Genomic DNA, 56152 nt, shown 5'->3' on the forward strand with positions numbered 1-56152 from the left:
GTCCCCGACGCTCCGCGTCGACTCCCTCCTCCGCCTTGCAGCTGCACGCGCCAGACCCCGCTCGGGTCGGTCAGGACGAACCGTCGGTCACAGCCGGCCTGATCCAAACGACAGGCCCTAGGGAGCAGGCACCTCGGACCCTGCCGGGCGCGCCCGGCAGGGTCCGAGGTGCCTGCCGGGTCCTCCGCCCCACCTCCGGACCCGACGACCCATCAGACCGCATGATGAGATAGAGATCTCACCATGCGGCACGGCGGCGGTACGGTGGCGCCCATCGCCCCGCGGAGCAGCGGCTCCGCGGGCCCGTACGCCGACAAGGGGAACGGTCATGCCGAAGCCGCAGGAGACCGCCGTCTACACGCACGGCCACCACGAGTCCGTACTGCGCTCCCACACCTGGCGCACCGCCGCCAACTCGGCCGGCTACCTCCTCGCCTCCCTGAAGCCCCACATGAAGGTGCTGGACGTCGGCTGCGGCCCGGGCACGATCACCGCCGACCTGGCGGCCCTGGTCCCCGAGGGCCGGGTCACGGGCGTCGACAGCGCTCCGGGGGTCCTGGACCGGGCCCGCGCCACGGCGGCGGAGCGCGGTCTCGGGAACGTGGACTTCGCGGTCGCCGACGTCCACGCACTGGACCACCCGGACGACACGTTCTGCGTGGTGCACGCCCACCAGGTCCTCCAGCACGTCGGCGACCCGGTGCGGGCGCTGCGCGAGATGCACCGGGTCACCCGGCCGGGCGGGCTCGTCGCGGTCCGGGACTCGGACTACTCGGCGATGACCTGGTATCCGATGTCCGCCGGCATGGACGACTGGCTGGACCTGTATCTGCGGGTGGCCCGCGCCAACGGCGGGGAGCCGGACGCGGGCCGCCGGCTCAGGTCCTGGGCGCTGCGGGCCGGGTTCACCGACGTCACGGCCACCTCGAGCACCTGGACCTTCGCCACCGCGGACGAGCGCCGGTGGTGGAGCGGCCTGTGGGCCGACCGCACCCTCGCATCGGCGTACGCGGAGCGGGCCACGGAGGGTGGCCACGCGACCGCGGAGCAGTTGCGCGCGGTGTCCGGGGCGTGGCGCGCGTGGGGCGAACGGGAGGACGGCTGGTTCGCCGTCCTGCACGGCGAAATTCTCTGCCGCAAAGACGCTTGATTCGCCCATTTCGGGAACTCGCACGGCAGGAGGTTCACATCATGGTTCCCATCCTTCTGATTCTGCTTCTGGTGCTGATTCTCTTCGGCGCCGGATTCGCGTTGCATGTTCTCTGGTGGATCGCCCTGGTGGTGCTGGTGCTGTGGCTCCTGGGGTTCCTGGTACGCGGCACGAACGCTTCGGGAGGCCGGGGCCGCTGGTATCGCTGGTAGCCCCGTTCCCGACGCAGGTCCCGGACCGCTGCCGCTCCCGGAGAGCCACTCCCTCGGCAGCAGCGGTCCGGGCGGCCCGAGGTCCGGTTGCAGGTCCTCGGGCTTCAGCCCGTAGCGGTGGCGCGGTTCGCAGCACGGCGGCCGGCCGCGCGGGACGGGAGCGGGATCCGCGGGAAACGATCTCGCTCGCGGTCCGCCCCGACTAGGCTCGGACGCATGGAGATTCTGGGAGCCACGCTGCGTGTCTGCGTCGACGACCTGGAGGCTTCGGTCCCCTTCTACGAGAGACTCGCGGGCGGCCGTGCCCTGCGCTCCGAGCGCGGCGGCGTCTCGGTCGCCGCGGTCGGCTGCTTCCTGCTGATGAGCGGACCGGAGGCCGAGCTGGAGATCCTGCGCAAGGTGGCCGCCACCATCGCCGTCACGGACGTCGAGGAGGCGAGCCGGGTGCTCAGCGAATCCGGTGCCCGTGTCCTCGCGGGACCAATCGCGACCCCGGTCGGGCGCAACCTGATCGCGATGCATCCGGACGGCACGGTCTACGAGTACGTGGACCGGCACGGCGACTGACCGGCCGGAACCTGGCGGAAGACCCGGGGCCCGCCGGGCGGGGCCGGGACGGCGGGACCGGGGCGGCGGCCGGCGCTCACTCTGCCGGCGGCCTCATCCGGAAGTCGTACCGCGCCGGCAGCGGCTCGTCGGTGAGCCGGGCCCACAACTCACCGATCGCCTCCGCCCCCTCCCGCAGGTCCGCCACCTCGAACCCCTCGTCGAAGACGGCCCGCGCGCCCGCGCGGTCTCCCTCGGACAGCAGCAGCCGCGCCTCGATCAGCCGGAACCGCCCGCGCTCACGGGTCGCCCCCGGCAGCCGCTCCCACACGGCACGCGCGTCCGCCGTCCGCCGCACCGCGAGCAGCGCCTCGAGCGCCTCACGCCCGAGCGCCGCCGTGGCCGCCGTGGCCGCCGTCCAGGCCTCCCCGTCGTCGCGGCGTTCCCGGCACAGGTCCTCGAAGGCCTCCGAGTACCGGTCGGCGGCCCGCTCGTGGTGCCCCGCCACCCGGTCGGCGACGGCGAGGCAGCGCAGCAACGGCCAGCCGGACGGGGCGAGTGCGAGCCCTCGCTCCCAGCTGCGCACGGCCTGCGCGAGATCCCCCGCGTGCCACTGGGCGACCCCGAGGTGGTACTCGGTGAGCGGCCGGGCGGGTGCCGTCTCCAGCATGTCCCGCCAGGGGCGTGCGACGAGCGTCTCGCCGGGCGGCCCGGCCCGGCGCGGCTCCGGAAAGGACCCGGACCTGAGCAGCTCGGCCCACGGCGCCTGGGCATCGCCCAGGGTGCTCTCCTCGAAGGGCGTACCCGGCAGCTTCCAGGAGGCGCGCAGCACTTCGAGGGCGCCCCAGCCGGATCCCACGGCCAGGACCTCGCCGGGTTCGGCGTCGGCGTACGGCAGCCAGGCCGCGTACGCCGCGTCGACGTCGGCGCGCGGGAGGGCGGCCTGCAGCCGGGCCTCGGTCTCGGCCAGGGCCGCGTCCCAGTCCGCTCCGTGCACGGCCCCGGCGTCGGCGCTGAGCGGCCCGTACGCCTCCAGCCAGGACACCTCGCTCTCCGCGTCCAGCCGGACGTGCTCCAGCTGGGTGCGGGCGAGGCCGGCCTGGATCTCGCAGTAGCCGCCGGTGCCGGGTTCGGTCAGCCATTCCTGCCAGCGGCGCCCGCCGGTGCCGGAGCCCCAGACGAAGAGTTTGCGGCCGCGCAGGACGTCGGTGGACGTCTGCGCCAGTCCGTGCCCCTCCTCGTCGAGGGCGGCGATCCACCGGCGCCGCCCGTCGGGGACCTCGTGGAAGTAGTCGGCGGGGAAGGTGCTGTTGAGGGGGTACGTGCGGTCGACGCCGTCGTGTGCGGGGACGGGCACGCGGCGCAGCCGTCGCTCGTAGCCGAAGTGCCAGGCCTCCTGGGCCGGGGCGAGGACCCGGCGCTCCTCGGGTACCGCGATGTTGGACCACCAGTAGGTGGGCGCCGGCTTCTCCTGCGGGTTGCGGACGCGGACGCCGACGTACAGGAATTCGGAGTCCCGCGGCAGCCACAGGTCGACCTGGAACGGCAGGTCGCGCAGTCGTTCCCACTCCCAGAGGCGCAGCATCTCCCCGCCGTCGGGGGCGGGGACGCGGGCGGCGTGCAGCGGCGAGCAGGACAGGGTGGTGTGACCCGTCGCGCCGATGTTCCATTCGATGCCGCCGGAGAACCAGGCGCCGTTCAGGGCGAAGCAGGCGGGCTGGAACACCGGGTTGCGGTACAGGAGTTCGCGCCCCGAGGGCTTGTGGAACAGGGAGGCGATCCGGCCTCCGAGGCCGGGCAGTACGACGGCCCGCAGCCGGTCGTTCTCGATCACGAGGGTGTCGATCGCGCGTGGTGCGCGCGTTCTGCCGTACCCGTCCCTGATGCGCTCGGGCAGGACGCCGCGCAGCGGTTCGTAGCCGATCTGCCGGGCCATCTCCCGGGGCAGGCCCGCTCGGTCCCGTTCCCCGACGCGGTGCACCTCGTCGAGCGTGCACAGCGGGGGCAGCGGGTTGTCCGGGCCCAACCCGGCCGCGGGGAGCGTCATCACGTCACGTCGGATCGTCGTCACGATGACCATGGAACAGCGTCCTGGCGCGGCTGCCCAGGGGATTCGCCGGTCAGGATTGCGCAAAGGCGCCCGTCGGCCGGGTCACCCTCGCGCGGGCGTCCCGCGGGTCATCTCCGCGGTGAGCGCCCACCGTTCGTGGTCGCGCCAGGCACCGTCGATGTACAGGAAGTCCGGTGAGAAGCCCTCCAGCCGGAAGCCGCTGCGCCGGGCGAGCGCGATGGACGCGGTGTTCCCCGGCTGCACGTTGATCTCCAGCCGGTGCAGTCCCATGGGGCCGAACGCGTGGGACACGACGAGGGCGAGCCCCTCGCTCATCAGTCCCCGCCCGGCGGCGTGCGCGAAGGCGCCGTAGCCGAGCGCCCCGCTGAGGAAGGCGCCCTCGACGATGTTGTTGATGTTGATGAACCCGGCGACGGCACCGGTGTCGCGCTCGCAGACCAGGAACCCGGCCCTGGTGGGGTCCCCGGTCAGCCGCCGGGCGTAGGCGGCGTACCCTTCGGCGCTGGTCGGCGGGAACAGCCACGGGTGGTGCAGGTCCTTGCTCTCCCGCGCCCGCGCGGTGAACTCGGCGCCGTCGTCCGCGGTGCAGTGCCGGATGCCCACCCGGGCGCCCTCGGCAAGGTGGCCGGTGTTCTCAGGCATCCGGCCACAGTACGCGAGCGGACGGATCCTTCAGGCCAGGGCGGGTTCCTCCAGCGTCAGCGTGCCCGCCGCCGCGTCCAGCTCGGCGGCCGCGCCGAAGGGGATCGTCAGCGCGCCCTCGCCGTGGCCGAAGCCGAACCCGTCCACCACCGGCACCCCGAGGCCGCCGAGCCGGTCGGTCAGCAGGGGCCGCACCTCGGAGGCGGGTGAGCAGTCCGCCCACGAGCCGAGCAGGATGCCGGCGACGCCGTCCAACCACCCGGCGTGCAGCAGCTGGGTCAGATACCGGTCCAGCCGGTACGTCTCCTCGCCCACGTCCTCCAGGCAGACCAGGCCGCCGCGTGCGGACGGCCGGGCGTACGGGGTGCCGAGGCCCGCGGCGAGCAGGCTCAGGCAGCCGCCGAGCAGCACGCCCTGGGCCCGCCCAGGGACGAGGGCGGCGCCCCGGCCCGGTGCGGCGATGGTGCGGACCGTCTCCGGCTCGAAGAGCGTCGCCCGCAGATGCTCCCGCGCCCGCGCGTTCTCGAGGAGGTCCAGACCGGCGACCATGGGGCCGTGCAGGGTGGCCAGACCCATGCGGGCCGCGAAGGCCTCGTGGAGGGCGGTGATGTCGCTGAACCCGAGGAAGACCTTGGGGCCGGCCGCCGCGATCGCCGTCCAGTCGAGCAGGTCGGCCATGCGCTGGGCACCGTACCCGCCGCGGGCGCACAGCACCGCGTCCACGCCGGGGTCGCACCAGGCGGCCTGGAAGTCGGCGGCCCGATCGGCGTCCGTACCCGCGAGGTAACCGAACTCGGCGTGCCGGTCCAGGGCGTGGGGGGCGACGACGGGGTCGAGGCCCCAGCCCCGCAGCAGGTCGAGGCCCGCCTCCAGGCGCTCCTCGGGGACCGGGCCGCTGGGCGCGACGACGGCCACCCGGGCCCCCGGGGCGAGGCGGGCGGGCCGGATCAGGGGCTTCACGTGATGAGCTCCAGGGTGGGGACACCCGGTGGGTTCAGGCCGAAGACCTGGGCGTACAGGGACAGTTCGGACTCCAGGACCCGCACCGTCGTGTCCGCTCGCCGGAAGCCGTGCCCCTCGCCCTCGAAGGCGATGTAGGCGTGGGCGACACGTCGGCCCGCCTCCTGGATTCCGGCGAGGAACCGCTCGCACTGGGCGGGCGGGCAGATGACGTCGTCCAGGCCCTGGAGCAGGAGGAAGGGCGCGGTGACGCGGTCGGCGTGCTCGACGGGCGAGCGCTGCGCGTACCGGCCCGGCACCTCGGCGAGCGGCCCGACCAGCGTCTCCAGGTACTGCGATTCGAAGTCGTGGGTTTCCCCCGACCCCCAGCCCGCGAGGTCGAGGACCGGGTAGAGGATCGTGCCGCAGGCGTAGATGTCGGTGGCGGCGAGCGAGACGGCGGCGGTCCAGCCGCCCGCGCTGCCGCCGCGGACGGCCAGCCGGCCGCGGTCCGCGGTGCCCTCCTCGGCGAGCGCGAGAGCGACGGCCGCGCAGTCCTCGACGTCGACCACGCCCCACTGCTCGCGCAGCCGGTTGCGGTACTCCCGGCCGTGACCGGTCGATCCTCCGTAGTTGACCTCGGCGACCCCGATGCCGCGCGAGGTGAAGTAGGCGATCTCCAGGTCCAGGACCAGGGGCGCGCGGCTGGTCGGACCGCCGTGCACCCACACCACGTACGGCGGCAGTTCCTCGCCCGGTGCGACGTGGCCGGGGTGGTGGGGCGGGTAGATGTGCGCGTGGATCTCGCGGCCCGCGGGACCGGTGAAGGTGCGGATCTGCGGCTCGGGGTAGTACGCAGGGTCGACCGGATCGTCGTGCGGGGCGCCGATCACCCGGGCGCGGCCGGTACGGGCGTCCAGCTCGACGACCTCGTGGGCGCTGCGCGGGCTGGCCCCGACGCCGACGACGCGGGTGCCGTGCGCGGCGAGCATCGGCGCGAACTCTGTCCAGGGGCCCGCCGCGTCGACCACCTCGCCGGTCTCCGGGTCGAGTATCCCGAGAGCGGTGGCGCCCCGGCCGTGCACGACGGCGATCAGCCCGCCCTCCAGCGGCGCGAACCAGCGCTGCCCGATGCGCCACAGCGGCCCGCCGAACTCCTCCTCTCGGGGACAGAGCGCCTTCTCCTCGCCGGTGGGTGCGACCCGGTACAGGTTCCACCAGCCGGTGCGGTCGCTGGAGTACAGCAGGCTGCCGTCGCCGGCCCAGTCAACCTGGGCGACGGACTCCTCGGGGCCGCCGGCCACGGCCCGTGCCCCGGACAGCGTCCCGTCGTCGGTGACGTCCGCGACGAGCAGCTCCGTCCCGTCCCACGGCATGCGCGGGTGGTCCCAGGCGAGCCAGGCCGCGCGCCGCCCGTCGGGCGACAGGCGGGGGCCGGTGACGAACCGGTGCTCGCCGGCGGTCAGTTCGCGTACCGCGTCGCGGTCCCGGGCGGCCGAGCCGTCCAGCGGCACCGCGGCCACCACCCGCCGCACGTCCGCGGGCGATTCCCCGGTGAACTCCTCCAGGACGCACCAGACCTCGCCCCGCTCGGGCCGCACCTGCGGGTCGACCCAGCGCAGTCCGCCGCCCACGGACGACACCGGCGTCAGCGGAACCGGCTCGCCGCCCGGGGTGTCCGGCTCGTAGCGGTACAGCCGCTGGTCGGCGAAGTCGACGAAGACGACCAGCGGCCCCTCGGGGCGCCCGAGTCCGGTCCAGGGCAGGCCGCCGTACTCGATGACGCGGCTGCGCACGTTCCACGGGGCGGGCAGCACGGACTGCTCCGTGCCGTCCGCCGTGCGGCGGACGAGCGTGCGCCGGCCGCCCTCGGCGGGCCGCGGTTCCGTCCACCAGGCCTCCTCGCCGACGAAGCCCACGAACTCGGGCCGCCCGTCGTGCGCGGCGGCGAGCGCCGCGTCGATGGGCGACGGCCACGCGCCGTACGCCAGGGTCTGCACCATGTCCCCCACTTCGTCAGGCCGTTCGCAGAAAGCGGTCGAGGACGCGCACGCCGAAGTGCAGCGCCTCGACCGGGACACGCTCGTCGACGCCGTGGAAGAGGGCCTGGTGGTCGAAGCCCTCCGGCAGCTTCAGCGGCGTGAACCCGTATCCCGTGATGCCCAGGCGCGAGAACTGCTTGGCGTCCGTGCCCCCGGACATGCAGTACGGCACCACATGTCCTTCGGGCGCGAACTCCTCGACGGCGGCCCGCATCCGCGCGTACGTCGCCGAGTCCACCGGCGCCTGGAGGGCCACCTCGCGGTGGTGGAACTCCCACTCCACGTCGGGTCCGGTGAGCCGGTCAAGGGTGCTGCGGAACTCTTCCTCGCCGCCCGGCAGGAAGCGGCCGTCCACGTGGGCCACGGCCTCGCCCGGGATGACGTTGACCTTGTAGCCGGCGGACAGCATCGTCGGGTTGGCGCTGTTGCGGACGGTGGCCTCGACGAGGGCGGCGGCCGGGCCCAGTTTCTCCAGCAGGGTGTCGACGTCCTCCAGGTCGCTGTCGACTCCGTACAGGGCCGCGAGCTCGGTCAGGGAGGCGCGCACGGTCGGTGTGAGCCGCGATGGCCATTCGTGGGCCCCGATGCGGGTGATCGCGGCGGCGAGCCGCGTGATCGCGTTGCTGTCGTTCACCTTGGAGCCGTGGCCGGCCCGGCCGCGCGCGGTCAGTCTGAGCCATCCCGTGCCGCGCTCGCCCGCGGCGATCGGGTAGAGCTGCCGGCCGCCGCCGTCGTGGAAGGTGAACGCCCCCGACTCGCTGATGCCCTCGGTGCAGCCCTCGAAGAGTCCGGGGTGCCGGTCGGCGAGGAACCCGGAGCCGTCCTCGGCGCTCGCCTCCTCGTCGGCGGTGAACGCGACCACCAGGTCGCGCCGGGGCCGCACCCCGTGCCTGGCCCACTGCCGGACGACCGCGAGGATCATCGCGTCCATGTTCTTCATGTCGACCGCGCCCCGGCCCCAGACGACCCCGTCCCGGATCTCGCCGGAGAAGGGGTGCACGCTCCAGTCCTCGGCCTGCGCGGGCACCACGTCCAGATGACCGTGCACCAGCAGCGCGTCGGCGGAGGGGTCGGTGCCCTCGATGCGGGCGACGACGTTCGTACGGCCCTCGGTGCGCTCCAGGAGGGCGGGCTCGAGACCCGCCTCGGCGAGCAGCGCGGCGGCGTACTCGGCGGCGGGGCGCTCCCGGCAGTCACCGCCGCCCCGGTTGGTGGTGTCGATGCGGATGAGGTCGGAGGTGAACCCGACGACCTCGTCGAGCGCACGCGCGTCGACCTGCCCGGCGCGCTCCACGCCGGCTTCTCCTGGCACTCGCTCAGCCATACTGCTCCTCCACCGCGGCGGAGACGATCGTGGTGACCGCCTTGAACGTGCGGATGCCCTCGTACATCGTCCCGCTGGTGTACTCCGCCCTCCGCTCGCCGGTGCGCGCCACACCGGGCACGACGGTGGCGGCCATCGCCAGATGCTCGGCGTCGAACTCCAGCGCCACGGTGAACGGCTCACCGACGACGGGTTCGTGCCGCACGGCCAGGGCCGCCGCTTCCTTGGCCGCCGCGCGGATGTCGGCCGCCGTGCGGGCCGGGGTGCGGCACACCGCCGCGTACCGCGACACGTGGTCCTTGACGGCGACCTTCAGCGCGCCCGGCGCGTACCCGAGGGCGTCTTCGCAGGCCACGTCGTCGCCGGTGACCAGCACGACCGGCACCCCGTACTCGGCGACGACGTGGGCGTTGAGCAGGCCCTCGCTGGCCCGGACGCCGTTCACCCACACCCCGGTGACCGAGTTGGCGAGGTAGGTGTGCGCGAGGACGCCTTCCATCCCGGCACCGGCGTGATAGCCGACGAAGGCGATGCCGTCCACGTCGCCGTGCTGCACGCCCTCGACCATGGACAGCGACTTGTGCCGGCCGGTGAGCATCTGCGCCCGCTCGTCCAGCCGCTCCAGGAGCAGATTCCGCATCGTCCAGTGAGCCTCGTTGACCAGCACCTCGTCGGCGCCGCCGTCGAAGAAGCCGAGGACGGCGGCGTTCACGTCCGAGGTGAACATCGCGCGGCAGCGCTCCCACTGCGGGGTGCCCGGCAGCACGTCGGCCGGCCAGGTCACTCCCGTGGCGCCCTCCATGTCGGCGCTGATGAGGATCTTCATGCCTCGAAACCGTACGCGCATCCGCCGAGCGGCGAACAGGCCTGTGGACAACTCCTCACTCGTCCGCGCCACGCCCCGCCAGCACGAACCAGCGCGCGGGGAGGTCGATGCGGGTGCCGTCCGCCATGTATTCCGTCTGGGGCAGCGTCGTGTCGCCGTCGGCGAGGATCTCCAGTCCGGCCTCCCGCAGCAGCCGCGGCACCTCGTCGTCCGACGCGTCGGCCGGCTTCAGTCCGTGGTGGAAGACCCGGCGCAGCTTGGGCGGGGGCCCGTCCGGGGCGGCCGCGGCCTGCTGGAGCACCTGCCGGGAGGCCGCGGTGAGCTCCACGACGAAGGCCCGCCCCTCGGTCCCTATGAGCTCGGCGACGGCGGCGGCCACCGCGGCCCGGGCCCCGGGTTCGCTCTGGTGGATGACGGCGCGCATGTAGGCGTGCGTGTCGCCGAGCCGGGCGTGCAGGGCGCGTACCGCATCGGTGTCCGTCAGGTCGAGCTGCTGGAACTCCACGCCGCCGCCCTCGCCGGCGCGCCGGGCGTGGTCGACGGCGGCGTGGGACAGGTCGACGCCGACGGCGCGCGCGAACCGGGTGGCGAGGTAGCGCGTCTGCGTGCCGTTGCCGCAGCCGAGGTCGACTATGGTGCGCCCGGTGTCCGCGTGCGGCAGGAGCAGCTCGCTGTGCGGCACGGAGGTCAGTGCCGGGGCGGAGTCCCAGATCGCCTCACCGGGCGCATCGGAAGTCTCCCGCCAGTAACTCTCCCAGGCGTTGCGGTAGTTGTCCGACACGTTCATGCGCGCTCCCCAGGGTGGACGTCATGATCGGAGTATCGCGACGACCGGGTGCGGGGCAAGGGGGGAGCCTGTTTCCTTCACCGTAAATTCGAGCCCGCGCGCGTCGGAAGGGCTCTCAAAGGCCCGACGCGCCCCTGGGGTGTCAGCGGTGACGCGGTCCGGACGTCAGTGCCTGCTCGAACCAGACCGTCTTGCGGTGTCCGGAGGCGCTCGCGCCCCACTCCCGGGCCAGGCGGCTGACCACCCGCAGGCCCCGGCCGGCCTCGTCCTCGAGGCCCGCGGTCATGAAGTCGGGCAGGGTCGGCTCGTCGTCGGTGACCTCGCACAGCAGCGCGTCGGTGCGGACCAGCCGCAACTCGATCGCGTCGCCCTCGCCGTGCCGTACGGCGTTGGTGACGACCTCGCTGACCAGCAGCTCAGCGGTCTCCACCGCGTCGGCGAGTCCCCAGGCGGTCAGTCGGTCGCGGACCAGCCGCCGGGCACGGGCCACCTCGCGGGGGCTGCGCGGCAGCTGCCATTCTGCGACGTGGTCGTCCGGGATGCCGTTGAGCCGGGCCATGAGCAGTGCCACGTCGTCCTTGCGTTCGCCGTGGGTGTTCAGCGCGCGGATGATCGTGTCGCAGGCGTCGTCCATCGAGGCGGCCGGGTGGGCCGCGGACTCGCAGAGCGCGGCGAGACCCTCGCCGATGTCGGCGCCCCGCACCTCCACCAGACCGTCGGTGCACAGCACCAGCCGGTCGCCGGGCGAGACGCGGACGACCGCGGTCTCGAAGGGGACCCCGCCCACCCCCACGGGCGCGCCGGTCGGCAGGTCGAGCAGTTCGCTGCGGCCGTTCGCGGCGCGCACCACGACGGGCGGGATGTGACCGGCGTTGGAGAGCTGCAGTTCGCCGCGGATCGGGTCGTAGACCGCGTACAGGCAGGTCGCGAGGTAGTTCTCGCCGAGCCGCCGGGCCAGGTCGTCGAGGCCGCGCAGCAGTTGGGCGGGCGGCGTCCCCATCGTGGCCATGGTCTGCACGGCGGTGCGCAACTGGCCCATCATCGCGGCCGAGTTGAGTCCGTGGCCCATGACGTCGCCGACCACCAGCGCGGTGCGTGAGCCGGGGAGTTTGATGGTGTCGAACCAGTCGCCGCCGACCCGGCCGAGGCGGGTGCCGGGCAGATAGCGCGTCGCGATGTCGCAACCCGCCATGCGCGGCGCGACCTGCGGCAGCATGCTGTCCTGGAGCGTGTCGGCGACGTTCTCCTGGTAGGTGTACATGCGGGCGTTGTCGAGCACGAGCCCGGCCCTGGCGGCGAGTTCGGCGCCCGTGGTGCGGTCCATGTCGTCGAACGCCTCGCGGTCCGCGCGCCGCATCAGCACCATGAAGCCGAGTACCACGTTGCGTGCCTTGAGCGGGACGATGAGCAGGGAGCGGCCGGTGATGAGGGGCCGCAGGTCCCGCTTCTCGAACTCCCCCGCGATGCGGTTCCCCAGCTGCTCGTCGATGCGCGGGATGAGCACGGGTTCCCCGGTGACCATGCACCGGAAGAACGGGGTGTGTTCGGGGAAGGCGATCGCCTCGCCGACCGGCACGGTGTCGTCCCAGCGCCCGGGCTCGTCGTTGTGCTCGACCCAGACGCGGTGCCACACGGTCGTCACGTCGGGCGGGCCGTCCGGGAATCCCTCGCCCGCGAGGACGGCGGCGCGCAGGTGCGTGCCGGCGAAGTCCGCGAAGCGGGGCACGGCGGCGCTGGTGACCTCGCGGATGGTCTCGCCGAGGTCGAGCGAGGAGCCGATGCCGGTGCTGACCTCGTTCAGGAATTCCAGCCGCTCGCGGACGGCGGCGTACTCCAGGTCGTGCTCGGCTCCGGACGGCACGGGACGGGGTACGGAGATCTCGGTCCCGGCTGTGGCCCGCTGCCTGCCCGCCCGGCGCGGCACACCCCAGTCGGGGGTCACCGGCACCCGCTCGTACTGGCTGAACTCCAGGACCGGATAGCCGAGTTCGAGGACCTGCGCCACGATGCGGCCGCTCAGCTCGGGGCCCATGTTCGGCAGGACCTCGGGCAGCCGCTTGGCGAGGTCGTCCGGTGCGGGGAGTTCGGTGTACGGCGCGAAGCCCGGGGCGATGCGCTCGACGACCTCGTCGTCGTAGCCGCGCTCGGCCTGGAGGCGTTGCGCGTCCGCCGCGAGCACCAGGAGCCGGGCGGAGCCAGGGCCGACCAGCGGGTAGCCCCACCAGAGGATGTCGAGCCGCTCACCGTCCGGTCCGGGGAGCCGGGCGCGGCCCGCCGCCGGGTAGGAGCTGCGGCCGCCGAGCGAGGCCTCCAGGTCGGGGCCCAGCCCGTCGTAGACCTCGTACGGTCCGTACGCGTCGGTCAGCGGTTCGGGGTCGAGGGCGTCGGGGAGGGCGCCGGAGACGGGCAGCAGGTCGGCGGCGGGGCGCCCGAGCGCGTCCTCTCGGGTGGCGCCGAACAGGCGCCGCGCGCCCGTGCTCCAGTGGGAGACCAGGCCGTCGCGGTCGACGACGACCACGGCCAGCGGGATGCGCCCCGCGGTGGCGTACCCCGCCGCGGGGTCCTCCCCGGTTCCCGCTCCGGGATGTGCGCCCACTTCCGTGCCACGGTCCATGGCCAGGCCCTTTCTCCCCACGGATCCGCAAGATCTGCGTCGTCGTCACCACGGTACGGCGGCGGCCGCTCGGGATGTGCGCCAACGCTCGAATTGACATCATCGGGGGCGGCTCCGGCGCGGACGGGCCGGAGCGGACCGCCAACGGGTCAGTCCTCGTGCCCCAGTTGGAGGTCGCGTTCCGTCCTGCCGCCCCCGGCCATCCGGAGCACCGTGGCCACCGGCGGATACCCGGCCGCGATCACGGTGTACTCGCCCGAGGACAGGTCGACGAACCGGAACGTGCCGTCGCCGCCGGTGGTGAGCGTGTCCACGACGTTGCCGGCGGCGTCGAGGAGCGTCACGCGCGCGTCCTCCACGGGGCGCCCGCCGCCGGCCCGCACGGTTCCGCGCAGGACGGCTCCGCCCGCGAGTTCGACGTCCTGACGGGTCTCGCGCGCGGCCTGCACGGTGACGGGGAGCGCGGCCGGGCGGAACGCGGGCGCACTGGCGGCCAGGGTGTACTCCCCGGCGACCAGCTCGGCGATGACGTAGCCGCCCTCGGGTCCGCTGCGGGTGGTGGCCACCACCTCCCCCTGGACGTTCGTGAGCGTGACGATGGCGTCGCGCACCGGCGTGCCGTCCGCGGTGAGCACGCCGCCGGCCAGCCGCCCGGCGCCGCCGAGCACCACGTCCAGTTCCACCGGGCGTTCACCCACGGTCACCGAGACCGCCTGCGGCTGGTGGCCGCCGGCCGCGGCGATCAGGACGTACGACCCGGTGCCCGGCGTGGACAGCGCGTACCGCCCGTCCTCGCCGCTGGCGCCCCGTCCGACCTGCCGGCCCGCGACGTCGATGAGGGTGAGCGCGGCCCGCGGCACGACGGTGCCGTCGTGGTGCTGCACCCTGCCGCACAGCGGGACCCCGGCGGCGTGCGTCCGCGACTGCGGGACCTGGGCGAGGGAGGCGGGGGCGTTGTGGGACACCAGCGGTTTCTCCTTGAGGAAGAAGGCGATCAGCAGGCCCAGGACGAGCACCGGCACCAGGTAGAGGAAGATCCGGGGCATCGCGTCGGCGTACGCCCGGATGTAGTCGTCGCGCAGCGCGGCGGGCATCGCGTGGACGAGCTGGGGGGTGATGGACTCGGGGTCCGGGCCGCCGGCCGGCGCGGGGAGACGTTCGGCCAGCGCGTCGGCGAGCCGGTTCGCGAAGAGGGTGCCGAACACGGCGGCGCCGACGCTGCCGCCGATCTGCCGGAAGTAGTTGTTGGCGCTGGTGGCGGTGCCGAGGTCGGCGGGGCGCACGGAGTTCTGCACGGCGAGGATCAGGACGGGCATCACCATGCCGATGCCGGTGCCGAGGACGGCCATCCAGATGCTGTAGTGCAGCCGGGGCGTGTCGGTCTCCAGCCGCGACAGGAGCCACATGCCGACTGCGGACAGGGCGCTGCCGAGCACGGGGTAGATCCGGTAGCGGCCCGTGCGGCTGATCAACTGGCCGGAGATCACGGAGGCGCCGACGATGCCGCCCATCATGGGGAGCATGAGCAGACCCGACCCGGTCGCGGAGGCGCCTTCGACCATCTGCAGGTATGTCGGCAGGTAGCTGGCCGCGCCGAACAGCGCGATGCCGATGACCAGTCCCACGACGGCGGTGACGTTGAATACGCCGTCCCTGAACAGCCGCAGCGGGATGAGGGGTTCGGGCGCGAAGTGCTCGGTGACCAGGAAGAGCGCCGTCGCGGCGACGGCTCCGGCGCCGAGCCCGAGGATGACCCGGGAGTCCCAGGCGTACTCGGTGCCGCCCCAGCTGGTCAGCAGGACCAGGCAGGTCGAGGCGGCGGCGAGCAGCAGGGTCCCGAGGACGTCGAGACGCGCCCTGGCGGTGGGCTTCGGGAGCCTCAGCACGACGGTGACGACGGCGAGGGTCAGCAGGCCGAAGGGGACGTTGATGTAGAAGCACCAACGCCAGGACAGGTGGTCCGTGAAGTAGCCGCCCAGCAGGGGCCCGGCGACCGAGGCGAGGCCGAAGGCGGCGCCGATCAGTCCCATGTAGCGGCCGCGTTCGCGGGGCGGCACGATGTCCGCGATGATCGCCTGCACGCCGATCAGGAGGCCGCCCGCGCCGACGCCCTGGACGGCGCGGAAGGCGATCAGCTGGTCCATGCTCTGCGCCCGGCCGGCCAGCGCGGAGCCGACGACGAAGACGACGATGGCGAACTGGAAGACGCCCTTGCGCCCGACGAGATCACCGAGTTTGCCGTAGACGGGCAGCCCGACGGTCGAGGTGAGGAGGTATGCGGTGATCGCCCAGGACATCTTGTCCAGGCCGTGCAGCTCGCCGACGATCCTGGGGAGCGCGGTGGCGACGATCATCTGCTCCAGCGCCGCGAGGAGCAGCGCGAGCATGAGCCCGACGAACACCATGCGGATCCGGCGGGGGCTGAGGCCCGTCGTGCCGGGGGTGGGTGCCCGGGGCGGCGCGTCGACGACGGGAGCCGCCTCCCGCTCGGTCTCCACCAGCGTCGTCCCGCCCACGTACCGCTCCCCTCGTCGCGTCTGCGCAGCCCATTTCTCGCATTACGCGACAACTGGGAGCAAGTACGACGAGTCGCCCCTCAAATAGCCCGAAAGGGCGTAACCGCCGGTCGGAGCCCTGGGGCGGACGGGGAAGCCGTGCGGAGAACCACTCGAAACGGTGAGTGCGAGCGGGACCCGGAGAGTCAAGTCCGGGCCCCGGAGCAGCAGTTCCGAGTCGCCGCTCGGCTACTTCTCGACCTCGGCGGCGAGGTTGGCGAGTTCCGCGTCGTAGATCCGGGCGAGGCCCTTGGGTGCGAAGGTCCTCTCGAAGAAGCCGCCGATGCCCCCGGCGCCGTTCCAGACGGTGGTGACGACGACGCGCGCCCTGCCCTCGCCGGCCGGGGTGACGCGCCAGGTGGTGACCATCGAGGAGTTGCGGTCCTTCTCGACGAGCTCACCGTCGGCCGGCTCGCTGACCTCGAGCAGGCAGTCGCGCACCCGCTTGCTGGTGGCCTGGAGCTTCCAGTGCACGAGGGTGCCCTCGCCGTCGCCGCCCTCACGCACCTCGTACTCGCTGAAGTGCTCGGGCAGCACCTTCGCGCGCGTGCCGCTGTAGTCGGCCAGGGCGTCGAAGACCGCCTCCGCACCCGCCGCGATGACCCGTTCCGTGGTGGCCTCGACCTGCGCCATTGACTTCCTCCAGCACTTGGTTTTCCGGGGTGTGCCGCAAGCCAACCACCCGGCGCCCGGGCGGCCCAAATCGGGGTCCTGCCGGGGCGCGGAAACCGGTTCGCACGATCAAGGGAACATGTGTTCTATTCTGGGGCCAGTGCTACCTAGGAGGACTCATGCGCTGGGAGAACCTCACGGCCGACCCCGACGGGGACCGTGCCCGGGACGCCGCGCTGTTCGGCGCGGACGCGGTGACCACCCGCACCTTCGACAGCCCGGAGTTCCGCGGGATCACCTTCCACGAGATCCGGGCCCGCTCGATCGTGAACCGGGTGCCGGGCGCCTCCCGCATGCCCTTCGAGTGGACCGTCAACCCGTACCGGGGCTGCACGCACGCGTGTGTGTACTGCTTCGCCCGCAAGACGCACAGTTACCTGGACCTCGACACCGGCCTCGGCTTCGACTCCCAGATCGTGGTCAAGGTCAACGCACCCGAGCTGCTGCGCCGCCGGCTCGCCTCGGACCGCTGGCACGGCGAGCACATCGCGATGGGCACCAACGTCGACTGCTACCAGCGGGCGGAGGGCCGCTACCGGCTGATGCCCGGCATCATCGGCGCCCTGCGCGACCACGCGAACCCCTTCTCCATCCTGACGAAGGGCACGCTGATCCTGCGCGACCTCGACCTGCTCAAGCAGGCGGCCGAGGTCACCGACGTGGGCATCTCCGTGTCGGTGGGCTTCACCGACCCCGAGCTGTGGCGCACCGTCGAACCCGGCACCCCGGCCCCGGAGCGGCGCCTGGACGCGGTCCGCACGCTGAGCGGACACGGCATCGCGTGCGGGGTCCTGATGGCGCCGGTGATCCCCTTCCTCGGCGACCGTCCAGACCAACTCCGCGCCACGGTACGGGCGATCGCGGCTTCCGGGGCCACCTCGGTGACTCCGCTCGTGCTGCACCTGCGGCCGGGGGCCCGGGAGTGGTTCATGGCCTGGCTGCGGCACCACCACCCGCACCTGGTGGGCCGCTACGAGCGGCTCTACGCGGAGGGCGCCTACGCACCCAGGTGGTACCAGCGCCACATCACCCGTCAGGTCCACGAACTGGCGCAGGAGTACGGCATCGGACCCGCGCGCGCCGGAGCGGCACGCAGGATCGCCGCACCCGGGCCTGCCCCGGCACCACAGGAGCCGACCCAGCTCACGCTGCTCTGAGCCGGCGCGTACGGGCCCGGGCTCCGCATGCCCGAAGCGGCCCCGCGGCATCCGAGCGCATCCCGCCGCTCAATCGGGTCAAGCCCGCCCAGAACGAGTTCTTCCGGGCCCCCCTTCCGGGACGATACGGCGGAGGCCGTGATGTGCACGGCTCAGCTCCTCCGCCTGGGAGGCCCAATGAAGAAACGCGCAGCCGCTCTGTGCGCCGCCGCCGTGGTGGCCGCGATGCTCGCGCCGGTCCCGGCCGGGGCCGACGCCGGTGCCGCGTCCGTAACGCCCGGCGCCGCGACCGCCGCCCCGAAGCCCGCGTGGAAGAAGTGCGGCACCACCGCCTACCCGACGCTTCAGTGCGCGTCCCTGAAGGTGCTTCTGGACCACACGAACCCCCACGGGCAGCGCATCACCCTCGCGCTGTCCCGCGTCCCGCACACCGCGAAGACGTACCAGGGGCCCCTGCTGGTGAACCCGGGCGGGCCCGGCGGCAGCGGGCGCGCCCTCGCCGGTTTCGTCGCCTCCGCGCTGCCGAGGAAGATCGCGGCGCAGTACGACGTCGTCGGCTTCGACCCGCGCGGAGTCGGTGCGAGCAGACCGGCTCTGAACTGCCGCCCGAAGCACTTCGCGCCGGTGCGGCCCGACTCCGTTCCGCTCGCCCCGGCCGTCGAGAGGGCCGGCCTCGTCCGCGCCAAGGCCTTCGCCGAGGCCTGCGGCACCACGTACGCGGACGTGCTGCCCCACATCGACACGGTGAGCACGGCCCGGGACATGGACGCGATCCGGCGGGCACTGGGCGCCGGGAGGATCAACTACCTCGGGTACTCGTACGGCACCTACCTGGGCACCGTGTACGCGAAGCTGTACCCGGAACGGGTGCGCCGTCTGGTGCTGGACTCCGTCGTCGACCCCACGGGGGTCTGGTACGACGACAACATCCAGCAGGACCGCGCCTTCAACGACCGGCACCTGGCGTTCATGGCCTGGGTCGCGAAGCACGACAGGACGTACGGACTCGGCACCGATCCGGCCGGTGTCGAGGCGAAGTGGTACGGCATGCGCGCGGCGCTCGCGAGGAAGCCCGCGCAGAAGAAGGTCGGCCCCTCCGAACTGGAGGACACCTATCTCCCCGGCGGGTACTACAACGGCTACTGGCCCCATCTGGCCGGGGCGTTCGCGGCCTACGTGAACGACAACGACGCCGGCCCGCTCGTCGAGGCGTACGGGAAGTTCGGCGCGGTCGACTCGGCGGGCGACAACGGCTACAGCGTCTACGCGTCGGTCCAGTGCCGTGACACGTCCTGGCCCCGGGACTGGGAGCAGTGGCGCAAGGACAACTGGGCGGTGCACGAGGAGGCGCCGTTCATGACCTGGAGCAACGCCTGGTACAACGCGCCCTGCGCCTTCTGGCCCGTCGAGCCGCTCCGGCCGGTCGACGTCTCCAACGACGCGCTGCCCCCGGCACTGCTCTTCCAGGCGACGAACGACGCGGCCACGCCCTACCCGGGCGCCGTCGCCGTCCACCACCAGCTGCGCGACTCCAGCCTGGTGGTGGAGGAGCACGGCGGGAACCACGGCGTCACACTGAGCGGGAACGCCTGCCTGGACAAGCACCTGGCGGCGTATCTCGACAGCGGTCGGGTGCCGCGCGGTGACGGCGAGGCGGACGCGGTCTGCGAGGCGCTGCCCGACCCGAAGCCGCTGAGCGCGAAGAGGACGGCCGCCGCCTCGCGCGGCTCGACGCTGCACGGGCTGCTCGGCTTCCGCGGCTGACCCGCGGCGTTCCGGCGGCGACACGGGCGGCGGCTCCGGCCGGAACCGCCGGCCGCGCGAGCGGAGCCCGACGGCCGCAGCCGCCATGGGCGTTGTCCGACCCGTGGTCCACCATGGACGCATGAGTGAGCTGACCCGCATTCCCGCCCCCGACGGGGTCGCCCCCGCCGCCGCGTACTCGCATGTCGTCACGGGTACCGGGCGCTTCGTGGCCGTCTCCGGCCAACTCGCCCTCGACGAGGACGGAAAGGTCGTCGGCGAGGGCGACGCCGCGGCACAGGCCCGTCAGGTCTTCGAGAACCTGCGCCGCTGCCTCGCCGCGGCCGGGGCCACGTTCGACGACGTCGTCAAACTCACCTTCTTCGTCACGGACATGTCCTGCATGCCCGCCGTCCGCGCGGCCCGCGACGCCCACATACCGGCCGGCCGCCTCCCGGCCGCGTCGGCGGTCCAGGTCGCCGCGCTGGTCCGCCCGGAGTTCCTGATGGAGATCGAGGCGTACGCGGTGATCGGCGAGTGAGCGGACTCGCCCTCCGCGCCATGACGGGCGCCGACTGCCGCCGGGTGGCCGAGATCCGAGTCCGCGGCTGGCAGAGCGCCTACCGGGGTCTCGTACCGCAGCCGTACCTGGACGCTCTGGACCTGGAGGAGGAGGTCGCGCGGCGGCGGATGTTCTTCGACCGCGGCGGTGACGGTGTGGTGAACGTCGTCGCCGAGCGGGACGGGGACGTGGTCGGCTGGGCCTGCCACGGCCCCTGCCGGGACGGTGAAACCCCCACCGCGGACGCCGAGTTGTACGCGCTCTACGTCCACCCCGACCGGTACGGCGGCGGCGCGGGCCGGGCGCTGCTCGGCGCCTCGGTCGCCCGGTGCGCCGCCGCCGGCCACCCGCGCATGCTCCTGTGGGTGCTCCGGGAGAACCACCGCGCCCGGCGCTTCTACGAGCGGTCGGGATTCGCCCCCGACGGCGCCCAGGAGCCGTTCGAGGCCGACGGCGTCGCGGTCCCCGAGGTGCGCTACGTGCGCGTGCTCGACGGCACGGGGCCCCGCTGAGTCAGGGCATCGGCGGCTGCCACGGCATCAACGGCCGTCACGGCTTCGGCAGTCGGCCCAGGGCCCGGACGGCCGCTTCCGCGAGGGCCGGGTGCGCGAGGCACTCGGTCAGGACGGGGCGGGCGCGGGCGTCGCCCAGCGCGCCCAGCCCTTCCACGCACGCGAGGGCGACCCTGCGGTACGGATCGTGCGGCCGCAGTCTGCGTTCCAGCGTGGTGACGAGCGCGGGCACGGACTCCGGCGCGCGCAGCGCCGCCAGGAGCCGTACCGGATGCAGCGCGTAGGCGACGCGCAGTTCGTTGGTGGCGAGCGCGGCGGCGGCGCGGGCCGTGCGCGGGTCGCCCAGCACGGCGAGCGCGTGCGCGGCGGACGCGCAGCGCTGCGGATCGCGGTGGTTGAGCAGCAGGACGAGGGCCTCGAAGGCCCGCCGGTCACCGGCGGTGCCGAGCCGGAAGGCGACCAGCTCCCGGGCCCAGAGCGGCTGTCCGGGCTCCGTCAGCGCGGCCGCGAGTTCGGCGGGGTCCTCGGTCGCCACGAGCCGCTCGTACGTCGCGGAAGCCCCGGCCTCGGTGCGCAGACGCTCCGTGAGTGATCGCAACTCCTCGTCCATGACGCCGAGCCTAGAGCGGCACCCGGGGCGCGGGGACCTACATCACAAACTGGGGGCTGGCGCGCTCGTTACCGGCCGGTTAAGCTCAGACGAGCGAGTTACCCACTCGCGTTCTGCTTGCGGTGGCCTGGTGACGCAGCCGCCGCGAGTGCCAGTCGGTTCGGTACCTCAGGTACCTCAGTGCGACACGGCTCCGGGACAGGGCCGGTCGGTCTTCACCGCTCCAGGGGCGGCTGTGCTTGCACCCCCTGGACGGCACCGGGCGTGTGCGCTCGTCAGCCCGGCAACACCCGCATCCCACGCACCGTGTGCGCCCCTTCGGCGCACCCGTGTGCTCCTCAGTCGTCACCCTCTTCCTGGAGTCCCGCGATGGCCACTCCCCTGTCCGACACCCCTCTGTCCCCGCTGAAGACCGTCGCCGTCGTCGGCCTCGGCACCATGGGCACCGGCATCGCCGAGGTCCTCGCCCGGGCCGGCCGCGAAGTCGTCGGCATCGACGTCAGCGAAGCCGCGGCCGCCCAGGCCGTCACCGCTGTCGAAGCCTCCACCGCCCGCGCCGTGCAGCGCGGGCGCCTCACGGAGCAGGAGCGCGGCGACGTCCTCGCCCGCTTCCGCACCTTCACCGATCTTCAGGCGGCGGCCGACGCCGACCTGGTCATCGAGGTGACCCCGGAGTCGTACGAGATCAAGCAGCAGGTGTTCCGCGCGCTCGACGAGGTCGTGCGCCCGGAGACGATCCTCGCGACCGGCACCAACGCCCTGTCGGTGACGCGGCTGGCGGCCGACTCGGCCCGTCCGGAGCGGGTGCTCGGACTGCACTTCTTCAACCCGGCCCCGGCCATGAAACTGGTCGAGGTGGTCTCCTCGGTGCTCACCTCGCCGCAGGCCGTCGCCGCGGTCACGGACCTCGCCGTCCAGCTCGGCAAGGAGCCCGTCGCGGTCGGCGACCGTCCCGGATTCGTCGCGGACGGGCTGCTGTTCGGCTACCTCAACCAGGCGGCCTCGATGTACGAGGCCCGGTACGCCTCCCGCGAGGACATCGACGCGGCGATGAAGCTCGGCTGCGGTCTGCCCATGGGCCCGCTCGCGCTGCTCGACCTGATCGGCATCGACACGGCCCGCACGGTGCTCGACGCCATGTACGCGGAGTCCCACGACCGGCTGCACGCGCCCGCACCCATCCTCAAGCAGCTCACCGAGGCGGGTCTGACCGGCCGCAAGGCGGGGCGCGGCTTCTACTCGTACGAGGCTCCCGGCAGCGACACGGTCGTCGGGGACGCGCTGACGCCGGCCGCCGGCGCGTCCAGCGCGCCGGGACGGGACGTGCGCTCCGTCGGCGTCGCGGGCTCCGGCACGATGGCCTCCGGGATCGCCGAGGTCTTCGCCAAGGCGGGTTACGACGTCGTCCTCGCCGCCCGCAGCGAGGAGAAGGCGGCGGTCGCCAAGGCCCGGATCGGCAAGTCGCTCTCGCGCTCCGTCGACAAGGGCCGGCTGACCGCCGAGGCCGCCGCGCAGACCCTGGACCGGATCACCCCGGCCGGCTCGTACGACGCCTTCTCCGACGTCGACCTGGCCGTCGAGGCCGTCGCCGAGGACCTGGAGATCAAGCAGCAGCTGTTCGCCGCCTTCGACAAGGTCTGCAAGCCGGGCGCGGTGCTGGCCACCACCACCTCCTCGCTGCCCGTCGTCGCCTGCGCCCGCGCCACCTCGCGCCCGCAGGACGTGATCGGCATGCACTTCTTCAATCCGGCGCCCGCCATGAAGCTCGTCGAGGTGGTCCGCACCGTGCTGACCGCGGACGACGTGCACGCCACGGTCCGCGAGGTGTGCGCGAAAATCCGCAAGCACCCGGTGGACTGCGGCGACCGGGCCGGATTCATCGTGAACGCGCTGCTCTTCCCGTACCTGAACAACGCGATCAAGATGGTCCAGGAGCACTACGCGACCCTCGACGACATCGACGCCGCGATGAAGCTCGGCGGCGGCTACCCGATGGGCCCGTTCGAGCTGCTGGACGTGGTCGGCCTCGATGTGTCGCTGGCCATCGAGAAGGTCCTGCACAGCGAGTTCCGCGACCCGGGCCTGGCCCCGGCGCCGCTGCTGGAGCATCTGGTGGCCGCGGGCTGCCTCGGCCGCAAGACGGGCCGCGGCTTCCGCGAATATGCCCGGCGCTGAGGCGCGCGAGGACCGGCAAGGGGAGTCCGCCGACTGGGGCGGGCTCCTCGGCCCGGCCGGCGGCCCCCCGCCCGGGCAGGGCGGGGGGATCTGCGCATCCGCGCACTCCGCTGCGCGGATGCAGTACGTTCGGGTCATGTCCCAGCCCGCCAAGTCCTCCCGTACCTCAGCCACGCCCGACGCGCCGGAGAGTGCCGCGGGCAGTCGCGCCGCCGCGCAGCGGCTCAAGATGCGCCGAGAACTGGCGGCGGCGGCCATGGAACTGTTCGCCACCAAGGGGTACGAGGCGACGACCGTCGACGAGATCGCGGCGCAGGCCGGAGTGGCACGGCGTACGTTCTTCCGCCACTTCCGCTCCAAGGAAGAGGCGATCTTCCCCGACCACGACGACACCCTGATCCGGGCGGAGGCGGTGCTCAACGCGGCGCCCGCGCACGAGCACCCGCTGGACACGGTGTGCCGCGGCATCAAGGAAGTCATGCGGATGTACGCCGCGCGCCCCGAGATCTCCGTGTCGCGCTACAAGCTCACGCGCGAGGTGCCGACGCTGCGCGAGGCTGAGATCGCCTCCGTGGCCCGTTACGAGCGGCTGTTCACCCGGTACCTGCTCGGCCACTTCGACGAGCACGCGCACGACGACGACGCCAACGACGATCCGCTGCTGGCGGAGGTCGCGGCGTCCGCCGTGGTCACCGCCCACAACCACGTGCTGCGGCGCTGGCTGCGGGCGGGCGGACAGGGGGACGTCGAGGCCCAGCTGGACCACGCCTTCTCGATCGTGCGGAAGACGTTCGGCTCCGGCATCGGTGCCGGCCGTGACGCCACCCCGCAGACGGCGGCGGCCTCCTCCGCCTTCACGGAAGGGGACGTCCTGGTGACCGTCGCCCGGGTCGACGCCCCGCTGGACCAGGTGATGCGCACCATCGAGCAGGCGCTCAAGGAGCGGTCGTAGCGCCCTCGCCCCCGACTCGCGGCCCGCTGCCGCACCTCAGCGCCGGACGGGCTCTCTTTGAGCCCGTCCGGCGTTTTCGTCCCCATTTTTCAAGGCGACTTGATCGATCATCGCTCACGTGTTACGTAAAGATTTCACCTGAGCGGGATTTCTGGCACTGCGTGCCTTGTCAGGTGACACGGCGTGCCATACGTTGAAGGTGTCCGGGCGGCCGGCGTGCAGAGACCTCACGTACGCCGGCTGTCCCCGCAAGCCTCCCTCGGGCACCGCCCGCGGGTACCCCGGCAAGCGCGCCCGGACGCCTGCGTCACAGGCAACCTTCCGCGCCACAAAGCGCCGCCAGCAGCAACTCCGCCGAACCGACGGCACCCTCACACCCAGCAGCACCGACGTGACCCCCAGCGTCTCCCCTCAAGACGCCATTCGCCGGAGGAACACAGTGAAGGAAATCCTGGACGCGATCCAGTCGCCGGAGTCGACTTCCGCCGACTTCGCCGCCCTGCCGCTCCCCGAGTCGTACCGCGCCATCACCGTGCACAAGGACGAGACGGAGATGTTCTCCGGGCTCGCCACGCGCGACAAGGACCCCCGCAAGTCGATCCACCTGGACGACGTGCCGGTGCCGGAACTCGGCCCGGGCGAGGCCCTGGTGGCCGTCATGGCCTCGTCCGTCAACTACAACTCGGTGTGGACCTCGATCTTCGAGCCGGTGTCCACCTTCAGCTTCCTGGAGCGCTACGGGCGCCTGTCGGAGCTCACCAAGCGCCACGACCTGCCGTACCACATCATCGGCTCCGACCTCGCGGGCGTCGTCCTGCGCACCGGCCCGGGCGTGAACTCCTGGAAGCCCGGTGACGAGGTCGTCGCGCACTGTCTCTCGGTCGAGCTGGAGTCCTCCGACGGCCACAACGACACGATGCTCGACCCCGAGCAGCGCATCTGGGGCTTCGAGACGAACTTCGGCGGCCTCGCCGAGATCGCGCTCGTCAAGTCCAACCAGCTGATGCCGAAGCCGGACCACCTCAGCTGGGAGGAGGCCGCTGCCCCGGGCCTGGTGAACTCCACCGCCTACCGGCAGCTGGTCTCGCGCAACGGCGCCGGCATGAAGCAGGGCGACAACGTCCTCATCTGGGGCGCGAGCGGCGGCCTCGGCTCGTACGCGACGCAGTTCGCCCTGGCCGGCGGCGCCAACCCGATCTGTGTCGTCTCCAGCGAGCAGAAGGCGGACATCTGCCGCGCGATGGGCGCCGAGGCGATCATCGACCGCAACGCCGAGGACTACAGGTTCTGGAAGGACGAGCACACCCAGGACCCCAAGGAGTGGAAGCGCTTCGGCAAGCGCATCCGCGAGCTCACCGGCGGCGAGGACATCGACATCGTCTTCGAGCACCCCGGCCGCGAGACCTTCGGCGCGAGCGTGTACGTCACCCGCAAGGGCGGCACGATCACCACCTGCGCCTCGACCTCGGGTTACATGCACGAGTACGACAACCGCTACCTGTGGATGTCCCTGAAGCGCATCATCGGCTCGCACTTCGCGAACTACCGCGAGGCCTGGGAGGCCAACCGGCTCATCGCCAAGGGCAAGATCCACCCGACGCTGTCGAAGGTGTACTCGCTGGAGGACACCGGGCAGGCCGCGTACGACGTGCACCGCAACCTCCACCAGGGCAAGGTCGGTGTGCTCGCGCTCGCCCCCCGCGAGGGCATGGGCGTGCGCGACGAGGAGAAGCGCGCCAGGCACATCGACGCCATCAACCGCTTCCGGAACGTCTGAGGTCCCCTGATGACAGAGCGTCAGAAGGACCGGCCGTGGCTGATGCGCACCTATGCCGGTCACTCCACCGCCGAGGCGTCGAACGAGCTGTACCGGCGCAACCTCGCCAAGGGGCAGACGGGTCTGTCGGTCGCGTTCGACCTGCCGACCCAGACCGGCTACGACCCCGACCACGTCCTCGCCCGCGGCGAGGTCGGCCGGGTCGGGGTGCCGGTCTCGCACCTCGGTGACATGCGCCGGCTGTTCCAGGACATCCCCCTGGAGCAGATGAACACCTCGATGACCATCAACGCCACCGCCATGTGGCTGCTGGCGCTCTACCAGGTCGTCGCCGAGGAGCAGGGTGCGGACGTCACCAAGCTCCAGGGGACGACCCAGAACGACATCGTGAAGGAGTACCTCTCGCGCGGGACGCACGTCTTCCCGCCGGGTCCGTCGCTGCGGCTGACGACGGACATGATCACCTACACGGTGAACCACATCCCGAAGTGGAACCCGATCAACATCTGCAGCTACCACCTGCAGGAGGCGGGAGCCACTCCGGTCCAGGAAATCGCTTACGCGATGTCCACGGCGATCGCCGTGCTCGACGCGGTGTTCGCGTCGGGCCAGATCCCCGAGGAACGCAGGGGTGACGTCGTCGCCCGCATCTCCTTCTTCGTGAACGCGGGCGTCCGCTTCATCGAGGAGATGTGCAAGATGCGGGCGTTCGGCCGGATCTGGGACCGGATCACCCGCGAGCGGTACGGCATCGAGGATGCCAAACAGCGCCGCTTCCGCTACGGCGTCCAGGTCAACTCCCTCGGCCTGACCGAGGCCCAGCCGGAGAACAACGTCCAGCGGATCGTCCTGGAGATGCTGGCCGTGACGCTCTCCAAGGACGCCCGCGCGCGCGCCGTGCAGCTCCCCGCGTGGAACGAGGCGCTGGGGCTGCCCCGGCCCTGGGACCAGCAGTGGTCGCTGCGCATCCAGCAGGTGCTGGCCCACGAGAGCGACCTGCTGGAGTACGAGGACATCTTCGAGGGCTCGCACGTCATCGAGGCGAAGGTGGCGGAGCTGGTCGAGGAGTCGTTCGCGGAGATCGACCGCATCCAGGAGATGGGCGGCGCGATGGCCGCCGTCGAGTCCGGCTATCTGAAGTCGCAGCTCGTCTCCTCGCACGCCGAGCGGCGGGCCCGGATCGAGGGCGGCACCGAGAAGATCGTCGGCGTCAACGTCTTCCAGTCGACCGAGCCGAACCCGCTCACCGCCGACCTGGACGCGGCGATCATGACGGTCGACCCGACGGTGGAGGCCGGCGTGGTGGCCGCGCTCGGGAACTGGCGCGACAACCGCTACCAGCCGCCGTTCAACCACCCGCGCCCCTGCAAGGCGCTGGAGCGGCTGAAGGAGGCCGCCAAGGGCAGCGAGAACCTCATGGAGGCCACCCTGGAGTGCGCCCGCGCCGGCGTCACGACCGGCGAGTGGGCCGGGGCCCTGCGCGAGGTGTTCGGTGAGTTCCGCGCTCCCACCGGCGTCTCCTCCGCACCCGTCGCGATCGCCGCCGCGGAGGGCACCGCGCTCGCCCTCGTCCGCCGCAAGGTGGAGCTGACGGCGCAGGACATGGGCGTCGGCAAGCTGCGCTTCCTGGTGGGCAAGCCGGGCCTGGACGGGCACTCCAACGGCGCGGAACAGATCGCCGTACGGGCCCGCGACGCCGGGTTCGAGGTGGTCTACCAGGGCATCAGGCTCACGCCCGAGGAGATCGTCGCCGCGGCCCTCGCCGAGGACGTGCACGGCGTGGGACTGTCCATCCTGTCCGGCTCGCACGCCCAGCTGGTGCCGGACGTGCTGGACCGGCTGCGCGAGGCGGGCGCGGCGGACATCCCGGTCATCGCCGGCGGGATCATCCCGAACGCGGACGCCGAACAGCTGCGCGCCGCGGGAGTGGCCGCCGTCTTCACCCCGAAGGACTTCGACATCACCGGAATCATCGGCCGTATCGTCGACGAGATCCGGAAAGCGAACAAGCTCGACCCCCTGGAGGTCCCCGCATGACCAGCCCTGCTCCCCAGGTCAACCGCCTGCGTCCGCGGCGTTCCTGCCTGGCCGTGCCCGGCTCGAACCCGCGCTTCCTGGAGAAGGCCCAGGGCCTCCCGGCCGACCAGGTCTTCCTCGACCTGGAGGACGCGTGCGCGCCGCTCGCCAAGCCGGAGGCACGGCACACCATCGTCAAGTTCCTCAACGAGGGCGACTGGACCGGCAAGACGCGGGTCGTGCGCGTGAACGACTGGACGACCGAGTGGACGTACCGCGACGTCGTCACGGTCGTCGAGGGCGCGGGTCCCAACCTCGACTGCATCATGCTGCCGAAGGTCCAGGACGCGCAGCAGGTCGTCGCGCTGGACCTGCTGCTGACGCAGATCGAGAAGACGATGGGCTTCGAGGTCGGCAGGATCGGCATCGAGGCGCAGATCGAGAACGCGCAGGGCCTGAACAACGTCAACGAGATCGCGCAGGCCTCCCCGCGCGTCGAGACGATCATCTTCGGCCCGGCCGACTTCATGGCGTCCATCAACATGAAGTCGCTCGTCGTCGGTGAGCAGCCGCCCGGCTACCCTGCGGACGCCTACCACTACATCCTGATGAAGATCCTCATGGCCGCCCGCGCCAACAACCTCCAGGCGATCGACGGCCCCTACCTCCAGATCCGCAACGTCGACGGTTACCGCGCGGTGGCCCAGCGCGCCGCCGCCCTCGGTTTCGACGGCAAGTGGGTGCTGCACCCGGGACAGGTCGAGGCGTCCAACGAGATCTTCTCGCCCTCCCAGGAGGACTACGACCACGCCGAGCTGATCCTGGACGCGTACGACTTCTACACGTCCGAGGCGGGCGGCAAGAAGGGCTCCGCGATGCTCGGCGACGAGATGATCGACGAGGCCAGCCGCAAGATGGCGCTCGTCATCTCGGGCAAGGGCCGGGCCGCCGGCATGCAGCGCACCAGCAAGTTCGAAGCCCCGGAGGCCTGAGCAGCATGCAGTTCGGACGCACCTACGAGGAGTTCGAGGTCGGCGCGGTCTACAAGCACTGGCCCGGGAAGACCGTCACGGAGTACGACGACCACCTCTTCTGTCTCCTGACGATGAACCACCACCCGCTCCACATGGACAGCAACTACGCGGAGCGGACGACCGACTTCGGGAAGAACGTCGTCGTCGGGAACTACATCTACTCGCTGCTGCTCGGCATGTCGGTCCCCGACGTCTCGGGCAAGGCGATCGCCAACCTGGAGGTCGAGTCGCTCAAGCACGTGGCGCCGACCTTCCACGGCGACACCATCTACGGCGAGACGACGGTCCTCGACAAGACGCCGTCGAGGTCCAAGAACGACCGCGGCATCGTCCACGTCGAGACCAGGGGCTACAAGCAGGACGGCACGCTCGTCTGCGTCTTCCGCCGCAAGGTGATGGTCCCCACCGAGACGTACATCAAGGAGCGCGGCGGCGAGCAGCCCGGCCGCCCGGAGCTCAAGGCACAGGAGAAGTAGCCATGGCGCGACTCGCCCAGACCGCCGGTCTCACCGACATCCAGCGGGAGATCCTCTCCACCGTCCGCGGGTTCGTGGACAAGGAGATCATCCCGGTCGCGACCGAGCTGGAGCACCGCGACGAGTACCCGCAGGCGATCGTCGACGGTCTCAAGGAGTTGGGCCTCTTCGGGCTCATGATCCCCGAGGAGTACGGGGGTCTGGGTGAGTCGCTGCTCACCTACGCGCTGTGCGTGGAGGAGATCGCGCGCGGCTGGATGTCGGTGTCCGGCATCATCAACACGCACTTCATCGTGGCGTACATGCTCAAGCAGCACGGCACGCAGGAGCAGAAGGACCACTTCCTGCCGCGCATGGCGGCCGGCGACGTGCGCGGCGCGTTCTCCATGTCGGAGCCGGCGCTCGGCTCCGACGTGTCGGCCATCACGTCGAAGGCGGTGAAGGACGGCGACGAGTACGTCCTGAACGGCCAGAAGATGTGGCTGACGAACGGCGGCACGTCGACGCTGGTGGCCGTTCTCGTCCGGAGTGACGAAGGACACCCCGAGGGCACCGCGCCCCACAAGTCGATGACGACCTTCCTCGTCGAGAAGGAGCCCGGTTTCGGAGAGGTCCGCCCCGGCCTCACCATCCCCGGGAAGATCGACAAGATGGGTTACAAGGGCGTCGACACCACCGAGCTGATCATGGACGGACTGCGCATTCCGGCCGATCGCGTACTCGGCGGCACCACCGGCCGCGGGTTTTACCAAATGATGGACGGCGTGGAGGTCGGCCGCGTGAACGTGGCGGCGCGCGGCTGCGGCGTCGCCCAGCGCGCCTTCGAGCTGGGCGTTTCCTACGCCCAGCAGCGGCACACCTTCGGCAAGCAGATCGCCCAGCACCAGGCGATCCAGTTCAAGCTCGCGGAGATGGCTACCAAGGTCGAGGCCGCGCATGCCATGATGGTGAACGCGGCACGCAAAAAGGATTCCGGGGAGCGAAACGACCTGGAAGCAGGGATGGCGAAGTACCTCGCCTCCGAATACTGCAAGGAAGTCGTGGAAGACGCCTTCAGGATCCACGGCGGCTACGGCTTCTCCAAGGAGTACGAGATCGAGCGTCTCTACCGTGAGGCGCCGATGCTGCTGATCGGCGAAGGTACCGCCGAAATCCAGAAAATGATCATCGGGCGCAGGCTGCTCGAAGAGTATCGGCTCCAGGGCTGATTGTCCGGGTACGGGGTGTTTTCTCCGAGAAGAAGATCACACCCCGTGAACGCTCTTCGGCCGCCGACTCGGCTTCCTGGCTTGCCCAGTTGCGGCCCGCGACCGGTACGATTCCGGGAAAGCCGCCGTCCCCCGTTCAGCGCGGCATCATCCGCTACGAAGGTCATCCATGCCCCACAGCCAAACCTCTGCACCTCGCGACAGCCGAGCCGGCGTACGCCTCGCGCGCGGAGCATCGCCGTGGCTTCTCCCGACCGTCGCCACCGCAGCACTCAGCCTCGCCCGCGCGCGCCGCTCCGGCACCGCCAAGGCCGTGGCCGTGCCCGTCACCGCGCTCGCGGCGGGCATGCTGTGGTTCTTCCGCGACCCCGAGCGCGAGATCACCCAGGGCAGGGTCATCTCGCCGGCCGACGGCGTGGTGCAGAGCATCATGCCGTGGAAGGACGGGCGCACCCGCGTCGCGATCTTCATGAGCCCGCTGAACGTCCACGTCAACCGCGCGCCGCTGGCCGGCACGGTGACCTCCGTCGAGCACATCCCCGGTGGGTTCGTCCCGGCGTTCAACAAGGAGAGCGAGAACAACGAGCGCGTCGTCTGGCACTTCGACACCGAGCTCGGTGACATCGAGATGATCCAGATCGCCGGTGCCGTCGCCCGCCGCATCGTGCCCTACGTCCCGCAGGGGACCAAGGTCGAGCAGGGCGAGCGGATCGGCCTGATCCGCTTCGGCTCGCGTGTGGACATCTACCTGCCGGCGGGCGTCGAGGTGGACGTGGAGGTCGGTCAGAAGACCGTGGCAGGGGTGACTCGCATTGACCGTGGTTGATCCCGAGACACAGGCCGGCTGGGTGCCGGAGGCCGACGAGCTGGACGACGCGGAGGACATGCCGCTGTCCATGCGCCTGTCGATAGCGGACACGCTCACGCTCGGCAACGCCACGTGCGGCTTCATGGCGGTGTACTTCACCACCACCGGCATCCTGATCCCGCACCTCACGGGCAGCCAGGAGACGGGCATGGCGCGCCACAGCGCCGCCACGGCCGTCATCCTGATGCTCTGCGCGGCGGTCTTCGACCTGTTCGACGGCCTGGTCGCCCGCAAGCTGCGCTCGTCCCCGATGGGCGCGGAGCTGGACAACCTGTCCGACCTGATCAGCTTCGGCCTCGCGCCGGCGTACTTCGTGCTGGTCTACGGCATGGTCGCCGACGACGCGCACCAGCGGGTGGCGGCGGTCGGGGCCATCGTGGTCCTGCTGGCCGTCGTCCTCAGACTCGCGCGGTTCTCCTGCGTCACGGTCAAGGACGGCACGTTCCAGGGCATGCCGAGCCCCTTCGGGGCACTGACGGTGGTGTCGATCGTGCTCCTGGAGCTGCCCTTCGTGGCCACGCTCCTGGCGATCATCGGCACGGCCTGGCTGATGGTGAGCCGGGTCGAGTACCCGAAGCCGCGGGGTCCGCTGGCGGTGGCGATGCTCTCGTGGATCGTCGCGGCGATGGGTCTGCTGGCGGCCTGGGCGTTCGAGGCCCCCGGCGGGCAGCTCCTGCTCCAGACGGGCTGTGCGCTCCAGCTGGTGCTGGGCGCGGTGATCCCGCTCTTCGCCACGGCGCGGCGGGTGAACACCTTCCGCGACAACCGTCGCGAGGCGCGTGCGGCGCAGCTGCCGTAGACGCCCTGCAAGCACCCGAGGGGCCCCGAACCGGACGGTTCGGGGCCCCTCGGCCATGCGCGGGGCCTGTCTCCCGCCCGCCGTACGGGCGGCCCGCGGCATCAGGGCCCCTCTGGCCCGCTGCGAGCCGTTTCCGCCGCACAAGCAGCTCGCGGCCTCGGGATCCCTCCGGCCCCCTGCGAGCCGTCCCCGCCGCACGGGCGCCCACGCCTCGGCATCCCCTGCGGCCCGCTGCGAACCGTCCCCGCCGCACGGGCAGCCCGCGGCACCTCGGGATCCCTCCGGCCGCCTGCGAGCCGGTCCCTCGCTCTGCGGGCCGCCTCACGGCGTCGAGACCCTCGCTCGGCCCCCTGGAGGGCTTGTCCCGCCGCCGTACGGGGTACGTGCCGCCTACGGCGGTAAAGGGCGTCCCCGGCCCTGAGCCCCGTTCCCTGCCCGCCACCGCAGTACCGGCCGCCTACGGCGTTCCCCAGTCCGCAGGTTCCCGGCGGCCCCGCCCCTCGCCCTGCGGGCCGCCCACGGCGTACGGGGTCCCTGGCCTCCCGGCGTGCCCGCCCCGCCCTACAAGCCACCCACGGCGTTCAGGGTCCACAACTCCCACGCGAGCTTCTCCCGTGTGGCCGGGACGTGGCCGCGCGACGGGGCGGCCGTACGGCCGAGGGGCCCCGAACCGGACGGTTCGGGGCCCCTCGGCGTCAGGAGCCGGTCACCCGCCGGGGGTGTAGCTCTCCGCCGCGGACGCCGCCCCGGGCCCCCGCACGACCTTCGTGCCGCCCACCGCGCTCTTGTCCGGCTGCAGGATGACGCTCTGCTTCGAGGACGGCGCCGCCGGGTCGGAGAAGTTCTGCGGGATACCGAAGCCCGTGTCGACGTTGTCGAGGGTCAGCAGCGCCTTGTCGACGCCCTCCCGGGTCAGGTCCTTGCTCTTGCAGGCCGTCTTCAGTGCCTCTCCGAAGACGGAGGCCGCCGTCCAGCCGGCCACCACGCCGTTGTCGAGCGAGTCCTTCGGGTACGCGGCCTTGTAGTCCTTCACCAGCTTCTTGGCGGCCGGGGTGTCGCCGCCGATGGGCAGGGCGGGCGAGGCCACGTAGTAGTTCTTCGCCAGCGCAGGCCCCGCCTGCGTGGCGAGCAGCTGCGGGGCGAACGCCGAGTTGTTGCCGATCACCGGGACGTCGAAGCCGCCGGCGGCCGCGACCCCGACGAGCGAGGCCGCCTGCCGCGGACCCGCACTGAGCACGACCGCCTTGACACCGGCCTTCTTCAGCGCGGCGACCTGCGCGGTCATGTCGTTGTCGGTCGGCTTGATCTTCTGCTCCACGATCTTGAGCCCGGACTCCTTCGCCATGTGCTTGGAGCCGGCCAGGGCGCTCTCGCCGTAGTCGCCCTCGAAGTACACGTGACCGATCTTGTCGCCCTTCTTGACGCCCTTCTCCTTCATCAGGAAGTCGATGGCGTTGATCGTCTCGACGTCGTAGGTGGAACCGATGACCCGGATGTACGGGCTGCCGAGCAGGGAGCTGGACCACGCCTGCGGCAGCACCAGGCCCTTGTCCTGGCCGTCGACGCGCTTCTTGACGGCGGCGACGAACGGCGAGCCGATGAACTGGGCGAATCCCAGCACCTTCGGTTCCAGCTCGGTGTAGCCGGCCACCGCCTTCTGCGGGTCGTAGCCGTGGTCGCGGATGGTGAGGTCCACCTTGTAGCCGCAGACACCCCCGCCCGCGTTGAGCTGCTTCACGTACAGCTGCTGGGCCTGGGTCACGCTCTTGCCGAGCGTGGCGTAGACGCCGGTCATGTCGGTGAGGACGCCCAGCGTGATGGTCTTGCCGGAGATGCCCTCACCGGTCTTCACCCCGCCCGCGCTCGCCTTGTCCCCGTCGTCGTCCTTGGCCTTGGAGCTGCACCCGGACAGCACGATCAGCGCGGCCAGCGCGCCGGCGGCGGCCCGGGTCGCGTACACCCGTGATCTGCCAGTGGTACCCGTAGTCATCGTTCCTCCACAGAAGTCGTTCCTACGCGACGCCGCGCGGCCACCCTGACCAGGCCGCCCGGCAAGAAGAGCACCACCGCCACGACGGCGGCGCCGTACAGGTACCGGGACGCCTCGCCCGGTGTGATTCCGCCCATGCCCGGCGCGGACACGAGGGGCAGTGCGTCGCTGTACCGGGTCAGCAGCTGCGGCAGCAGCGAGACGAACGCCGCGCCGACCACCGCGCCGGAGACCGAGCCGAGACCGCCGATGACGATCATGGCGAGGTACTCCAGCGAGAGCGTGATGCCGAAGTAGTCGGGCACGGTCCGCTGGAAGATCAGCGCCAGCAGCACACCGGCGAGGCCCGCGTACATCGAGGACAGGACGAAGACCGCGGCGCGGTAGCGGGCCACCGGGACGCCGATCACCCCGGCCGCGATCCGGTGGTCCCGGATCGCGTTCATGGCCCGGCCCGGCCGGCCCCGCAGCACCCCGCGGGCGAACAGCGCGCCGGCCAGCAGCATGACGAGACCGACGTACCAGAGCTTCTCGGCGGAGCCGAAGGGCACGGCCGCGACCATCGTCTCCCGGTCGTCGAAGGTGAGACCGAAGAGGCTCAGGGCCGGCACGTCCCGGCCGTTGAAACCACCCGTGAGGTCCCGCGCGTTGAACAGCACGTGCTGCCCGATGAAGATCAGCGCGAGGGTGGCGATGCCGAGGTAGGCGCCGCGCAGCCGTCCGGCGATGGGGCTGAACAGCCCGCCCGCGGCTCCCGCCACCAGCACGGCGAGGATCACCGCGAGCCAGGTCGGCAGCCCGAGCCCGGTCAGGCCGTCGGAGCCGTCGCCGGCGAACACGCAGTAGCCGTACGCGCCGACCGCGAGGAAGAAGGCGTGTCCCATCGACAGCTGACCGGTCGCGCCGGTCAGCAGGTTGATGCCGATGGCGCCGATCGCGGCGGCCATCGCGAACAGCCCGGCCTGGAGCCAGAAGCGGTCCAGGTAGAACGGGAAGGCCAGCAGCAGGGCCGCCCCGGCGGCCAGGACGTAGGGCCGCGGGCGGGTGAGGCGGGCGGGCCGGCGGCGGACCGGGGCCGTCCCGGTGGCGGTGAGGACCTCAGACACGGGCCAGCTCCTTCGTGCCGAACAGTCCGGCGGGCCGGACGAGCAGGATCGCGACCATCACCAGGTAGGGGGCCAGGTCGCCGAGGCCCCGGCCGAGGAAGGTCAGATCGCTCTGGTAGCCGGTGGCCAGCGACTCGGTGATGCCGACGAGCAGGCCACCGACCAGGGCGCCCGTGGTCGAGTCCAGACCGCCGAGGATCGCCGCCGGGAAGGCCTTCAGCGCGGCCAGCGAGGTGGCCCGCTCCAGCCCCGGGGTGGGGAAGACGGTGAGGAAGAGCGCCGCCACCGCCGCGAGACCGCCGGCCACGGCCCAGGCGCCCAGGGAGACCCGGCCCAGCCGTATGCCCATGAGCGCGGCGGTCTCCGAGCTCTCGGCGGCCGCCCGCATCGCCACGCCCCAGGAGGTGTACCGGAAGGCGAGCAGGAACACCGTGATGAGCAGGGCCGCGGCGACGAACGCGGCGATCCTGGTGTGGGCGAGCGAGATCGGTCCGATCCGGAGCACCGCGTCGCCCCAGGGGTCGCCGGGTGACAGGACGTCGGTACCGATCCGGCGGGTCAGCTCGGTGGTGAGCAGGATGTCGACGCCGATGGTGACGATCGCCAGCACACTGTGGTCGGAGCCCCGGTAGCGGCGCATCACGAGGAACTCGACCGCCGCGCCGACCAGCGCGGCGCCCAGGATGCCCGCCAGCAGGGCGGGCCAGAAGCCGATGTCGTCGTGCAGGACGGCGGTGACGTACCCGCCGGCGAGCAGCAGCGAGGCGTGCGCGAAGTTGACGACCTCGGTGGCCCGGAAGATGACCACGAAGCCGAGTGCGATGAGCGCGTAGACGGAACCCATCGAGACGCCGTTGAGCAGGAGTTCGGCGAAGGTGATCATGAAGCGGTCTCCTCTCCGAGGTAGGCGCGGACCACGGCCGGGTCGTTCTGGACGTCCGCGGGGGCGCCGTCCGCGATCCGGCGCCCGAAGTCGAGTACGGTCACCGCGTCCGCGAGCCGCATCACCACCCCCATGTCGTGTTCCACCAGGACGATCGAGATGCCGAGGCTGTCGCGGACGCCCGCGATCACCGCGGCGGTGCGGCGCCGTTCGTCGCCCGTCATGCCGGCGACCGGCTCGTCGAGGAGCAGCAGGCGCGGCTCCATGCACAGCGCCCGGGCCAGCTCGGCGAGCTTCTGCTGCCCGTACGGGAGGGAACCCGCCGGCCGGTCCAGACAGTCGCCGAGACCGACGAAGTCGGCGATCTCCCGGACGCGTTCGCGGTGCCGGCGTTCCTCGCGGGCCGCCGCGGGCAGCCGGAGCCCCGCGGCCACGAAACCGGCCCGGGTCAGCCGGTGACGGCCGAGCAGCAGGCTGTCCTCGACCGTGGCGAGCGGCGGCAGCGCGAGGTTCTGGAAGATGCGGGCCACTCCGAGCCCGGCGATGCGGTGCGGTAGCAGCCCGGTCAGTTCGTGCTCGCCGAAGCGGACGCTGCCCGCGGTGGCGCGGTAGACACCGGACAGCACGTTGAAGCAGGTCGACTTGCCCGCTCCGTTGGGGCCGATCAGCGCGTGCACGGTGCCCGGACGGACGGTGAAGCTCACGTCGTCCAGGGCCAGCAGCCCGGAGAAGCGGACCGTCAGGCCGCTCACCTCGAGGGCGGGGACGTCGGCGGTTCCGGTGCCGTCGGCAGTTGCGGTCTCGGTCTCCATGGGGCGCGTCATCCCTTCCACCGGGACAGGGCGGGCAGCGCACCGCCGGCTCGTGCGGCGTCGGCGGCCGCGTCCTCGTCGACCACGCCCAGATAGCGCCGGCGCACCTCGTCGGAGGCGGCCAGCTCGTCGGCCGGGCCGGACAGCGTGACCTCGCCGACCTCCAGGACGTAGGCACGGGAGGCGAGGCGCAGCGCGAGGGCCGCGTTCTGCTCGACGAGGAGCACCGAGGTGCCCTGGGCGTTGATCTCCCGCACGGTGTCGGCGATCCGGGCGGCCATCAACGGGGCGAGACCGAGGGAGGGTTCGTCGAGGAGCAGCACGCCGGGCGCCGCCATCAGCGCGCGGCCGACGGCGAGCATCTGCTGCTCGCCGCCCGACAGCAGCCCCGCGCGCTGCTGGGCACGGTCGGCGAGCACCGGGAACAGTTCATGGACGCGGCGCAGGGCGGCGGCCCGGTCCGTGCGCCCGCCGCCCGCGCCGAGCGCTCCGGCCCGCAGGTTGTCCGCGACGGTCATCCGGGCGAACACCTGCCGTCCCTCGGGCACCTGGGACACCCCGGCGGCCACCACCCGGTCCGGAGCCACGCCGTCCAGGCGCCGCCCGCCGAGGGTCACCGTGCCCTCGGTCACCGCGCCTCCGTGGAACGACAGCGTCCGGCACACCGCCCGCAACAGCGTCGACTTGCCCGCGCCGTTGCCGCCCAGCACCGTCACCACGGATCCCTCGGGCACCTCCAGGGACACCCGGCGCAGTGCGCGCACCGGGCCGTATCCGACCGACAGGTCCCGCACGACCAGACCGGAACCGTCCATGGCTTCTCCCTCCTGCTCGTCCTCACTCGCCGACCTCGCTCGATGGCGCTCAGCCCAGCACCGCCGAAGCCGCCCGTCCACGGACGGCCGGCGAAACGCTGCGGGTGACCAGCGAGGGCGGCCGGCCGTTGTGCGCGCGCACAACACCGCGTGTCAGGGGCCTGCCGGGGGCGTCGCACCGGTGGCATGCTGCCGCCATGGGAGCGCGCGGAAGGCGTACCGGTCATGACTGGAAACTGCTCGCGGAAGCCTGTGCCGCGCTGCTGCGGCGGCTGCCGGAACTGGTCGACGAGCACGTGCGGCAGCTGGCGGAGCACTCCCCCGTCTACGGGCAGGTGCTCGCGTACGACCAGCAGTGGCGGGAGGCGGAGGAGGCGATGCGGATCGGGATCGAGACGATCTCCGCGCCCCGGGACGCACCGCGCCGCGACCTGGCGCACGCGGAGGACGCCGGGCGGCGGCGGGCCCAGCAGGGGCTGCCGCTGGAGCTGCTGGTGCACGCGTACCGCAGCGCGGGCTATCTGGTGTGGGACGCGCTGATGGAGGGAGCCGCCGGGAAGGAACCGGAGCGGCTCGGGGCGCTGATGCGCTCGGCGACGATGGTGTGGTCGGCGGTGGACGCCCAGGCCGCGGCGGCGTCGGAGGCGTACCGCGCGACGGAGCTGGAGCTGCGGCGGCGCACCGACGAGCAGTTGCAGGCCCTCCTCGACGCGCTCCTGGAGGGCCGGGAGGCTCCCGGGCTCGCGGCGCGGGCGGCGGCCGGGCTCGACCTTCCGGAGCGGGGGCCCTACGCCGTGGTGGTGCTGCGGGCGGAGCGTCGGGACGGCCGGGAGGCGTTCCACCGGCCGGTGCAGGGGGCCGGGTTCCGGTTCGTGTGGCGGATGCGGGCGGACTGCGAGGTCGGCGTGGTCGCGCTCGGGCCCGGCCAGGATCTGGACGGGGTGGCCCGGGTGCTCGCGGGGCGGTGCGTGGGGCCCGGCGGGATCAGCCCCGTCGTGGCGGGCCTCGCCGAACTGGGGCGGGCCCGGCGCCTCGCCGAACTGGCGCTGCGCACGTGCCCGCCGGACGCGAGCGAGATCGTACGGCTGGACCAGCGGATGCCGACGGCTCTCGTGGTGAGCCAGCCGGAGCTGGCGGGGCGGCTGGTGTCCGACATCTTCGGGGAACTGCTCGCGCTGGAGCCGGCGGACCGGGCGGTGCTGCTGGAGACGCTGGACGTGTGGCTGGCGTGCGAGGGGTCGGCGGGGCGGGCCGCGGGGCGGCTGTACTGCCACCGGAACACGGTCTTCAACCGGTTACGGCGGCTGGAGCAGCTGACCGCGCGGTCGCTGGCGCGGCCTCGGGATCTGATCGAGATGACGTTGGCGTTGGATGCGTATCGGTTGTCGGGGGCGCGGGGGTGACGTGACGCCGGACGAGGGGTGATCGACCTGGGGAGGCTGGATATGGACCCGTCCCGCCGCAGCGTCCTGGGTGCCGGCCTGTTCTCCGTGGCCGTCACCATTCCCGGCTGGCCTGATGTAGTCGGGCGTGCAGATGCAATTGAGTCTGGCCGCACGAGTCGCATCGGCATGGACGAAGTGGACATGGTCATCGCCATGACCGAGCGTGTTTCGGAACTGGACGACGAGTTCGGCGGCCGTCACGCACGCCCCATGGCGGCCTCGTTCATGGTCAACACCGTGGCCTCCTACCTGCGCGCCGACGCACCCGAGGACGTACGCAAGGCGATGCTGTCCGCCGCCTCGGACCTGCTCTACCTGACCGGCTACATGGCCGTGGACGAAGGACTGCACGGTCTCGCACAGCGTTACTACGTCAAGGCCCTGGAACTGGCGGGCGCGGCCGAGGACCACCTGACGTACTGCACCACCCTGCGGGGCATGAGCGTCCAGGCAGTCGACCTCCGCCACGGGGCGAAGGCTATGGAGCTGGCCGACGCCGCTGCCGCCGCCTCCCCGAAAGCCGGACCCCGGATGCTGGCCTTCCTCGTGGGCCGGCAGGCACACGCCGCCGCGCAGACCGGCGACCGTACGGGCGCGCTTCGCTACATCCGGAAGGCCGAGGCGGCCATGGACCGTGCCGAGTCACGCGGAAAGGCGTTCGGCTCGTATGACCCCTCTTCGCTCAACTACCACGTCAGCCAGGTACGTTACGAACTCGGTGACAAGGCCGGAGCCGTCGACGCCATGCAGCAAGCGGACCGGCTCCGCCCCAGCGTGTACCAGCGCACACGAGTACACCGGCGTGGTCTGTTGGCAGAGCGACAGTTGGAACTCGGCCACCTGGAAGCGGCCTGCCTCACCTGGCACCAGGCCCTCGACGACTACCCCAAGGTGCAGTCCGGCCGCGCCGACGAGCGCGTGAAGGCGATGTTCGGTCTCTTGCGCCCCCATCTGAAGAAGGCGACGGCACTCGACCTGTACGACCGAGCACGGACGATCGCAGCACCGTCGCTGGTCACCTGATCCCCATCGAACCGTCAAGCTCAGCCACAGAAGGTCAGTCACGACGGCGATCGCGGCTTTCGGCTGCCGCGGCCTGACGTGGTGCTGTGTGGCGTTCGGCGGGGTCGGGCTGGCGGCGCCGTTGCGGGTCGACGCTGTTGCTTCCAAAAGATTCACCGCTGGCACCCGCCACGTCCCGTCCCTCTTCGCCCTGCAGCCCGCGCTGGCGACGTGAGGTCGTCCTTGGCCGACACAGGTCGTCCTCACCGGCACAGGGGCCCGGGCCGAGCCCCGAAAAAACGGGACGCGAAGGGGCGGAGATGGCGGGCGCCCCAGGAAGGCCCGCCACCGTCACCCGGGCCGGGCGCCCAGCCCCCCCCCCGGACACGGGGCGGACAGAGGTCCCCTAGATCAAAAAGTCCCGTCCGATGTTCTCGGCGACCTGCTCCAGGATGGGGCCGGCGTTCGCGATGCACTCGGCGACGTCGGGTTCGACGTCTGTGAGCGCGTAGGCGCGGCGGATGCCGGCCTTGCCGAGGGCCTCGGGGGGAAGGGCCAGGCGGCCGCAGACCGCGACGACCTCCTTGCCCGCCGCGCGGGCCGCCGTGGCGACGCCCGCCGGAGCCTTCCCGTGGAGGGTCTGCTCGTCGAGGGAGCCCTCGCCGGTGATCACCAGGGTGGCGCGCTCCACGGCCGGCGCGAAGCCGAGGACGTCGAGCATGACCTCGATGCCGGGGCGGAAGCGGGCGCCGAGGACCAGGGCCCCGTAGCCGATGCCGCCCGCCGCGCCGGCACCGGGCGCCCGGGCGTACTCGGCGGCCTGGGAGCCGACGGCCTTCTCGAGCACCGTGGCGAAGTGGGTGAGGGAGGCGTCCAGTGCCGCCACGTCGTCGGGGCTCGCGCCCTTCTGCGGGCCGTACACCGCGGGCGCCCCCTCGGGGCCCGTGAGCGGGTTGTCCACGTCGCTGGCGAGAACGAGGTCGACGCCGGGCAGGCGCGGGTCCAGGCCGGAGAGGTCGGCGGTGGCCAGGTCGCCCAGCGAGCCGCCGCCGGGAGCCACCGGCTCCCCGTCCGCGTCCAGGAAGCGTGCCCCGAGGGCGGACAGCATGCCGGCGCCGCCGTCGGTCGTCGCGCTGCCGCCCACTCCGAACACGATGGTCCGCGCCCCGGCGTCCAGCGCCGCGCGCAGCAGCTCCCCGGCCCCGTACGTCGACGCGGTGAGCGGCGCGAAGGCCCCCGCGGGCAGCCGCTGGAGCCCGCTCGCCTCCGCCATCTCGACGACGGCGGTGTCGCCGCGCAGCGCGAACGCGGCGGTGACCTCGTCGCCCAGCGGCCCGGCGACCCGGACCTCGCGGCGCTCGAACCCGGCCGCGACCGCGGCGTCCACGGTGCCGTCCCCGCCGTCGGCGACGGGCAGCGCCTCGACCTCCGCGTGCGGGGCGACCCGGCGCAGCCCGGCCGTCACCCGCTCCGCGACCTGCACGGCCGTCAGTGATCCCTTGAACTTGTCCGCGGCGATGAGCACGCGCGCCGCCCTCGGAGTCCGATTCACAGCGTCCGCCACCTTGCATTCCCCTTGCTTTCGCGCCTTGCTCACGTCAAGGCAGTCGCGCCGCTGCGACCTTAACCGCAGGAGGGGTGCCCCGTCATGCCCCGTCCCGCGCCTCGAAACCCGCGCGGAGCAGCCCGGAATCGGGTAGACCGGAGCCATGACCCCTGTGGGCACCGATCTCGACGACCGCGTCCTCGGGGGCTGGCTGGGCCGGATCGCGGGCAACATGCTCGGCAAACCGGTCGAGCAGGGCGACCACTGGACGCGGGAACGCATCGACCGCTATCTGCGGCGGGCGGCGGCGCTGCCGCTCACCGACTACCTTCCCGAGCCCGTCGACGAGGCCGCCGGGGCGGCCCTGCGTCCCGAGTGGCGCCAGTGCGTCCGGGGCCGGATCCACGGCAGCTGCCGGGACGACGACGTGGACTACGCGATCCTCGGCCTCGACCTGCTGGAGACGCACGGCTTCGGGTTCAGCACCGAGCAGGTGGGTGACCTGTGGCTGCTCCGGCTGCCGTATCTGCAGACGTTCACCGCGGAGCGGGCCGCCTACCGCAACCTCGCCAACGGCATCAGACCGCCGCTGACGGCGACGTACGACAATCCGTACCAGGAGTGGATCGGTGCCCTCATCCGTGCCGACGTCTACGGCTGGACCTCCCCCGGGGATCCGCGGCGGGCGGCGGCCCTGGCGCGCCGGGACGCCGTCCTGTCGCACACGGGGAACGGCGTCTACGGCGCGATGTGGGCGGCCGCGCTGATCGCGGCGGCGTTCACCGCGCCCGGTGTGCGGCAGGCCCTGGACACGGCGCTGACGGTGATTCCGGCGAGCAGCCGTCTCGCCCGGACCGTGCGCCGGGTGCTCACGCTGCACGAGGCGCGGCTGAGCTGGGAGGACACCCTCGGCACGCTCACCGAGGAGACCGCGGGGCTGCACTGGATCCACACGGTCCCGAACGCCGCCGTCCTCACCACCGGGCTGCTGTACGGCGACGGTGACTTCACCCGCAGCATCGCGCTGACCGTCCGCGGCGGTCTGGACACCGACTCGAACGGGGCGACCGCGGGCTCGGTCGCGGGGGTCCTGTGCGGGGCCGCCGCGATCGCGCCCCAGTGGCGGGACCCGCTGGAGGACACCGTCCGCAGCGCGGTGTTCGGCTTCGACGGGGTGCGGATCAGCGAGCTGGCGGAGCGCACGGTGCGGCTGGCGGCGGGCGGCGCCTTTACCCTTTCCGGATGACCACTTCACGGACCGCGGACTTCGCCACGTACATCGCCGGTCTGCCCCGCGTCATCGCCGGGGCGGCCGCGCTATTCCGCGACGCCGAGGGGCGCGTGCTGCTCGTCGAGCCGAACTACCGGGAGGGCTGGGCGCTGCCCGGCGGCACCATCGAGTCGGACGACGGCGAGAGCCCGCGGCAGGGGGCGCGGCGGGAGACGGCCGAGGAGATCGGGCTCGACGTGACCCTGGGGCGGCTGCTCGCGGTGGACTGGGTGCCGGGAGCGGACAGGCCGCCCCTGGTGGCGTACCTGTACGACGGCGGGGTCCTCGGCGCGGACGACTTCGGGGCGATCCGCCTGCAGGAGGAGGAACTGCTGTCGTGGCGGCTGGTCTCGCCGGAGGATCTCCCCGACCACCTGCCGGGCGCGCTGGGCCGCCGGGTGCTGGCCGCGCTGGACGTCCTCGCGGAGGGCTCGGGCACGGCAGAGCTGGAGAACGGCCACCGGGTGGGCTGAGCCGCGGGCGGGCTCCTCGGGGACAACGCCCGTCCCCGCGATATCCGTTGGCCGCGCCCCTGGCGCGGGTCCTACCCTCGGCCGTATGAACAAGCCCCTGGTCGCGATCCTCAGCGGTGCCGGGATCTCGACGGACTCCGGGATCCCGGACTACCGCGGTCCCAACGGCCTGTGGCGGCGGGACCCCGAGGCGGAGAAGCTCGTCACGTACGAGTACTACATGGGCGACCCGGAGATCCGGCGCCGCTCCTGGCGGATGCGGCGCGAGAACGGCGCGCTCCGGGCGGAGCCGAACGCGGCGCACCGGGCCGTGGCCGGGCTGGAGCGCTCCGGGGTGCCGGTGCGGGTGATCACGCAGAACGTGGACGGGCTGCACCAGCTCGCGGGCATGCCGGCCCGGAAGGTCCTCGAACTGCACGGCAGCGCACGGAGCGTGGTGTGCACGAAGTGCCATGCGCGGGGGCCGATGGAGGACGCTCTCGCCCGGATCGACGCCGGTGAGGACGATCCGCCGTGCCTGGAGTGCGGCGGGATCCTGAAGCCGGCGACCGTCATGTTCGGCGAGCGGCTCGACCCGGTGGTGCTCGGCGAGGCGGTCTCGATCACGAAGGCCTGCCAGGTGTTCATCGCCGTCGGCAGCACCCTCCAGGTGCAGCCGGCGGCCGGCCTCGCGGGTGTCGCCGCCGACCACGGGGCCCGCCTCGTCATCGTCAACGCCGAACCGACCCCGTACGACGACCGCGCCGGCGAGATCGTACGGGAACCGATCGGCACGGCCCTGCCCGCGGTGCTGCACCGCCTGAGCGCCGGGGACGGTTCCTGAGCCCTCCGCAGTGGCGCCGGGTCAGTCGAAGAGGGCGGCTCCCCGTTCGAAGTCGAGGAGGCGGCGCTTGCGGTCGAGGCCGCCGCCGTATCCGGTGAGGCCGCCGTCGGCGCCCACCACGCGGTGGCAGGGCACGATGATGCCGACGGGGTTCCTGCCGTTGGCGAGGCCCACCGCGCGGGACGCGCCCGGGTTGCCCAGGAGTTCGGCCAGTTCGCCGTACGAGCGGGTCTCGCCGTAGGGGATCAGGCGCAGTTGTTCCCAGACGCTGCGCTGGAACGGTGTGCCGTCCAGGTGCAGGGGGAGGTCGAAGTCCTTCGCCTCGCCCGCGAAATAGGCGTCCAGCTGGGCGCGTGTCTCGGCGAACGGCGTGTCGTCGGGGTCGCCGAAGTGCTCCTCGGGCGGGCGGTGGCGCTGGCCGGCCATGTAGAGGCCGGACAGGACGCCGTCGGTGGCGACGAGGGTGAGCGGTCCGTACGGGCTGTCGATCACAGTGTGCTGTTTCACAGGCGGGGTCCTAAGAGTCGTCGTGTCGTCAGTCGCTCATACGGGCAGGAAGTTGATGGGGTGGCTGTCGGTCGCCCACAGGTACTGGACGGCGTACGCCCGCCAGGGACGCCAGGCCGCGGCGCGTGCGGTGAGCGCGGAGGGTGTGGCGGGCAGGCCCAACTCCTCGGCCGCGCGCCGGATTCCGAGGTCGGTGGGCAGGAAGGCGTCGGGGTCCCCGAGGGCGCGCATCGCGATGACGTCGACGGTCCAGGGCCCGAAGCCGGGCAGCGCGAGGAGGCGGGCCCGGCTCTTTGCCCAGTCGCTCTCGACGCCCAGGTGGAGTGACCCGTCGGCGAGTTGGCGTACGAGGGTGGTGAACGTGGTGCGGCGGGTGCGCGGCATCGCGAGGGAGTCGGGGTCGAGGGCGGCGAGCGCCTCGGGTGTGGGGAAGAGGTGGGTCAGGCCGCCCTCGGGATCGTCGACGGGTTCGCCGTGCGCAAGGACCAGACGGGCCGCGTGGGTGCGGGCGGCGGCCGTGGAGACCTGCTGTCCGAGCACGGCCCGTACGGCGAATTCCGCCTCGTCGACGGTGCGCGGCACCCGGCGCCCCGGCGCCTTGTCGACGAGCGGGGCGAGCAGCGGATCGGTGCGCAGCCGGTCGTCGACCGCGACCGGGTCGGCGTCCAGGTCGAGCAGGCGGCGGCAGCGGCTGATGGCGACGGGCAGGTCGCGCAGGTCGCTGAGGGTGAGGCGGCAGGCGATGTGGTCGGACTTCGGGGTGAGCGCGGTGACGCCGTGGCCGTACGGCAGACGCAGCGTGCGCCGGAAGGCTCCGTCGCGCCACTCCTCGACGCCGGGCACTCCGGTCGCCGCGAGGTGGCCGAAGAGGTTGTCGGGGTTGAGCGGGGCGCGGAAGGGGAGCCGGAGGCTGAGCGCGCCGGGTGTGGGCGCCGCCTTGCGCGGGATCCGGGTGCGCAGCTCGCTCGGGGTGAGCGCGAAGACCTCGCGCACGGTGTCGTTGAAGGTGCGGATCGAGGCGAAGCCGGCGGCGAAGGCGATTTCCGCCATCGGCAGGGTCGTCGTCTCGATGAGGAGTCGCGCGGTCTGGGCGCGCTGGGCCCGGGCGAGCGCGAGGGGACCGGCGCCCAGTTCGGCGAGGAGCTGCCGCTCGATCTGGCGGGTGCTGTAGCCGAGACGGGCGGCGAGGCCGGGTACGCCCTCGCGGTCCACGATCCCGTCGCCGATCAGGCGCATGGCGCGGGCGACGAGGTCGGCGCGCTGGTTCCATTCGGGCGAGCCGGGGCTGGTGTCGGGGCGGCACCGCTTGCAGGCCCGGAACCCGGCCTGCTGGCAGGCGGCGGCGCTCGGGTGGAACGTCATGTTCTCCGGCTTCGGCGGCACCACGGGGCAGCTGGGCCGGCAGTAGATCCGGGTGGTCAGGACCGCTGTGTAGAACCAGCCGTCGAAGCGTGCGTCCTTGGACTGGACGGCGCGTACGCAGCGCTCGGTGTCGGTGTGCATCCCGTTCCGCATGCCTCAAGGATCCGGCACCGGCCCGGGCCCTGGCTCGCGGAAATCCGACCTGTACGTCGCGGGGCCCGCGGCCCGCCCGGCCGCTGCCGGGGCGGGCCCGGCGTGGCGACCGGCGGGGACGCCGTCCCTCTCGGGCTCACCCCAGCCGGTCGGCGAAGACCGCGTGGGCGCGCTCGTCGAACAGCACGAACCGCACCTCCTCGACGGGGGGAGCCGCGGCCTCCCGGACGGTCTGCACCGCGATCCGCGCACCGTCGTCCATCGGCCAGCCGAAGACGCCGGTGGAGATCGCGGGGAAGGCCACGGTCCGCGCGCCGAGTTCGGCGGCGATCCGCAGGGACTCCCGGTAGCAGGAGGCGAGCAGCTCGCTGCGGTCCTCGTCGGCGGACCAGACCGGGCCCACGGTGTGGATCACCCAGCGCGCGTCCAGCTCGCCCGCGGTGGTCGCGACGGCCCGGCCGGTGGGCAGGCCCTTGCCGTACCGGGAGGCGCGGAGCCTGCGGCACTCGGCGAGGACGGCGGGGCCGCCGCGCCGGTGGATGGCGCCGTCGACGCCTCCCCCGCCGAGCAGCGAGGAGTTGGCCGCGTTGACGACGGCGTCGACGGTCTGCCGGGTGATGTCGCCCTGGACGAGTGTGAGGGTGGTCATGACTGGCGCAGCCTCCTCCAGACGGCCTTGGCCGCGTTGTGCCCGGACATGCCGTGCACACCCGGCCCGGGCGGGGTGGCCGAGGAGCAGATGAAGACGGCAGGGTGCGGGGTGCTGTACGGGGACAGGGAGAGCTTGGGCCGCAGCATGAGCTGGAGGCCTGATGCGGCTCCGCAGGCGATGTCCCCGCCCACGTAGTTGGCGTTGCGGACGGCCAGCTCGGGCGGCCCGGCCGTCGCGCGGGCGAGGACCCGGTCGCGGAAGCCCGGCGCGAAGCGCTCCAGCTGGCGCTCGACGGCGTCCGTGAGGTCTCCGCTCCAGCCGTTCGGGACGTGGCCGTACGTCCAGAAGACCTGCTTCCCGGCAGGTGCCCGGGACGGGTCGACGACGCCGGGCTGCACGGTGATCAGGAAGGGCACGTCCGGTGCGCGGCCCGCGCGGGAGGCCGCGTGCAGCGCGGTGGCGATCTCCTTCCGGCTCGCGCCGACCTGTACGGTCCCCGCGGCGCGCGCCTCCTGCGCCGTCCAGGGCACGGGCCCGTCCAGCGCGTAGTCGATCTTGAAGACTCCCGCGCCGTACCGGTAGCCCTCGTAGTAGCGGCCGAAGCCGGCGATGCGGGCCAGGGCGGTGGGCGAGGTGTCGAAGACGTACGCCCGGGCGGGCGGCAGGTCGTCGAAGTGCTTGACCTCGTAGTCCGTGTGGACGGTGCCGCCGAGGTCCTTCAGGTAGGCGGTGAGCGCGTCCGAGATGGACTGGGAGCCGCCGCGGGCGACGGGCCAGCCGCGGGCGTGCGCGGCGAGGGCGAAGACGAGGCCCACCGCGCCCGTGGCGATGCCGCCGAGGGGGGCGATGACGTGGGCCACGAGGCCGGCGAAGAGCGCCTTGGCCCGTTCGTCGCGGAAGCGGCGCATCAGCCAGGTGGAGGGGGGCAGCCCGGTCAGTCCGAAGCGCGCGAGGGTGAGGGGGTCGCGCGGCAGCGAGCTGAGCGGCAGGGACATGAAGTCGTGGACCAGCGTGTCCCATTTGGGCAGGAACGGCTCGACCAGTCTGCGGTACGCGCCCGCGTCGCGGGGGCCGAAGGAGGCGGCGGTCTCGGCCACCGAGCGGGACAGCACCGCGGCCGTGCCGTCGGGGAAGGGGTGCGCCATGGGCAGCTCGGCGTGCAGCCACTGAAGTCCGTAGCGCTCCAGGGGCATGGCGCGGAACGCGGGCGAGTTGATTCCCAGCGGGTGGGCCGCGGAACACGGGTCGTGCCGGAAACCGGGGAGCGTGAGCTCCTCGGTGCGCGCTCCCCCGCCCACGGTGCCGTGCGCCTCGAACACCGCCACCGAGAAGCCGCGCCGGGCCAGCTCCACGGCAGCCGTCAATCCGTTCGGCCCCGCACCCACCACGACCGCATCGAGCATCGACGGCACCTTCGGACTCCTTCGTCAGCCGATGGCCACTGAACATCAGGATAGGCCGGGCGACGGACGGCCTTGGCGGCGAGGTTGTTTGAACGCGCATGCCGTCCCGCATCGGCTCCCCCGCGCCCGGTCCCGCCGTACGCCCCGACGCGGTTTTGACGCCGGGCGGCACCCGCGAGCCGGCGGCCGCTCCTCCGGCCGGACGGGCCCGTGAGAACGCCGGTCCTCCGGTCGGCGCGGGCCCATGAAAACGCCGGTCCTCCGGTCGGCACGGGCCGACGGGAGGCCGATCGGCCGGCGCGCAGGCCCCTGAAGGCGCCCGGTCCTCCGGTCGGCGGAGGCCCGTGGACGCGCCCGTTCACCCTGTCGGCCCGCCGTGAGCGTCCGGCTCGTCAGACGCCCTGCGCCAGCAGGTCCACCACGCGTCGGGCCGTGTCCGCGTCCCGGGCCGCGGTGAAGGGCAGCACGTTGCCCCCGGTGATGCGGAACGGTTCACGCGCGAGCGTCAGATGCGCGCCGCCCGCCTCCTCGACCAGCAGCAGACCGGCCGCGTGATCCCATGCGGCCTCCCAGCTGAACGCGGTCGCGTCCAGCTCACCGCGGGCGACGGCGAGGTACTCCAGGCCTGCCGAGCCGCACGGGCGCGGCCGGACGCCCTCGCCGCGCAGGCCGAGCAGGGCCCGCTTCTGCTCGTCGGTGGTGTAGTCCGGGTGGGACGTGGCCACGCGCAGGTCGCTGCCGGGGGCCGGGGAGCCGGAGCGCAGGGGCGCGCCGTCCAGCAGGGCGCCCTGGCCGCGGACCGCGGTGGCGAACTCCTCGCGCACGGGGGCGAACGTCCAGGACGCGTGCACGACTCCGTCCAGCGCGAGCGCGACCAGGGTGCAGAAGCCGGGGTCGCCGTGGACGAACTGCCGCGTCCCGTCGACGGGGTCGACGATCCAGACGGGGGCGTCGCCGCGTATGGACGCGTAGGTCGCGGGGTTGGCGTGCACCGCCTCCTCGCCGACGACGACCGAGCCGGGCAGCAGCGCGGTGAGCGCCCCGGTCAGGTACTCCTCGGCCTTGCGGTCGGCGTCGGTCACCAGGTCGTGCGGGCCCGTCTTCTGGTCGATCTCGTGCGCCGCGAGCTGCCGGAACCGCGGCATGATCTCGGCGGCGGCCGCCTTGCGGACCGCCTCTTCGACGTCGGCCGCGCGCTGTGCGAGAAACTCTTCGATCATGCCTCCATGACAGCACGGCCCTCTGACAATCCCTGCCCTGCCGGTGTACGCCGGGTGGAATCGCCATGAAAGCGGAGGTCCGCGCGTCCGTGCGTCCCCGGTCGCACGCGGCCGGGGACGGCCCGCGGAGTTCAGCGGCCGACGGCGTAGCCCTGCATTCCCCGCGGGTTCGCCGCCGCCGACAGGACACCCGTGCGCGGGTCCCGGGCGACCGCGCACAGGCGCCCCTCGGTCCACGCCCCGCCCACCAGCACGTCGTGGCCCCGGCGCCGCAGTTCCGCCACGACCTCCGGGTCCGTGCGGGACTCGACGGTGACACTGCCGGGGCGCATGCCGCGGGGGTAGAAGGAGCCGGGGAAGCTGTCGGTGTGCCAGTTCGGGGCGTCGACGGCGCCCTGCAGGTCGAGACCGCCGCGCACCTCGGGGCGCAGGGCGACGGCGAGGAAGAAGTGCGTCTGCCACTGGTCCTGCTGGTCGCCGCCGGGGGTGCCGAAGGCCAGGACGGGCACGCCGTCGCGCAGGGCCAGGGACGGTGTGAGGGTGGTACGGGGCCGGCGGCCCGGGGTGAGGGAGTTCGGCAGTCCCTCCTCCAGCCAGGTCATCTGGAGCCGGGTGCCTAGCGGGAAGCCCAGTTCCGGCACGACGGGGTTGGACTGCAGCCAGCCGCCGCTCGGTGTGGCGGCCACCATGTTGCCCCAGCGGTCCACGACGTCGAGGTGGCAGGTGTCGCCGCGGGTGCGCCCGTCCGCCGCGACATCCGGCTCGCCGGGCACAGGGGACAGCGGGCTCCCGGCGACGGTGGGCTCGCCGGCGCCCGGCACGCCGAGCGGGTCGAAACCGGCCTCCCCGGTGGCCGTCACGAGCGCGTGCCCGCTGAGCCGCGGGGTGCGTCCCCCGGGGCTGCCGGGCCGCAGCTCGTAGGAGGCCGTGTCGCCGACGAGGGCGCGCCTCGACGCGTTGTACGGCTCCGACAGCAGTTCGCGCAGGGGCACTTCGGCCGCGTCGCCGTACCAGGCCTCCCGGTCGGCCATGGCGAGCTTGCAGCCCTCGACCAGGAGGTGCACGTAGTCGGCGCTGCCGGGGGCGGGCAGTTCCTCGGGCAGCAGGGCGAGCTGCTGGAGCAGGACCGGGCCCTGGCTCCAGGGGCCCGCCTTGCACAGGGTCCAGCCCCGCCAGTCGTACGTCGCCGGGGCCTCGTAGGTCGCGGACCAGGAGGCCAGGTCGGCGGCGGTCAGGGTGCCGGTGTGGCGCTCGCCGCTGGTGTCCAGGGTGGGCCGCTCCGCCTGGCGCACCAGGGCCTCGGCGATGAACCCGGAGCGCCACACACGGCGGGCGGCCTCGATCTGCGCCTCCCGGTCCCCGGCGTCGGCGACCTCGGCGAGCAGCCGGCGCCAGGTCGCGGCGATGGCGGGGTTGCGCAGCAGTTCCCCGGGGCGCGGGGCACGGCCGCCGGGCAGGTACACCTCGGCCGACGACGTCCACTCCGTCTCGAAGAGTTCGCGCACCGTCTCCACGGTCTCCGTAACGCGCTCGACGGGCGGGTGGCCGTCCTCGGCGTACCCGATCGCGTACTTGAGGACATCGGCGAGGGTGCGGGTGCCGTGGTCGCGCAGGAGCAGCATCCACGCGTCGAAGGCGCCGGGCACCGCGGCCGCGAGGGGGCCGGTGCCCGGTACGAGGTCGAGGCCGAGGGCGCGGTAGTGGGCGACGGTCGCTCCGGCGGGCGCGACGCCCTGCCCGCACAGCACGCGGACCTCCCCGTCCGCCGGGGCGAGGATGATCGGGACCTCACCCGCGGGGCCGTTGAGGTGCGGTTCGACGACGTGCAGGACGAATCCCGCGGCCACCGCGGCGTCGTACGCGTTGCCGCCGTCCTCCAGGACGGCCATCGCCGACTGCGAGGCGAGCCAGTGCGTGGAGGACACCATGCCGAAGGTGCCCTGGAGTGTGGGTCGGGTGGTGAACAAGGGCGGACTCCTCGCTGCGGGGCGGGCGTTCGGTGAGCGTGCGCGTCCCGGCCCGCCCGCCCGGCGGCCGTGCGACGCCCGGCTACCGGGCCGTCGGGGCCCAGGCCGTCGTCCCGAGGATGTTCTCCGGTCCGATGTCGAGGGGTTCCCGGGCGCGTACGGTCACGGCGGCGCGGCCCCGCTGCGGGCTGACGCGGAGGTAGGTGCCGTTCTCGGCCGCCATCCGCCAGTACAGGGCGGACCGGGCGCTCTCGCCCGGGGCGAGGGTGAGCGGCTCGGGGCCCGGGTCCTCCGGCGCCATGAACACCTCGTCGGTCCCGGCGACGGTGCGTACTCCGGTGAGGGGGGCGCCCGCCTCGTCGAGGACCCGCAGCGTGGGGTGGCCGTTCAGCCGGTACGGCCGGTCGCCGCAGTTGGTGAGGGTGAGCGTCATGCTCCGCAGTCCCATGGCGGCGTCCTCGTCGCCGGTGTCGAGGCGCACACCGGAACCGGGGCAGCCGGCCCGCGGCTGGAGGGGCACGACGTGCGAGCGCCCGGGGACGGGCGCCGCGGGGGCGGGGGTCACGGGCGGCGGGACCGTGCGGGTCCGCGACGGGGTGGGCGTGGGCCGGCCTGCGGGATGGCGTTCCCGGTCCAGCTCGGCCGAGAGCCCGCAACCACTCGCTCCCAGCGCCAGCGCACAGGCCAGGGCGGCCCCGCGGGCCCCTCTCCCACGTATCGCTTTCACCCGCCGATCATCGCAGGCGGCCCGTGTCGGGGCCACGCCTTCGGCCGCGCTCCCGGCAACAGCCCTCACCCCGGGGTCCGCCGCGCCGTCACCAGTCCCGACTCGTAGGCGAACACGACCAGTTGGGCGCGGTCGCGGGCGCCGAGCTTGGTCATCGCGCGACTGATGTGCGTCTTCGCCGTGAAGGGGCTGATGACCATGTGGGCGGCGATCTCCTCGTTGCTCAGGCCACGCGCGGCGAGGGCGGTGACCTCGCGCTCTCGGCGGGTGAGGCTCTCCAGGCCGGGAGCGGTCGCCCGGTCCGGGGGCCGGGCGACGAACTCGCCGATCAGGGTGCGGGTGACGGACGGCGACAGCAGCGCCTCGCCGCCCGCGACCACCTCGATGGCCTGCAACAGGTCGGCGGGCTCGGTGTCCTTGAGCAGAAAGCCGCTGGCCCCGGCGCGCAGCGCCTCGAAGACGTACTCGTCGAGGCCGTAGTTGGTGAGCATCACGACGCGTACGGCGGACAGGTGCGGGTCGGCCGCGATGCGGCGGGTGGCCTCGATGCCGTTCATGACGGGCATCTGCACGTCGACGAGGGCGATGTCGGGGACCTGGGAGCGCACCAGCTCCAGGCCCTGCCGGCCGTCGGCGGCCTCGCCCACCACCTCGATGCCGTCCTCGGCCTCAAGCAGGGCCCGGAAACCGGCCCGCATCAGGGCCTGGTCGTCCACCAGGGCGACCCGGACGAGCTTGCGTGCCGCGCTCCCGCCGCACGCACCGTCCGGACCGCTCGCTCCCGTCGCCCCGCGCCCGCCGCCCACCGTGCCCTCGCGCGTCACGCGGCGCTCTCCGGCAGCCCGAGGGGCAGTAGGGCGTGCACCGAGAAGCCGCCTTCGGGGCGGGGCGCGGTGTGCAGGGTGCCACCGAGTGCGGTGACCCGTTCGCGCATGCCGGTGAGGCCGGTTCCCGGCTCGGGCGGCCGGGACGGTACGGCAATTCCGTCGTCGTCCACGCGTACCGACAACTCGTCGCGTCCGTAGTCGAGTCGCACGCTCACCTTCGCCGGTCCGGCGTGCCGGGCCGCGTTCGTCAGGGCCTCCTGGACGATGCGGTAGGCCGCGCGGTCCACCGTGGCGGTGAGCGGGCGTTCGTCGCCGGTCACGGTCAGCTCGGCGGCAAGTCCCGCCGCGCGGGCCCGCTCCACGAGCAGTGCGGGCGTCCCGGTGGGCTCGTCGGTGCGCAGCACGTCGAGGGTGGCGCGCAGTTCGCGCATCGCCTCGCCGCCCGCCTCCTGGATGGCGAGCAGGGCGGGCGGCACCTCCTCGCCGCGCTTGCGGGCGAGGTGGACGGCAACGCCCGCCTGGAGCTTGACGATCGAGATGCTGTGCGTGAGCGAGTCGTGCAACTCCCGTGCGATGCGCAGCCGTTCCTCATCCGCCCGTCGCAGTGCCGCCTCCTCACGGGTGCGTTCGGCCTCCAGCGCGCGCTGTTCGGTCTGGCGCAGGTACGCCTGCCAGTTGCGGTCCGCCAGCCCGGCGACGAGGGCGCACAGGAACCATCCCGCGAGCAGGGCCGCCCGCTCGACGGCCTCCCGCGTCGTGGGCCCGGTGGTGAGGCAGCCGGCGAGGAACAGGGCGCTCGCGGCGCCCGCCACCGCACGGTGACCGGCCCGTGCCGCGGTGTGCACGGCGGCCAGCACCGGCAGGGCGGACAGCGTGCCCGGCTGGGCGTGCAGGACGTGTCCGGTGAGGGCGGCCGCGCTGACGGCCAGGACCACGCGCGGTGCCCGCCGGTAGGCGGCGAGGGCCAGCGATCCGGTGACGATCAGCGCGAGGTCGAGCACGGTCGTGTCCCGGTCGAAGGCCGCGGCGGTCACGACGATCGCGCCGACGACGACGGCGAGTGCCGCGTCGGCGAGGTCCCTGCGCGTCAGCCGCTCCCCGTGCATGTCCGCACCCTAGACCGGCGTCGGCGGGAAACGCGTCAGACCTGTGAACGGTAATCGGGCTACTCCCGGGGCAGTAGTCCGCGGTGCGATGGGCTCCGCCGACGCAGGCCCGGTTCCGTCCGCCCGTACGACGCGGGAGAGCACCCCCGGGAGCCAGGGTTCCCCCATGACGTCGCCCTTCCGCCACACCGAGCCCGTCCCGCCCAGGTCGGCCACCGGCCGCACCGCCGAGGTCTACGCCCAACTGGCCCGGGACTTCGGCATCGACAGCCCCCCGGCCTTCGTCGTCCTTTCCGCCGACCCCGAACTCCTCGCCGCCACCTGGGCGTTGATGCGCGAGTCACTGATCGCGGGGGACGGCGGCCGCACCGGCAAGGAACTCGCGGCGTTCGGGGTGTCGCGTGCCAACAGGTGCCCGTTCTGCGTGGACGCGCACACCATGCTGCTGCACGCCACCGGGGACCACGCCCTCGCGGAACGGCTGGCACGCGGGGAGTTCCCTCGGGACGGCGGACACGCGCGCGTGCTCGCCTGGGGCGAGGCGACCCGCGTCCCGGGCAGCCCGGACGTGGCGTCGCTCCCGTTCCCCGCCGGGCACACCCCCGCGTACCTGGGCACGGTGCTCTCCTTCCACTTCATCAACCGGATCGTCTCCTCCCTCCTGACCGAGAACCTGCTCCCCGGCAACATCCAGCGGTTCCGGGCGGTACGCAGCCTGGTGGGCCGCTCGGTGTCGGCGGCGGTGCGGCGGGACGTCGCACCGGGTGCCGCGCTGGCACTCCTGGACGAGCCGGGCAGCAGCCCCTCCTGGGCGGCCGGGACGACGGTCGGCCCGGCGTACGCGGCGCTGCGCACGGCGGCGAGCGCGGGTGCCGCCCTGCTGGCCGAGGAGGACCGTGCCCTCGTACGGGAGGCGGTCGAGGCGTGGGACGGCACGCATCCGCCGCTCGGCTTTCCGGGGCTGCCCGGCCGCGCGGACCGTCCCGGCGCGCGTCTGGCGCTGCTGGCCGCGCTGGCGCCGTACCGCATCACGGGTGAGGACGTGGCCGCGTGGAAGCAGCCGCCGTACACCGACCACTGCCTGGTCCGGCTGATCGCGTACGGCGCGTTCGCCGCCGTCGACCGCATCGAGCGCGAACTGCCGTTGCGCATCCGCGAGGAGATCGCATGACCGGGGCCGCCGACCGCGGTCCCGGGCGGGCGGTCCCCGAGCGGCCGTCACCGGCCGGACTCCCGCGGGGCGCCGGACCCCGCCCTCCGTCGTGTCACTGTCACCGGGCAGGCACGGAGCGAGTTCGCCCTTCCGCCCCACAGGGACTCGTGTGACACTGTCGTCCCGTCCGCAGTGCGGACTCCTTCCGCACCGTCCCCCACGAGAAGTGCGCCGTGCGTTCTCTTCCTCTGCCGCTCGCTCTCACCGCGCGTCTGCTGCCGGTCGCCGTGCTCGCCTCGGCGGGCTGGGCCCTGACGTCCGGCCCGCTGGCCGCGGCTCCCACCGCCGACCACGAACCGGCGCCGAGGACCGTCACCGGCACGGCGCCCGCCCCCTCCGCCTCGGCGGCGCCGAGGACGTACACCGCCGCGCCCGCCCCGTGCCGGGGCGTGAGCGAAAAGACCGTCAAGTCGCTCGTCCCCGGTGCCAAGACGGCCGGGCAGGAGATCGCGTCGACGGACAAGTCCGCACGGCGCACCTGTTCCTGGAACGCGCTGAAGGGCTTCGACTACCGCTGGCTCGACATCTCGTACGAGATCAAGAAGTCGGACGAGGCGGCCGTCGGCGCCTACCGGCAGCGC

At 72.8% G+C, this 56152-nt stretch carries 49 protein-coding genes and 1 pseudogene (1 of these 50 cut by a window edge); 23 read left to right on the forward strand and 27 right to left on the reverse strand.

Translation table 11 applies throughout. From position 1 onward, the window contains the following. Positions 1-328 precede the first annotated feature (328 nt). A complete protein-coding gene (locus AC0ZLC_RS00005; protein WP_476749724.1) occupies positions 329-1150 on the forward strand; it encodes a class I SAM-dependent methyltransferase in 822 nt (273 codons plus the stop codon). A 41-nt stretch (positions 1151-1191) separates the two neighbouring features. Next, positions 1192-1362 carry a hydrophobic protein gene (locus AC0ZLC_RS00010; protein WP_476749725.1) on the forward strand — a complete coding sequence of 57 codons (171 nt, stop codon included), beginning with the start codon at positions 1192-1194 and terminating at the stop codon, positions 1360-1362. Positions 1363-1410: 48 nt separating this feature from the next. Here the strand turns inward: AC0ZLC_RS00010 and AC0ZLC_RS00015 are convergent. Beyond that, a pseudogene (locus tag AC0ZLC_RS00015) lies at positions 1411-1491 on the reverse strand (gas vesicle protein K); the annotation flags it as partial. 87 nt (positions 1492-1578) lie between these two features. On the opposite strand from AC0ZLC_RS00015, the gene AC0ZLC_RS00020 reads away from it, so the two are divergent. Further along, on the forward strand, positions 1579-1929 hold the full coding sequence (locus tag AC0ZLC_RS00020) for a VOC family protein (protein ID WP_476749726.1): 351 nt from the start codon (positions 1579-1581) through the stop codon (positions 1927-1929). Positions 1930-2005: 76 nt separating this feature from the next. Here AC0ZLC_RS00020 and AC0ZLC_RS00025 read toward each other — a convergent pair whose 3' ends face one another. The 10 genes from AC0ZLC_RS00025 to AC0ZLC_RS00070 form a co-directional block, all read right to left on the reverse strand. Then, positions 2006-3988 (reverse strand): DUF5107 domain-containing protein, encoded by a 1983-nt coding sequence (locus tag AC0ZLC_RS00025; RefSeq protein ID WP_476749727.1) that lies wholly within the window; start codon positions 3986-3988, stop codon positions 2006-2008. 72 nt (positions 3989-4060) lie between these two features. Next, on the reverse strand, positions 4061-4621 hold the full coding sequence (locus AC0ZLC_RS00030) for a GNAT family N-acetyltransferase (protein ID WP_476749728.1): 561 nt from the start codon (positions 4619-4621) through the stop codon (positions 4061-4063). A gap of 30 nt (positions 4622-4651) precedes the next feature. Beyond that, on the reverse strand, positions 4652-5581 hold the full coding sequence (locus AC0ZLC_RS00035) for a S66 peptidase family protein (RefSeq protein WP_476749729.1): 930 nt from the start codon (positions 5579-5581) through the stop codon (positions 4652-4654). Further along, the gene (locus AC0ZLC_RS00040) at positions 5578-7563 is read right to left on the reverse strand and encodes a prolyl oligopeptidase family serine peptidase (RefSeq protein WP_476749730.1); all 1986 of its coding nucleotides are present in this window, start codon (positions 7561-7563) and stop codon (positions 5578-5580) included. Before AC0ZLC_RS00040 ends, AC0ZLC_RS00035 begins: the two co-directional genes overlap by 4 nt. A 13-nt stretch (positions 7564-7576) precedes the next feature. After that, complete coding sequence (locus tag AC0ZLC_RS00045) at positions 7577-8926, reverse strand: M20/M25/M40 family metallo-hydrolase (protein ID WP_476749731.1); 1350 nt, start codon at positions 8924-8926, stop codon at positions 7577-7579. Continuing rightward, positions 8919-9752 (reverse strand): M55 family metallopeptidase, encoded by an 834-nt coding sequence (locus tag AC0ZLC_RS00050; protein WP_476749732.1) that lies wholly within the window; start codon positions 9750-9752, stop codon positions 8919-8921. Before AC0ZLC_RS00050 ends, AC0ZLC_RS00045 begins: the two co-directional genes overlap by 8 nt. A 55-nt stretch (positions 9753-9807) precedes the next feature. Continuing rightward, the gene (locus AC0ZLC_RS00055; protein ID WP_476749733.1) at positions 9808-10539 is read right to left on the reverse strand and encodes a methyltransferase domain-containing protein; all 732 of its coding nucleotides are present in this window, start codon (positions 10537-10539) and stop codon (positions 9808-9810) included. Positions 10540-10681: 142 nt separating this feature from the next. Further along, positions 10682-13153, reverse strand: a complete 2472-nt coding sequence (locus AC0ZLC_RS00060) for an ATP-binding SpoIIE family protein phosphatase (RefSeq protein ID WP_476749734.1) — start codon at positions 13151-13153, stop codon at positions 10682-10684. A gap of 149 nt (positions 13154-13302) precedes the next feature. Then, complete coding sequence (locus AC0ZLC_RS00065; protein WP_476749735.1) at positions 13303-15669, reverse strand: MFS transporter; 2367 nt, start codon at positions 15667-15669, stop codon at positions 13303-13305. A 228-nt stretch (positions 15670-15897) separates the two neighbouring features. After that, entirely contained in the window at positions 15898-16341 is a 444-nt protein-coding gene (locus AC0ZLC_RS00070; RefSeq protein WP_476749736.1) for an SRPBCC family protein, read from the reverse strand. Between the two features lie 158 nt (positions 16342-16499). Here AC0ZLC_RS00070 and AC0ZLC_RS00075 point away from each other — a divergent pair, with 158 nt between their 5' ends. The 4 genes from AC0ZLC_RS00075 (at position 16500) to AC0ZLC_RS00090 (ending at position 20354) form a co-directional block, all read left to right on the forward strand. After that, positions 16500-17537: an Rv2578c family radical SAM protein gene (locus tag AC0ZLC_RS00075; RefSeq protein ID WP_476749737.1), complete on the forward strand. Its 1038-nt coding sequence runs from the start codon at positions 16500-16502 to the stop codon at positions 17535-17537. Positions 17538-17714: 177 nt separating this feature from the next. After that, positions 17715-19301 carry an alpha/beta hydrolase gene (locus tag AC0ZLC_RS00080; RefSeq protein ID WP_476749738.1) on the forward strand — a complete coding sequence of 529 codons (1587 nt, stop codon included), beginning with the start codon at positions 17715-17717 and terminating at the stop codon, positions 19299-19301. Positions 19302-19422: 121 nt separating this feature from the next. After that, positions 19423-19821: a RidA family protein gene (locus AC0ZLC_RS00085; RefSeq protein ID WP_476749739.1), complete on the forward strand. Its 399-nt coding sequence runs from the start codon at positions 19423-19425 to the stop codon at positions 19819-19821. Between the two features lie 20 nt (positions 19822-19841). Beyond that, the gene (locus tag AC0ZLC_RS00090; protein WP_476750195.1) at positions 19842-20354 is read left to right on the forward strand and encodes an N-acetyltransferase family protein; all 513 of its coding nucleotides are present in this window, start codon (positions 19842-19844) and stop codon (positions 20352-20354) included. A gap of 37 nt (positions 20355-20391) precedes the next feature. Here AC0ZLC_RS00090 and AC0ZLC_RS00095 read toward each other — a convergent pair whose 3' ends face one another. Beyond that, complete coding sequence (locus tag AC0ZLC_RS00095; protein WP_476749740.1) at positions 20392-20964, reverse strand: adenylosuccinate lyase; 573 nt, start codon at positions 20962-20964, stop codon at positions 20392-20394. Between the two features lie 369 nt (positions 20965-21333). On the opposite strand from AC0ZLC_RS00095, the gene AC0ZLC_RS00100 reads away from it, so the two are divergent. The 9 genes from AC0ZLC_RS00100 (at position 21334) to pssA (ending at position 32269) form a co-directional block, all read left to right on the forward strand. Further along, complete coding sequence (locus AC0ZLC_RS00100; RefSeq protein ID WP_476749741.1) at positions 21334-23139, forward strand: 3-hydroxyacyl-CoA dehydrogenase family protein; 1806 nt, start codon at positions 21334-21336, stop codon at positions 23137-23139. 136 nt (positions 23140-23275) lie between these two features. Next, positions 23276-24091, forward strand: a complete 816-nt coding sequence (locus AC0ZLC_RS00105) for a TetR family transcriptional regulator (protein ID WP_476749742.1) — start codon at positions 23276-23278, stop codon at positions 24089-24091. Positions 24092-24530: 439 nt separating this feature from the next. Beyond that, positions 24531-25868, forward strand: coding sequence for a crotonyl-CoA carboxylase/reductase (gene ccrA, locus AC0ZLC_RS00110; RefSeq protein WP_476749743.1), 1338 nt, complete (start codon positions 24531-24533; stop codon positions 25866-25868). Positions 25869-25877: 9 nt separating this feature from the next. After that, a complete protein-coding gene (locus tag AC0ZLC_RS00115) occupies positions 25878-27905 on the forward strand; it encodes a protein meaA (RefSeq protein WP_476749744.1) in 2028 nt (675 codons plus the stop codon). After that, entirely contained in the window at positions 27902-28876 is a 975-nt protein-coding gene (locus tag AC0ZLC_RS00120; protein ID WP_476749745.1) for an HpcH/HpaI aldolase/citrate lyase family protein, read from the forward strand. Before AC0ZLC_RS00115 ends, AC0ZLC_RS00120 begins: the two co-directional genes overlap by 4 nt. A 5-nt stretch (positions 28877-28881) precedes the next feature. Beyond that, positions 28882-29394, forward strand: a complete 513-nt coding sequence (locus tag AC0ZLC_RS00125) for a MaoC family dehydratase (protein WP_476749746.1) — start codon at positions 28882-28884, stop codon at positions 29392-29394. 2 nt (positions 29395-29396) lie between these two features. Then, a complete protein-coding gene (locus AC0ZLC_RS00130) occupies positions 29397-30602 on the forward strand; it encodes an acyl-CoA dehydrogenase family protein (RefSeq protein WP_476749747.1) in 1206 nt (401 codons plus the stop codon). Between the two features lie 169 nt (positions 30603-30771). Then, complete coding sequence (locus tag AC0ZLC_RS00135; RefSeq protein WP_476749748.1) at positions 30772-31428, forward strand: phosphatidylserine decarboxylase; 657 nt, start codon at positions 30772-30774, stop codon at positions 31426-31428. Further along, complete coding sequence (gene pssA / locus AC0ZLC_RS00140; protein ID WP_476749749.1) at positions 31415-32269, forward strand: CDP-diacylglycerol--serine O-phosphatidyltransferase; 855 nt, start codon at positions 31415-31417, stop codon at positions 32267-32269. The genes AC0ZLC_RS00135 and pssA overlap by 14 nt, the downstream gene beginning before the upstream one ends. Before the next feature lie 706 nt (positions 32270-32975). Here the strand turns inward: pssA and AC0ZLC_RS00145 are convergent. The 5 genes from AC0ZLC_RS00145 to AC0ZLC_RS00165 are packed head-to-tail and all read right to left on the reverse strand — an operon-like array spanning position 32976 to position 37875. Continuing rightward, positions 32976-34259: an ABC transporter substrate-binding protein gene (locus AC0ZLC_RS00145; protein WP_476749750.1), complete on the reverse strand. Its 1284-nt coding sequence runs from the start codon at positions 34257-34259 to the stop codon at positions 32976-32978. Next, positions 34256-35365, reverse strand: coding sequence for a branched-chain amino acid ABC transporter permease (locus AC0ZLC_RS00150; RefSeq protein ID WP_476749751.1), 1110 nt, complete (start codon positions 35363-35365; stop codon positions 34256-34258). The genes AC0ZLC_RS00145 and AC0ZLC_RS00150 overlap by 4 nt, the downstream gene beginning before the upstream one ends. Further along, the gene (locus AC0ZLC_RS00155; RefSeq protein WP_476749752.1) at positions 35358-36248 is read right to left on the reverse strand and encodes a branched-chain amino acid ABC transporter permease; all 891 of its coding nucleotides are present in this window, start codon (positions 36246-36248) and stop codon (positions 35358-35360) included. The genes AC0ZLC_RS00150 and AC0ZLC_RS00155 overlap by 8 nt, the downstream gene beginning before the upstream one ends. Continuing rightward, the gene (locus AC0ZLC_RS00160; protein ID WP_476749753.1) at positions 36245-37060 is read right to left on the reverse strand and encodes an ABC transporter ATP-binding protein; all 816 of its coding nucleotides are present in this window, start codon (positions 37058-37060) and stop codon (positions 36245-36247) included. The genes AC0ZLC_RS00155 and AC0ZLC_RS00160 overlap by 4 nt, the downstream gene beginning before the upstream one ends. A gap of 8 nt (positions 37061-37068) precedes the next feature. Further along, positions 37069-37875, reverse strand: coding sequence for an ABC transporter ATP-binding protein (locus tag AC0ZLC_RS00165; RefSeq protein ID WP_476749754.1), 807 nt, complete (start codon positions 37873-37875; stop codon positions 37069-37071). A 197-nt stretch (positions 37876-38072) separates the two neighbouring features. Here AC0ZLC_RS00165 and AC0ZLC_RS00170 point away from each other — a divergent pair, with 197 nt between their 5' ends. Both AC0ZLC_RS00170 and AC0ZLC_RS00175 read left to right on the forward strand, forming a co-directional pair. Further along, a complete protein-coding gene (locus AC0ZLC_RS00170) occupies positions 38073-39278 on the forward strand; it encodes a PucR family transcriptional regulator (RefSeq protein ID WP_476749755.1) in 1206 nt (401 codons plus the stop codon). A 42-nt stretch (positions 39279-39320) separates the two neighbouring features. Further along, on the forward strand, positions 39321-40343 hold the full coding sequence (locus tag AC0ZLC_RS00175; protein ID WP_476749756.1) for a transcriptional regulator: 1023 nt from the start codon (positions 39321-39323) through the stop codon (positions 40341-40343). Between the two features lie 385 nt (positions 40344-40728). On the opposite strand, the gene AC0ZLC_RS00180 is transcribed toward AC0ZLC_RS00175, so the two are convergent. Beyond that, positions 40729-41847 (reverse strand): glycerate kinase, encoded by a 1119-nt coding sequence (locus tag AC0ZLC_RS00180; RefSeq protein WP_476750196.1) that lies wholly within the window; start codon positions 41845-41847, stop codon positions 40729-40731. Positions 41848-42031: 184 nt separating this feature from the next. On the opposite strand from AC0ZLC_RS00180, the gene AC0ZLC_RS00185 reads away from it, so the two are divergent. The 3 genes from AC0ZLC_RS00185 (at position 42032) to AC0ZLC_RS00195 (ending at position 44434) form a co-directional block, all read left to right on the forward strand. After that, positions 42032-43114: an ADP-ribosylglycohydrolase family protein gene (locus AC0ZLC_RS00185; protein ID WP_476749757.1), complete on the forward strand. Its 1083-nt coding sequence runs from the start codon at positions 42032-42034 to the stop codon at positions 43112-43114. Continuing rightward, entirely contained in the window at positions 43111-43611 is a 501-nt protein-coding gene (locus AC0ZLC_RS00190; RefSeq protein ID WP_476749758.1) for an NUDIX domain-containing protein, read from the forward strand. The genes AC0ZLC_RS00185 and AC0ZLC_RS00190 overlap by 4 nt, the downstream gene beginning before the upstream one ends. 85 nt (positions 43612-43696) lie before the next feature. After that, on the forward strand, positions 43697-44434 hold the full coding sequence (locus AC0ZLC_RS00195) for an SIR2 family NAD-dependent protein deacylase (RefSeq protein ID WP_476749759.1): 738 nt from the start codon (positions 43697-43699) through the stop codon (positions 44432-44434). A 21-nt stretch (positions 44435-44455) separates the two neighbouring features. Here the strand turns inward: AC0ZLC_RS00195 and AC0ZLC_RS00200 are convergent, their stop codons facing one another. The 9 genes from AC0ZLC_RS00200 to AC0ZLC_RS00240 all read right to left on the reverse strand — a co-directional run bounded on the left by AC0ZLC_RS00200 (position 44456) and on the right by AC0ZLC_RS00240 (position 54358). Continuing rightward, positions 44456-44941, reverse strand: a complete 486-nt coding sequence (locus AC0ZLC_RS00200) for a methylated-DNA--[protein]-cysteine S-methyltransferase (protein ID WP_476749760.1) — start codon at positions 44939-44941, stop codon at positions 44456-44458. A gap of 36 nt (positions 44942-44977) precedes the next feature. After that, positions 44978-46456 carry an AlkA N-terminal domain-containing protein gene (locus AC0ZLC_RS00205; protein ID WP_476749761.1) on the reverse strand — a complete coding sequence of 493 codons (1479 nt, stop codon included), beginning with the start codon at positions 46454-46456 and terminating at the stop codon, positions 44978-44980. 136 nt (positions 46457-46592) lie between these two features. Then, a complete protein-coding gene (locus tag AC0ZLC_RS00210) occupies positions 46593-47105 on the reverse strand; it encodes an O-acetyl-ADP-ribose deacetylase (protein ID WP_476749762.1) in 513 nt (170 codons plus the stop codon). Next, the gene (locus tag AC0ZLC_RS00215) at positions 47102-48511 is read right to left on the reverse strand and encodes a phytoene desaturase family protein (RefSeq protein ID WP_476749763.1); all 1410 of its coding nucleotides are present in this window, start codon (positions 48509-48511) and stop codon (positions 47102-47104) included. The genes AC0ZLC_RS00210 and AC0ZLC_RS00215 overlap by 4 nt, the downstream gene beginning before the upstream one ends. A 392-nt stretch (positions 48512-48903) precedes the next feature. Continuing rightward, a complete protein-coding gene (locus AC0ZLC_RS00220; protein ID WP_476749764.1) occupies positions 48904-49731 on the reverse strand; it encodes an inositol monophosphatase family protein in 828 nt (275 codons plus the stop codon). Positions 49732-49862: 131 nt separating this feature from the next. Beyond that, entirely contained in the window at positions 49863-51698 is a 1836-nt protein-coding gene (locus tag AC0ZLC_RS00225) for a gamma-glutamyltransferase family protein (protein WP_476749765.1), read from the reverse strand. A gap of 82 nt (positions 51699-51780) precedes the next feature. Beyond that, a complete protein-coding gene (locus AC0ZLC_RS00230; RefSeq protein WP_476749766.1) occupies positions 51781-52425 on the reverse strand; it encodes a DUF4232 domain-containing protein in 645 nt (214 codons plus the stop codon). A gap of 65 nt (positions 52426-52490) precedes the next feature. Further along, complete coding sequence (locus tag AC0ZLC_RS00235) at positions 52491-53144, reverse strand: response regulator (protein WP_476750197.1); 654 nt, start codon at positions 53142-53144, stop codon at positions 52491-52493. 101 nt (positions 53145-53245) lie between these two features. Then, a complete protein-coding gene (locus tag AC0ZLC_RS00240) occupies positions 53246-54358 on the reverse strand; it encodes a sensor histidine kinase (protein WP_476749767.1) in 1113 nt (370 codons plus the stop codon). Positions 54359-54524: 166 nt separating this feature from the next. Here AC0ZLC_RS00240 and AC0ZLC_RS00245 point away from each other — a divergent pair, with 166 nt between their 5' ends. Then, on the forward strand, positions 54525-55529 hold the full coding sequence (locus AC0ZLC_RS00245) for a carboxymuconolactone decarboxylase family protein (protein ID WP_476749768.1): 1005 nt from the start codon (positions 54525-54527) through the stop codon (positions 55527-55529). Between the two features lie 215 nt (positions 55530-55744). Next, positions 55745-56152, forward strand: partial view of a hypothetical protein gene (locus AC0ZLC_RS00250; RefSeq protein ID WP_476749769.1) — the 5' portion only. 255 nt of this gene lie beyond the right edge of the window; only the first 408 of its 663 coding nucleotides appear in the window; the start codon lies at positions 55745-55747; the stop codon falls past the right edge of the window.

The organism is Streptomyces sp. GLSS-08 (assembly GCF_056387915.1).

Bases quoted from the DNA above. Each gene is read 5' to 3' on its own strand.
- AC0ZLC_RS00005 (WP_476749724.1), top strand. From the start codon at position 329: ATGCCGAAGCCGCAGGAGACCGCCGTCTACACGCACGGCCACCACGAG.
- AC0ZLC_RS00010 (WP_476749725.1), top strand. From the start codon at position 1,192: ATGGTTCCCATCCTTCTGATTCTGCTTCTGGTGCTGATTCTCTTCGGC.
- AC0ZLC_RS00020 (WP_476749726.1), top strand. From the start codon at position 1,579: ATGGAGATTCTGGGAGCCACGCTGCGTGTCTGCGTCGACGACCTGGAG.
- AC0ZLC_RS00025 (WP_476749727.1), bottom strand. From the start codon at position 3,988: ATGGTCATCGTGACGACGATCCGACGTGACGTGATGACGCTCCCCGCG.
- AC0ZLC_RS00030 (WP_476749728.1), bottom strand. From the start codon at position 4,621: ATGCCTGAGAACACCGGCCACCTTGCCGAGGGCGCCCGGGTGGGCATC.
- AC0ZLC_RS00040 (WP_476749730.1), bottom strand. From the start codon at position 7,563: ATGGTGCAGACCCTGGCGTACGGCGCGTGGCCGTCGCCCATCGACGCG.
- AC0ZLC_RS00045 (WP_476749731.1), bottom strand. From the start codon at position 8,926: ATGGCTGAGCGAGTGCCAGGAGAAGCCGGCGTGGAGCGCGCCGGGCAG.
- AC0ZLC_RS00050 (WP_476749732.1), bottom strand. From the start codon at position 9,752: ATGAAGATCCTCATCAGCGCCGACATGGAGGGCGCCACGGGAGTGACC.
- AC0ZLC_RS00055 (WP_476749733.1), bottom strand. From the start codon at position 10,539: ATGAACGTGTCGGACAACTACCGCAACGCCTGGGAGAGTTACTGGCGG.
- AC0ZLC_RS00060 (WP_476749734.1), bottom strand. From the start codon at position 13,153: ATGGACCGTGGCACGGAAGTGGGCGCACATCCCGGAGCGGGAACCGGG.
- AC0ZLC_RS00070 (WP_476749736.1), bottom strand. From the start codon at position 16,341: ATGGCGCAGGTCGAGGCCACCACGGAACGGGTCATCGCGGCGGGTGCG.
- AC0ZLC_RS00075 (WP_476749737.1), top strand. From the start codon at position 16,500: ATGCGCTGGGAGAACCTCACGGCCGACCCCGACGGGGACCGTGCCCGG.
- AC0ZLC_RS00080 (WP_476749738.1), top strand. From the start codon at position 17,715: ATGAAGAAACGCGCAGCCGCTCTGTGCGCCGCCGCCGTGGTGGCCGCG.
- AC0ZLC_RS00085 (WP_476749739.1), top strand. From the start codon at position 19,423: ATGAGTGAGCTGACCCGCATTCCCGCCCCCGACGGGGTCGCCCCCGCC.
- AC0ZLC_RS00090 (WP_476750195.1), top strand. From the start codon at position 19,842: ATGACGGGCGCCGACTGCCGCCGGGTGGCCGAGATCCGAGTCCGCGGC.
- AC0ZLC_RS00095 (WP_476749740.1), bottom strand. From the start codon at position 20,964: ATGGACGAGGAGTTGCGATCACTCACGGAGCGTCTGCGCACCGAGGCC.
- AC0ZLC_RS00100 (WP_476749741.1), top strand. From the start codon at position 21,334: ATGGCCACTCCCCTGTCCGACACCCCTCTGTCCCCGCTGAAGACCGTC.
- AC0ZLC_RS00105 (WP_476749742.1), top strand. From the start codon at position 23,276: ATGTCCCAGCCCGCCAAGTCCTCCCGTACCTCAGCCACGCCCGACGCG.
- AC0ZLC_RS00115 (WP_476749744.1), top strand. From the start codon at position 25,878: ATGACAGAGCGTCAGAAGGACCGGCCGTGGCTGATGCGCACCTATGCC.
- AC0ZLC_RS00120 (WP_476749745.1), top strand. From the start codon at position 27,902: ATGACCAGCCCTGCTCCCCAGGTCAACCGCCTGCGTCCGCGGCGTTCC.
- AC0ZLC_RS00125 (WP_476749746.1), top strand. From the start codon at position 28,882: ATGCAGTTCGGACGCACCTACGAGGAGTTCGAGGTCGGCGCGGTCTAC.
- AC0ZLC_RS00130 (WP_476749747.1), top strand. From the start codon at position 29,397: ATGGCGCGACTCGCCCAGACCGCCGGTCTCACCGACATCCAGCGGGAG.
- AC0ZLC_RS00135 (WP_476749748.1), top strand. From the start codon at position 30,772: ATGCCCCACAGCCAAACCTCTGCACCTCGCGACAGCCGAGCCGGCGTA.
- AC0ZLC_RS00145 (WP_476749750.1), bottom strand. From the start codon at position 34,259: ATGACTACGGGTACCACTGGCAGATCACGGGTGTACGCGACCCGGGCC.
- AC0ZLC_RS00155 (WP_476749752.1), bottom strand. From the start codon at position 36,248: ATGATCACCTTCGCCGAACTCCTGCTCAACGGCGTCTCGATGGGTTCC.
- AC0ZLC_RS00160 (WP_476749753.1), bottom strand. From the start codon at position 37,060: ATGGAGACCGAGACCGCAACTGCCGACGGCACCGGAACCGCCGACGTC.
- AC0ZLC_RS00165 (WP_476749754.1), bottom strand. From the start codon at position 37,875: ATGGACGGTTCCGGTCTGGTCGTGCGGGACCTGTCGGTCGGATACGGC.
- AC0ZLC_RS00170 (WP_476749755.1), top strand. From the start codon at position 38,073: ATGGGAGCGCGCGGAAGGCGTACCGGTCATGACTGGAAACTGCTCGCG.
- AC0ZLC_RS00175 (WP_476749756.1), top strand. From the start codon at position 39,321: ATGGACCCGTCCCGCCGCAGCGTCCTGGGTGCCGGCCTGTTCTCCGTG.
- AC0ZLC_RS00185 (WP_476749757.1), top strand. From the start codon at position 42,032: ATGACCCCTGTGGGCACCGATCTCGACGACCGCGTCCTCGGGGGCTGG.
- AC0ZLC_RS00190 (WP_476749758.1), top strand. From the start codon at position 43,111: ATGACCACTTCACGGACCGCGGACTTCGCCACGTACATCGCCGGTCTG.
- AC0ZLC_RS00195 (WP_476749759.1), top strand. From the start codon at position 43,697: ATGAACAAGCCCCTGGTCGCGATCCTCAGCGGTGCCGGGATCTCGACG.
- AC0ZLC_RS00205 (WP_476749761.1), bottom strand. From the start codon at position 46,456: ATGCGGAACGGGATGCACACCGACACCGAGCGCTGCGTACGCGCCGTC.
- AC0ZLC_RS00210 (WP_476749762.1), bottom strand. From the start codon at position 47,105: ATGACCACCCTCACACTCGTCCAGGGCGACATCACCCGGCAGACCGTC.
- AC0ZLC_RS00215 (WP_476749763.1), bottom strand. From the start codon at position 48,511: ATGCTCGATGCGGTCGTGGTGGGTGCGGGGCCGAACGGATTGACGGCT.
- AC0ZLC_RS00220 (WP_476749764.1), bottom strand. From the start codon at position 49,731: ATGATCGAAGAGTTTCTCGCACAGCGCGCGGCCGACGTCGAAGAGGCG.
- AC0ZLC_RS00240 (WP_476749767.1), bottom strand. From the start codon at position 54,358: ATGCACGGGGAGCGGCTGACGCGCAGGGACCTCGCCGACGCGGCACTC.
- AC0ZLC_RS00245 (WP_476749768.1), top strand. From the start codon at position 54,525: ATGACGTCGCCCTTCCGCCACACCGAGCCCGTCCCGCCCAGGTCGGCC.